A 56083-nucleotide genomic window follows, 5' to 3' on the forward strand; every position below is an offset into this window, starting at 1 on the left:
CGGCGGCCGGCGCTTCCGCCCCGGCCGCCCGCGCCGCCACGAACAGCGTGGCCAGCCATGCCGCCGTGACCCCGCCAGCCGTGGTGGCCCCCGCAGCGGCCAGCATGGCCCGCAGCGAAGCGCCGCCGCCACGCGCGGCTGCGCCGGCTCCGGCACCGGCACCTGTCGCGGCCCCCGCGCCCGCGCCCGCAGCACAGCCCGCCGCCCCGGCCGCATCGGGCGCGCCCATCAGTTCCGCCCGCGCCGCCATCAATGCGGCGCTGGAAGCGGCCCGTGCCGCCTCGAAAGGCCGTCCCGGCAGCGCGCCGTCGGCGCCAGCGTCGGCACCGAAGCCGGCGGCACCGGCGCCAGCCGCCGCGGTAGCGACGCCAGCCCCGGCCGCGCCCGTCCAGGCTGCACCGCCGCCACCGGCCGCCGCCAAAGCGCCGGCGCCGTGGGACGACGCGCCGCCCGTCGCCGTGATGGAGGCGCCCGCAGTCGCTCCAGCTCCCGTGCAGCAGGCGCGTCCCGTCCCGCCGCCGCAGCAGGCGCCCGCCGATGACGACCTGCCGCCCTGGGTCACCGAATTTTCCGACGACAGCGCCTCGGCCGCCGTGTCGGCTCCGGCCAATGCGCCCGGCGAACAGCCCGCCGTCGTCATGCCGCAGCGCGCCGCCAAGCAAGCCGCGCCCAGCGCACCGTACGTGATCACGCCCGTGCCGGGCCTGGACTGGGACGGCAACTGGCCGGCCGTGGCCGCCGTGCTGCCCTTGCGCGGCGTGGCCCAGCAGCTGGCCGTGCAGGCCGAGCTGATCGAATGCCTGCACGACGGCCACAGCACCACGTTCCGCCTGCGCGTGCCCATCGATACGTGGCGCAGCCCCGCCAACGTGGAAAAACTGGCGGCCGCCCTGAGCGAACGCTTCGGCCGCAAGGTCGGCGTCGATACGGAACTGGGCGCCGTCTGGTACACGGCCAGCGCGGAAGCGCAGGCGCACCGCGAGGCATGCCAGCGGCAAGCGGAAGAAACCATAGCAACCGATCCCTTCGTGCTCGATATGAAGCGGGCATTCGACGCTTTTGTCGTGCCGGGGACGATTAGCCCTGCACCGGCCGGCGCCGCCGCGCCGACCCTGCATTGATGATTAACACACTCACAACTGAATTGAACGGAGCATTCTCATGATGAAAAATCAACTGGCTGGCCTGATGAAGCAGGCGCAAGCAATGCAAGACAACATGAAAAAAGCCCAGGAGCAACTGGCGCTGGTGGAAGTGGAAGGCCAGTCCGGCGCCGGCCTCGTGAAGATCGTCATGACCTGCAAGAATGACGTCAAGCGCGTTTCCATCGACCCGTCCTTGCTGGCCGACGACAAGGACATGCTGGAAGACCTCGTGGCTGCCGCCTTCAACGACGCCGTGCGCAAGGCGGAAGCGACGTCCGCGGAAAAAATGGCAGGCTTGACTGGCGGCATGAACTTGCCAGCCGGCTTCAAAATGCCATTCTGATGTACTGCCGCATGCGCTCGATCCATGGCACGGGACAGGCTTGATCCATGTCCAAGTCGCTTGAATTCCTGACCGAGGCGCTGCGGCGCCTGCCCGGCGTCGGCCCCAAGTCGGCGCAGCGGATGGCATTTCATTTGTTGCAGCACGATAGGGAAGGCGCGGCCATGCTGTCGCGCGCCCTGTTCCAGGCCGTCGATGCCGTGCATCACTGCGGCCTGTGCAACACCTTTACCGAACACGAAGTGTGCGAGACCTGTCTCGACGACGAGCGCGACAAGCGCCTGCTGTGCGTGGTGGAAACGCCCGCCGACCAGCTGATGATCGAGCAGACGCTCACCTACAAGGGCCTGTATTTCGTCCTCATGGGACGGCTGTCGCCGCTGGACGGCATCGGCCCGAAAGATATCCACCTGGAAAAATTGCTGAACCGCGCCAACGATGGCGTGGTGAGTGAAGTGGTGCTGGCCACCAACTTCACGAATGAAGGCGAAGCGACGGCCCACTACATCAGCGAAATGCTGAAGGCGCGGGGCTTGCGCGTGAGCCGCCTGGCCCGCGGCGTGCCCGTGGGCGGCGAACTGGAATACGTCGACGCGGGCACCATCGCCCGCGCGATGCTCGACCGCAGGGCAACCTAAATCATGCAAGAGAAAACGTTGGCTGGTCCTTTGGCGGGCATCAAAGTGCTGGAACTGGGTACCCTGATCGCGGGGCCGTTCTGCGCCCGCATGCTGGCCGAATTCGGCGCCGACGTGATTAAGATCGAGTCGCCCGATGGCGGCGACCCCATCCGTACCTGGCGAGTGCTGAAGGATGGCACCTCGCTGTGGTGGTCGGTGCAGGCCCGCAACAAGAAAAGTGTCACGCTGAACCTGAAGGCGCCGGAAGGCCGGGCCATCGCCCGCCAGCTGGCCCTGGAAGCGGACATCATCATCGAGAACTACCGCCCCGGCGTGCTGGAAAAGTGGGGTCTCGGCTACGAACAGCTCAAGCAGATCAAGCCGTCCCTCGTCATGGTGCGCCTGTCCGGCTTTGGCCAGACGGGGCCGATGAAGGACTTGCCCGGCTTCGGCGCCATCGGCGAATCCATGGGCGGCTTGCGCTATGTCTCCGGCTTTGCCGACCGCCCGCCCGTGCGCGTGGGCGTGTCCATCGGCGACTCCGTGGCGGCCCTGCACGGCGTGATCGGCGCCATGATGGCCCTGCGCCACCGCGACGCGACGGGCGGGCGGGATGGCGGGGAAGGGCAGATGGTCGACGTGGCCCTGTACGAATCCGTCTTCAACCTGATGGAGTCCCTGGTGCCCGAATACGACCAGGCGGGCGTCGTGCGCGAGCGCACGGGCGGTTCCTTGCCCGGCATCGTGCCTTCGAATACCTACACGACGGGCGACGGCGAAAACATCGTCATCGCGGGCAATGGCGACGCCATCTTCAAGCGCTTGATGCTGGCCATGGGCCGCATCGACATGGCGGGCGACCCGCAGCTGGCGCGCAACGACGGCCGGGTGGCGCGCACGCAGGAAATCGACGATGCCATCGGCGCCTGGTGCGCCACGCACACGATAGACAGCGCGCTGGCCGTGCTGAAGGCAGCCGACGTGCCGGCCGGCAAAATCTACTCCGTGCGCGACATGATGAGCGATCCGCAATTTCTCGCCCGTAATATGTTCGAACAACACCATTTCGCCGACGGCACGCCCGTCAAACTGCCCGCCATCAGCCCGAAACTGTCGGCCACGCCGGGCAAGACCCAGTGGCTGGGACCTGCCCTGGGCCAGCACAACGACGAGGTGCTGACGTCGCTCGGCTATGATGCTGCCGCCATCGCGCGGCTGAAGGCCGGCGGGGTGGTGTAATTTTGGGGTCGGACCCCGGCTTTTGTTTTTGCGTTCAATTAATTTCGGAATCAGCATGCCTCAACCGTTCCACCGCGCGCGCGCCGCGCTTGCCCTGGCGTCTGCCGCCATCGTCCTCTCCGCCTGCGCCAGCATCCCCCGCGATGCGCCCGTCGCGGGCCTGCGCCTGATCGGCGAACAGCGCATCGCCCTGAAGCAGCCGTTCGACGGCACGACGGTGGGCGGCCTGTCCGGCATCGACTACGACCCGGCCAGCGGCAGCTGGGTGATGGAAAGCGATGACCGCTCGGAAATCAATCCGGCCCGCTTCTACCGCGCCACGCTCGATTACGACAGTGAGAAATTCTCCGCCGTGACCTTGAACAGCGTGCATTTCTTCACGCAGCCCGATGGCAGCCGCTATCCGAACCTGGCGCACGCGCGGCTGGACCAGGGCGACGAAGTGGCCGACATCGAGAGCATCCGCGTCGATCCCCGTGACGGCAGCGTCTGGTATAGCAGCGAAGGCAACCGCAAGGTGGGCCTGCACCCCTTCGTGCGCCACGCGGACCGCGATGGCAAGTTCCTCGCCACCTTGCCGACACCGGCCATGTTCAAGGTCTCGAAGGACGAGGTCGGTTCGCGCAACAACATGAGTTTTGAAGGCTTGTCGTTCTCGCCCGATGGCAGGAGCTTGTGGCTGGGCATGGAAGCGGCCCTGTACCAGGATGGCCCCCTGGCCACGCCCGACAACGGCTCCGTCGTGCGCATCACGCGCCTGGACCGTGCCGGTACCGTGCTGGGCCAGTACGCGTATCCGATCGAGCCGGTGGCGTCGCGGCCCGCGCCGGGGCGCGAGGCGGACAATGGCGTGTCGGAAATCCTCGCCGTCAACGACCATCAGGTGCTGGTAGTGGAGCGGGCGGGCGTGGAAAACGCGGATGGCATCTACACCAACCATGTGCGCGTGTACGCGATGGACACGGAGGGCGCCACCGACATCCAGGCCATCGCGGCCCTGGCGGGCGCGGCCTATGTGCCGGCGCGCAAGCGATTGCTGCTGGACCTGGAAAAGATCGGTTTGCCCAGGGTCGACAATATCGAAGGCATCAGCTGGGGCCCGCGCCTGGAAAACGGCCGCCGCAGCCTGGTGCTGATTTCCGACGATAATTTTAATCCGCAGCAAGTCACGCAAATCCTTGCCTTCGAAGTGCAATAGCTTCCAGGCTGGCCGCCTGGCCGGCCTGCCTGGCCAGCATGGCCGTGATCGTGTCGTGCGGCGACGGGTGGCCCAGGAAGTATCCCTGGGCCATGTCGCAGCCGTACTCTTCCAGCATCAGCAGCTGCTCGTCCGTCTCCACGCCTTCGGCCACCACCACCATCTTCAAGCCATGCGCCATGGCGATGATGGCGCGCGTGATGGCCGCGTTTTCCGTATCCTGCGGCAAGCCGGCGATAAAGCTCTTGTCGATTTTTAATGCCCGTACGTCGAAGCGCTTCAGGTAATTCATTGACGAATATCCCGTGCCGAAGTCGTCGATGGACAGGTACACGCCGATGCCGCGCAACTGCTCCAGGGTCACCATGGTGGCGCGCGCGTCGTCCATCAGCGTGCCTTCCGTCAATTCCAGCTCCAGCAGGCGCGCGTCCAGGCCCGTGTCGGCCAGGGCCGAGAGCACGATCTGCATCAGGTTTTCATCCTTGAACTGCTTGGCCGACAGGTTCACGGCCATGCGGATGGCCCGTCCGCCATCGTTTTGCCACGCCTTGGCCTGGTTGCACGCCGTGCGCAGCACCCATTCGCCGATGGGCACGATCAGCCCCGTCTCTTCGGCCAGCGGAATGAATTCCGTGGGCGAGATGATGCCCCGCTCCGGATGGCGCCAGCGCACCAGCGCTTCCACGCCGACGATCTGGGTGCTGGGCACGTCGATCTGCGGCTGGTACAGCAAATACAGCTCGTTGTTCTGCAAGGCCTTGCGCAGACCCACTTCCATCTTGACGTGGCTCATGATTTCCATCGTCAGCGAGGAACTGTACAGCTTGGCGTTGTTCTTGCCGCAGTTTTTCGCGTGGTACATGGCCGTGTCCGCATATTTCAACAGCGAGTTGCAGTCCTCGCCATCTTCCGGGTACAGCGAGATGCCGATGCTGGCCGTGACGAAAATCTCGTGCCCCTCGATCATGAAGGGCCGGCGCATGGCTTCCTTCACCCGGTGCGCCACGTTCAGCGCGTCTTCCACCCGCTCCAGGTCGGGGATCAGTATCGTGAATTCGTCGCCGCCCAGGCGCGCCAGGTTGCTGCCGCCGGAGGACGCCTCGAACTCATGCTCGGCGCGCAGCACCAGGTCGCTGGGGCGGATGGTTTCGCGCAGGCGCTCGGACACCACTTTGAGCAGATGGTCGCCCACGTCGTGGCCCAGGGTGTCGTTGATGCGCTTGAAGGCATCGAGGTCCATGAACAGCACGGCGAATTTCTTGTCGTGTTCTTTTGACCGCAGCAGTTCGCGTTCCAGGGTTTCCAGGAAGGCTTGCCGGTTGGGGATGCCCGTCAGGCTGTCGCAATAGGCGAGGCGGCGGATCTGCTCTTCCGTGCGCTTGCGTTCGCTGATGTCGCGGACCAGGCCCAGCACTTCGTCGGCCCCCGTCGCCACCAGGCGCGCTTCGAAGTGGCGCGTGCTGTCGCCGTGGGTGAGCGTGTAGTCGACCGAGCCGATGTGCTGCGTGGCCAGCACGGCGCGGGCCTTGTCCAGCAGGCGCGCGGCGATCTCGGGCGGCAGCACGTCGCGGATATGGCTGCCCACGCAGTTGGCGATGGAAAAGCCCGCGCTGGCGTCGTGACCCTGTTCGTAGTCCAGATAAAAGCCTTCGCGGTTGAGGCGGAAGAAGGTGTCGGGGATGGCGGCCAGCACGGCGCGGTTGTGCGCGTCGGCGATGCGCAGGCGGGCGATGGCGTCGCTGGCGCGCAGCACGTACAGCACGCGGTGGCCCAGGATGGGCCAGTTGATGGGCTTGGAGATGAAATCCGTCGCGCCCACCTCGTAGGCGCGCGTGACGGCTTCCAGTTCGTCGCCGCCCGTGACCATGATGATGGGCACCGTGCCGCCCACCTCCTGGTGGCGGATCTCGCGGCACACGGCAAAGCCGTCCATGGCCGGCATGTCGACGTCGAGCATGACCAGGTCCGGGCCCTTGAGCTTGTAGCAGGCCAGCGCCTGCACGCCGTCCTCGGCCTCGACCACGTCCAGGCCCACCTGCGTGAGCATTTGCCGCATCAGCAGGCGCATGACGGGGTCGTCGTCGGCCACCAGCACCAGGCCGCGTGGGGGAGGGAGGGGCGCAGTCATGTCAGTGTTCCTTCACGAGGATGGCGCTCAGCGATTCGCGCACCGCCAGGAATGCCTGCTGCATCTGCTGCAGCAGCGTGGCCGCGCCTTCGGTGCTGCCGGCGCGGCCCAGTTTTTCCATCTCCTTGCACAGCTGCGCCAGGCCGTCGGCGCCCACGTTGGCGCTGCCCGACTTGAGGCTGTGCGCCACCTTGCGCAGCGTTTCCGCATCCGCGCCGGCGATGGCTTCGCGCATGGCCGCCAGCTGGCGCGGCGTCTCGCCGGTAAACGCAAGGATGACGCGTTCCAGCAGCGCATCGCCATCCGCGCGCGACAGGGCGCGGATGTTTTCCAGCGCCTGGCGGTTCAGCGGCTGGCCGGAGGGCGGGCCGGCCGATGGCGGCGTTACCTGGGGCGGCGCTTCGTGGCGCTGCGCCTGCGGCGGCGCCTGTGGCGCTTCCTGCTGCTCGCTGTGGTGCACGGTGGCCGCGCGGGGCAGGGTGATCCAGCGGGAGAGGGTGTGGCCCAGGTCCTGCTGCGTGAAGGGCTTGCTCAGGTAGTCGTCCATGCCGGCCGCCAGGCACGCTTCGCGGTCGCCCTGCAGCGCGTTGGCCGTGATGGCGACGATGGGCAGCACGCGCGCGTGGCCGCGCTGCTGTTCGTGGCGGCGGATTTCCGCCGTGGCGGCAAAGCCGTCCATGACGGGCATCTGGCAATCCATCAGGACCAGGTCGAAATCCTCGGCCCGCGCCGCCTGCAGCGCTTCCTCGCCGTTGCGCGCGCAGGCCACGTCCAGGCCCAGGCTGTCGAGCATGGCCAGCGCCACTTCCACGTTGACGGGGTTGTCCTCGGCCAGCAGCACGCGGCGGCGCTGGCGCCGGCCGGGAGGGCGCGCGGCGGGGCGCATCGCGTGCGGCGTTGCCGCGCGCAGGCTTTCGCCGGCACGCGGCGGCGTGACGATGCAGTCGAACAGGTCGCATTCGCGGGCCGGCTTGATCAGCTGGAAGGCCACGCCCGCCTCGCGCCGCTGCACGGGATCGGCCGCGCCCTGTTCCGAACTCAGCAGCAACAGCTTCAGGTCGGCCAGCAGCGGATCGCTCTTGATGGTGGCGGCCAGGGCCAGGCCGCTGGTGCGCGGCAGCTCCATGTCGAGCAGGGCCACGGCATACGGCGTGCCCGCCTGGGCGGCCGCGCGCAGCTTGCCCAGGCATTCGCCTGCCGTGCCGGCGCTGTCGCTGACGATGTGCCAGCTGGCCAGCTGCCGTTCCAGCACGGCGCGCGTGGCGGGAGTGTGGTCGACGATCAAGGCGCGTAACCCTCGCGTGGTTTTCAGGTTGAAGGACGGGTCCTCGCTGTCGACCCGCCGCTTATCGAAATTTACTTCGAACCAGAAGATCGAGCCTTGCGTTAAAGCATTGTCGACGCCGATAGTTCCACCCATCAGTTCCACCAGCTGCTTCGAGATCGTCAGGCCCAGGCCCGTGCCGCCGTGCTTGCGCGTGGTCGAGCCGTCGGCCTGCGAAAACGATTCGAAGATGCGGCTCTGCGCCTCGCTGGACACGCCGATGCCCGTGTCGTGCACCTCGAAGCGCAGGCCCACGCTGGGCGCATCCTCGCAGCACACTTCCACCTTCACCGTGACCTTGCCCGTTTCCGTGAACTTGATGGCGTTACCCAGCAGGTTGACGATGATCTGGCGCAGGCGGTTCGGGTCGCCGCAGATGGCGATGGGAATGTCGTTGGCGATGTCGAATTCCAGGCAGATATTCTTCGCCTCCGCCTGCGGCGCGAACACGTGTTCGATGTCGTCGAGCAGTTCGCGGAAATTGAAGCGGATGTACTCGACACTGAGCTTGCCCGCTTCGATCTTGGAAAAATCGAGGATGTCGTTGATGATCACCAGCAGGTTCTGCCCCGAGCGCTGCACCATGCTCGTGTAGTGGCGCTGCTGCGGCGTCAAGGGGCTGGCCAGCAGCAGTTCCGTCATGCCCAGCACGCCGTTCATGGGCGTGCGGATTTCATGGCTCATGGTGGCGAGGAAGGCGCTCTTCGCCTGGCTGGCCGCCTCGGCCGCATCCTTGGCCTTTTCCAGCTGCGCCGTGCGCACGCCCACTTGGCGCTCGAGCTGGTCGCGGTAATTGGCCAGCGTGCTGTCGCGGCTGTCGATCTGCGCCAGCATGTCGTTGAAACTGTCGATCAGCACGCCCAGCTCGTCGCTGCGCTGGTGGGCGATGCGGTGACTATACGTCTGGCTGCTGGAGACTTTTTGCGCTGTATCAATGAGCTTGGTGATTGGCTCGGCAATCACGCTTTTAAAGCGCCGCGCGAGGAACACGGCGACGAGGAAGGACAGCAGGGTGGCGCCGCCGATGGCGCCCACGTGGCGGCCGATGTCGCGCCACATGTGGTTCAGGTCCGCCTCGATCAGCACGGCGCCGATGAACTCCTGCCCCTCCGCCGCCGGCCCGTAGACGGGGCGGTACAGGCGCATGGCGGGCGCCAGGGTGCTGCCCGCGCCCTGCGTGACGGCTTGCGCGCCCAGCTCGGCCAGCAGGGCCGGGTCCAGGTCTTCCGCCGCCGCCGTGGCCTGGTCGTGCTGCGGCGCACGGTACAGGGCGAACAGGCGCCCGCCCCGGTCGAACAGGGCGGCCTGGGCCACCTCGTCGCGCGCGGCCAGCGCGGCCAGCACCTCTTCCGCCTGGGCAGGCTTTCCGGCCAGCAAGGGCGCCGCGCTGGCCGCGCCGATCACGCCCGCCAGCGACAGCAGCTGCTTGCCCTCGTCATCCTTGTGGCTGAGCACGGACGTCAGCGCGAACGCCACGAATACCAGCAGCAGCGCGCAGCCCGACGACAGCACCGAGATCATGGTCAGCTTCTGGCTGATGCTGGAGCGTTGGAAATTGAACATGGTGGCGGCGCTTCTCCGGTCGACCCGTTGACTGTTTTTTAATTCCTACTGGAAAAATATAGACGCGAAGACACACCCTGATGTTGATGTGGGTCTAAGGGAGGAGAGGGGAGGGGAATTTATAAGAGAGGAAATGAAAAGGGCGGTCTCACAAGACCGCCCTCAAATTATTGCTGAGCAACAACACCTGACTCAGCCGTAGCGAGCGGAAGGGAGAGGCGGCCGAGAAGCGCAGCCGTACTTGAGTACGGTGAGCATCGCAAGCCGCCTATACCGACGCGCAGCAGGCTGGGTCAGGTGTCCGCTAACAACAACCACCACGCTTGCCGGCCCCGCCATAGCGGGCTTCCTGCCGTTCGCGGAAGAACTCTTCATACGTCATCATCGGCTCGCCGGGATGGGTCACTTCCCGGTGCGCCACGTAGGTATCGTACTCGGGCAAGCCGCACATGAGCCGCATGCTTTGCCCCAGATACCGTCCCGCCTTGATGATTTCATCGAACATCATTGCACCGTGGGCATGGCCTGGAACGGCGTTTCCTTGGTGCTAGGCTTGCTGTCGGCGCGCGCCTTCAAGATGGTGCGGATGCCGAAGAACAGCACGCTGACGACGACCACCACGAAGAAGGCGGCCAGGCCCGCATCCAGGTAGTCGTTGAAGATGATCTGCTGCATCTGCGCCACGGACTTGGCGGGCGCCAGCAGGGTGCCTTCATCGAGGGCCGCCGAGTATTTCTTCGCATGCGCGAGGAAGCCCACGCGCGGGTTGGCGTCGAAAATCTTTTGCCAGCCCGCCGTCAGGGTGCACAGCAGCAGCCAGATGGTCGGCAAAATCGTCACCCACGCATACTGGCCACGCTTCATCTTGAACAGCACGCAGGTGCCGAGGATCAGCGCGATGGCGGCCAGCATCTGGTTGGCGATGCCGAACAGCGGCCACAGGGTGTTGATGCCGCCCAGCGGATCGACCACGCCCTGGTACAGGAAGTAGCCCCAGGCCGCCACGCACAGGCCCGTGGCCAGCAGGTTGGCGACGACGTTTTCCGTCTGTTTCAAGCTTGGCACGAAGCTGCCCAGCAAGTCCTGCAGCATGAAGCGGCCGGCGCGCGTGCCCGCATCGACGGCCGTCAGGATGAACAGCGCCTCGAACAGGATGGCGAAGTGGTACCAGAAGGCCATCATGGCCTTGCCGCCGATGGCGCCCGAGAGGATCTGCGCCATGCCGACGGCCAGGGTCGGCGCGCCGCCCGCGCGCGAGATGATGCTGTGCTCGCCCACGTCCTTGGCCGTCTGCGTCAGCATTTCCGGCGTGATGTAGAAGCCCCACTGCGAGATGGCCTGGGCGGCCGAGTCTGCCGTCGTGCCGATCAGGGCGGCCGGACTGTTCATGGCGAAATAGATGCCAGGCTCGATGGTCGAGGCGGCCACCAGGGCCATGATGGCCACGAACGATTCCATCAGCATGGCGCCATAGCCGATGAAGCGGGCGTGGCTTTCGTTTTCAATCATCTTCGGCGTGGTGCCCGAGGAAATCAGGGCGTGGAAGCCGGAGACGGCGCCGCAGGCGATCGTGATGAACAGGAAGGGGAACAGGTTGCCCGACCAGACGGGGCCGGAGCCGTCGATGAACTTGGTCATGGCCGGCATTTTCAGGTAGGGCGCGACGACGATGATGCCGATGGCCAGGCCCAGGATGGTGCCGATTTTGAGAAAAGTAGACAGGTAGTCGCGCGGCGCCAGCAGCAGCCACACGGGCAGCACGGAGGCGATGAAGCCGTAGCCGATCAGCATCCATGTCAGTTCCGTGCCGGTAAACGTGAACATCGGGCCCAGCACGGCGTGTTCCTGCACGTACTGGCCGCCGATGATGGCCAGCATCAGCAGCACGAAGCCGATGATGGAGATTTCGCCGATGCGGCCCACGCGGATGAAGCGCGAATACACGCCCATGAACAGGGCGATGGGTATCGTCGCCATCACGGTGAAGCTGCCCCATGGCGAACCCGTCAGCGCCTTGACGACGATCAAGGCCAGCACGGCCAGGATGATGACCATGATCATGAAGCAGCCCAGGAGCGCAATCATGCCGGGAATCTCCCCCAGTTCAGCCTTGATCAGGTCGCCCAGCGAGCGGCCGTCGCGGCGCATGGAAATGAACAGCACGATGAAATCCTGCACGGCGCCTGCAAACACGACGCCCGCCAAAATCCACAGCATGCCGGGCAAATAGCCCATCTGTGCGGCCAGCACGGGGCCGACCAGGGGACCGGCGCCGGCAATCGCGGCGAAATGGTGGCCGAACAGCACATATTTATTCGTCGGTACGTGGTCCAGGCCATCGTTGTGCTTGAAGGCGGGCGTCATGCGGCGGGCGTCCAGGCCCAGCACCTTGTCGGCGATGAACAGGCTGTAGAAGCGGTAGGCGATCAGGTAGACGCAGACGGCGGCGATGACGATCCAGATCGCGCTGATCGGTTCGCCGCGTTGCAGGGCGACCACGCCCAGGGAGCCGGCGCCGGCCAGCGCAAGCGCTGCCCAGCCCAGTTGTTTGAAAATGCGGTTCATGCTTCCTCCAGAGATTGACGGGCGCTGTGCCGTGCGATGATGGTGTGCTGCTCCTGGTCGTCGCCAGTTTGATGTTACTTTTGGTGTATTTGCAGCTTATGGCGAGTATTCAGGAATCGTATAATTGCCGCAAGCGCACGACTACGCAGTAACGCTCAGTAGTACTACGCAGTCCGATCTGCGCGCGGCGACGTAAAATCCCCCCTTTCCACCCGCATCGATGCCACCGGAGTTCGCGCCAGGCCATGAAACTCAGACAGAAAGTCATCTTCCTGGCCATCACGCCGCTGATCCTGGCCCTGTGCGCCATCGCCTTTGCCGTGCGGCACCAGGCAAATACCCTGGCCGAGCAGCAGCGCGCCACCATCCAGCAAGCCTACCTGGCCAGCAAGGAAGCCGAACTCAAGCATTACGTGACCCTGGCCAGCCATTCCATCGCCTCCCTGTACCAGTCGGGGCGCAAGGATGCCGCCACGCAAGAGGAAGCCAAGCGCATCCTCGCCTCGCTCAGCTATGGCGACGACGGCTATTTCTTCATCTACGATTTGCACGGCAAGTCGCTGATGCATCCGCGCCAGCCCGAGCTGGTGGGGCAGAACCTGTGGGACTTGCGCGATGCCGAGGGCAATCTGACCATCCAGCGCCTGATGCAGCGGGCGCAAAGCGGCGGCGGCTTCGAGCGCTACAACTGGATCAAGCCGTCGAGCAACAAGTCCGCGCCCAAGCTCGGCTACGTGATCCTGATGCCGGAATGGGGCTGGATGATGGGCACGGGCATCTATATGGATGACGTGGACCAGGCGCTGGCCCAGGTCGATGCCCAGCAGTCGCGCAATATCCGCTCGACCATGGAGTTGATCGCCGCCATCGCCATCCTCGGCTCGCTGCTCGTGGCCGCCTGTGGCCTCGTGCTGAACCTGCGCGAACTGCGCGTGGCCGACGCCAAGCTGAAAGTGCTGGCGCAGCGCGTGGTGGAGTCGCAGGAAGAGGAGCGGGCGCGGCTGTCGCGCGACTTGCATGACGGCATCAGCCAGTGGCTCGTCTCCATCAAGCTGCAGATCGAGGCGGGCATCGCGCGCCTGGCCGGCAATGCCGAGCAGCAAGACAAGGCGCCGGCCACCTTCGAGCGGGCCGCCGAGCAGCTCAACAAGGTGCTGGGCGAAGTGCGGCGCATTTCGCACAACCTGCGCCCGGCCATCCTCGACGACCTGGGCCTGGCCGCCGCGCTGGACCACCTCGTGCATGAATTCAATGACAGCAGCAGTGCGCAAGCCAGTTTCACGGCCAGTCCGGCCACGGCGGGCGAGGGCTTGCCCGACATGGTCAATACCGTGTTGTTCCGCATCGCCCAGGAAGCGCTGACGAACAGCGAGCGCCATGCCCACGCCAGCGCCGTCGAGGTCAGCCTGCGCGAGGCGGGCAAGGCGGTGGAACTGCGCATCGAGGATAATGGCGGCGGCTTCGACTTCGACGGCATCGCCCTGCACCCGCAGCGCGGCATCGGCCTGCGCAACATGACGGAACGCATGGAAGCCATCGGCGGCACCCTGCACATCGCGTCCTCGCCGGCCGGCACCGTAGTGCTGGCGCGGCTCGGCCTTCCTTCCATACACTGAGATACACAGAAATACACAGAACCATGACCCAGATGATCAACATCCTGCTGGTGGACGACCATCCCCTCGTGCGTGACGGCTTGCGCGCGCGCCTGGAAGCGGTGGCGCATTTCGACGTGGTGGCCGAGGCGGGTGGCGCCGACGAGGCATTGAGCCAGGCGCGGCTGCACCAGGTGGACTTGGTGTTGATGGATATCAATATGCGCGGCATCAACGGCATCGAAGCGACGGCGCTGTTCAAGCAGGCGTTCCCGCACATCGCCGTGCTGATCCTGTCCATGCACGACAAGCTGGAATACGTGTCGCAAGCCTTGCAGGCGGGCGCGCGCGGCTATGTGCTCAAGGATGCGCCAGGGAAAGATATCGTCGTCGCCATCGAGACGGTGATGTCCGGCGGCATCTATTACAGCGCGGCCCTGGCGCGGCAGCTGTCGCGCCCCCAAGTGCACGATTCCTTCCTCACCACGCGCGAGCAGCAGGTGCTGCAGCACATCGCAGCGGGCCAGTCGAACAAGCAGATCGCCCGGGACCTGGACCTGAGCGTGCGCACGGTGGAAACGCACCGCCTGAACATCAAGCGCAAGCTGGGCATCGAAGGGCAGGCCGAACTGATCAAATATGCCGTCGAGCATGCGCACGGCAGCAGCTGAACGGTGCGCGCACAGAGCAGTGTATTTTTTTAAACCCGCATGACAGGCGGCTCTTGCAGGGAAATGTTCTTTTTGAACATTTATTGCCAAAATTAAACTGTTTCGTGGGTGAGATTCGGATAGAATGATTCTCGCTGTCGAAATGGCATCCCTGTCGGGCCAGGGTTGCCAATGCTGGTCAGTTTATTTACTATGGCGCCCTACCCACACTGAGATACCGATGTCAGCGTCTGAATCAAACCTGTTTCCTTTGGTGGGATTACAAGCAGTTGCCAATGCTCATAACGAGTGGGTCGCTGTCACCTTGCATGTACCGCAGCCCTCGACGGCCCCGCTCATGACGGCGCTGACCGTGGCGCTGGCCGCCGCCGATGCCTACGCTTTCCTGGCGCCGCTCGACTGCATCATTCCCCTGGCCGACCCGCATGGCGTGGACGAGGCCGTACTGGCGCAACTGGCGCCGCAGCGCACCATCTTCCGCCTGCCGGCCCAGTTTGCCGGCGACAAGCAGATTCAAAAGAAATGCCAGCAGTGGCGCGATGCCGGCTACCGCATCGTCCTGGACGGCCCTGGCGCCGGTCCCGTGGCGGCGGCGCAGGTCGAGGCGCGTGCGCTGGCCATCGACGCGGCCGGCGAGTTGCCGGGCCTGCACCAGCTGCTGCCCCTGCCGGGGCCGCACCTGGCCTACAACATCGGCGACGCAGGCCGTCTCGCGGCCTTGCAGGAACTGGGCGCCAGCTGGTTTGCCGGCGACTATGCCCTGCACCATGCGCGCCAGCAAAGCGAACCGGAAGACGCCACCTCGCGCCGCCGCGTGCTGGCGCTGCTGGGCCTGCTGGCCCGCGATGCCGACGCGCACGAGCTGGAAGTGCCGCTCAAGCAAGACCCGTCGCTCAGCTATCATCTGTTAAAACTGGTCAATTCGGCCGCCTTCGGTTTCACGGCGCCGATCACCAGCTTCAGCCAGGCCATCACCCTGCTGGGCCGGCGCCAGCTGCAGCGCTGGCTGCAACTGCTGCTATATGCGCGCCAGCAGGACGATGGCAAGATCCACGCGCTGCTGCCGCTGGCGGCCGTGCGCGCGGCGCAGATGGAAGCGCTGTGCCAGTTGCGCGGCGGCGACCGCGACGCGCAGGACCTGGCCTTCATGGCGGGCGTGTTTTCCCTGCTGGACATTTTGCTGGGCATGCCGATGGAAGAGATCATCGCCACCCTGAACCTGGCGCCCGAAGTCAGCGCCGCCTTGCTGGAACGCAGCGGCGAGCTGGGCACCCTGCTGGCGCTGGTCGAAAGCACGGCGCCGCCGCCCGAGGGCTTGCGCCGCGCCGGCATCGATGGAGAAACCTATTGGCGCAGCCTGCTGCAGGCCTACCAGTGGGCCATCCAGGTCAGCCGGAACCTGTAGCATGACTTTGCTGCCGGTGTCGGATTACCTCAGTGACAGCGCCGCCTTGTGCGACGCCGTCGTGCGCTTGCGTGGCCCGGCACTGATGGCCGAGCTGGGCCGCATCGCCGGCGCCGTGATGGCCAGCCCGCATGGCCAGTTCCTGCCCGCGGCCAGCGCCCAGGCTGCCACGCCCTCTGCGCCGCCCCCGTCCTTTGCGCGCGACACGCCCGCCTTGTTGCAGGAAGTCAGTTTCGACGGCCATTGCTTCGGCCACTACGCCGTGGCCGGCCGTAGCCTGTACAACGACGCCGACCGCCGCCACCTCGCCAGCCTGGCGTCCTTGACGGCCGGCGTGCTGCAGGTGCACTCGCTGGCGCAGCGCTCGACCCATGCGTTTGCGCAAGTGGAAGCCTTGCTGGCGCAGCAGACGCAGATCCTCGACCAGCTGCATGAGTCCGTGCTGACGATGGACTTGACGGGCTACATCACCAGCTGGAACAAGGGCGCCGAGCGCCTGTTCGGCTATTCCTCGGTGGAAGCCGTGGGGCGCAACATCCTGTTCCTGTACGACGATGAAGAAACCGGCTTCCACGACGCCTTCCTGGAGCAGGGCGGACGCCTGATGGAGGTGCGCCGCCGCAAGAAGTCCGGCGAGATCTTTTGGGCCAGCCTGTCGCTGTCGCCGCTGCAGGACATGGACGACAAGCCCATCGGCCTGATCGCCTACCTGACGGACATCACGGAGCGCAAGCTGGCGGAAGAGCGCCTGCACCACCTGGCGTATTATGACCCGCTGACCAGCCTGCCCAACCGCACCCTGCTGGCCAAGCTGGTGGACCAGGCCCTTTCCGTGGCGCAGCGCAGCAAGATGCTCGGCTGCGTGCTGTTCATCGACCTGAACCGTTTCAAGCTGATCAACGACACCCTGGGCCGGCGCATCGGCGACGAATTGCTGCGGCAAGTGTCGCTGCGCTTCCGCCAGGCATTGCGCGACCAGGACCTGGTGGCGCGCCTGGGCGGCGACGAGTTCGCCGTCGGCCTGTTCGACATCGGCCAGCACTTCGAGGCCAGCATGGTGGCGCAAAAGCTGCTCGCCTCGCTGGTCGAGCCGTTCCTGATCGAAGGCCACGACCTGCGCGTGGGCGCCAGCATCGGCATCAGCGTGTATCCGCAGGATGGGCAGGACGCGGAAACCCTGCTGCGCCTGGCCGACATCGCCATGTATCGCGCCAAGCAGGACAGCGGCGGCGAGGCGGAAAGCGTAGCCTTCTACAGCCAGGACATGAACCTGGGCATGCAGGCACGCATGCGCCTGGAAACAGGCTTGCGCCAGGCGTTATCAGAGCAGCAACTGCTGCTGCACTTCCAGCCAAAATACGCGCTGGCGAGCGGGCGCATCATCGGCGCCGAAGCCCTCGTGCGCTGGCACCACCCGCAGCACGGCATGATCCCGCCCGCCGAATTCATTCCCCTGGCCGAATCGACGGGCCTGGTGGTACAGGTCGGCGAATGGGTGCTGGAAGCGGCCTGTGCCCAGGCGCAGGCCTGGAAACTGGCGGGCCTGCCGCCCATCCGCCTGGCCGTCAACGTGTCCGCCCGCGAATTCACGGCCGCCTTGCCCGCCAGGGTGGCGGCGACCCTGGCCCGCTACGGCCTGGAAGCGGCCTGGCTGGAGCTGGAAATCACGGAAAGCACGCTGATGCACAACATCGAGCGCGTGATCGGCATCATGGACCGCATCACGGCCCTGGGCGTGGCCCTGTCCCTGGACGACTTCGGCACGGGTTACTCCAGCCTGTCGTATCTGAAACGTTTCCCCATCGATACGTTAAAGATCGACCGGTCTTTCACCACCGGTATCCCCACGGACGCCAGCGACTGCGCCATCGCCAGCACCATCATCAGCATCGCCCAGCAGCTGCACCATAAAGTGATCGCGGAAGGCGTGGAGACGACAGAACAGCTGGCCTTCCTGAAGAGTTCGGGCTGCGACGAAGTGCAGGGTTACCTGTTCTCGCGTCCCTTGCCGGCGCGCGAGTTCGAGCGGGCGCTGCGGGAAAACTGGGGCGTGTAAGCTTTCTGCTTGGTTATGCCCGCGCAGGTATTGAACCCGCCGGATCTGACCCGAGTGTTTGCGATGGGGGAAATATGTTGCTGACGGCACTAGCCATTGGTAAGCCACTGACCTTTATGTATAATGCTGCCATCTGGAAGCGTGGCCGAGTGGTTGAAGGCACCAGTCTTGAAAACTGGCGACGGGTTACACTGTTCGTGAGTTCGAATCTCACCGCTTCCGCCAGGAAATAAAGAAACCGCCTTCGGGCGGTTTTTTATTGCCTGGCGGAAGCGAGCAGGGCGCCTTCGCGCCCTGCGCGTGAGATTCGAAGGGCTGGGCCTGCCGGCCCAGCCCGCCCCGAATCCTCCAACCGCTGCCGCTGCGCGGCAGCCCCGCGCGCCTTGGGCGCGCGTTCGTGGTTCTAATTAGGCTCTCTGCTGAGCACGCTTTCAAAGCACCTCACGCAGCAATCCCTGTCTGAATGCCCGGATCGACCCTCGCCACTGCAGGCGCAGTTCATGGCGATCAACGAGTGGGCCGGCGTGGAAGCGGTGCGCTTCGCCCCGTATGGCGACCTTGTCACCGGCGGGGAGGGCGCGGCAGGAGTGACCATATCGCCAACACCGACAAGATCATCTTCGCTGAGGTAGCGCGCGGCCTGGCTGCCGTGCGCGGCCGGCCCGCCGTGGCGCGGCATGGCTACTGCCACGACTGCGACGAGGCGCTGGCGCCGGCACCGGCGCTGCTGTTTTGTGATGCGGACTGCCGCGAAGAAAAGTCCATATTATGTCCCTGCTTGAGTTTGTGGGCCGACCGCTCGCATGGCTTCGCCCGGATTGCCTCCGTAACTCAATTTTCACGGTAACGAAGACCGCTTGGCATTTCTTCATGACTATGACGTAGCAGTGTTGCTTTTAACTTTTTTGCATCTTACTTGTTACGATGCGTGAGTATTTGAGGCTATATTCGGTGCACACTCGTAACCACCTAAAACTGGGAGTTATTCCATGGCCGGTTCATCAAACAGTCTGCCGCCGCGGCTAATGGGGGCGAACTTCAAGCGTTTTTCCCTACTGCCGTTGGCAATCACATTTGTTGTAGTGGTTTGTCTGACACTTCTGGCAACCCAGTTATGGATGGTATGGCGCGCAAGAGAGGTACAGCTAGGCGAGGCAGCTCAGGCAAGCGCTAATCTGGCGCAGTCCGTGGCCCAACATGCCTATGACACGATCAAAGAGGCTGATACTGCATTGGTCGGGTTGGTGGAGCGTATGGAAATAGATGGTATCTCAGACCTTGAACTTTCACGTATTCATGATTTGTTGGTTATGCGTGCCGGGGAACTACCCCAATTACAAGGATTTTTCGTTTATGCGAAAGATGGTAGCTGGCTGGTCAACTCTCAAAAAGTGTTATTGAAAAATTTTAATAATTCTGATAGGGAGTATTTTAAATATCACCAAAATAACAGCGACCGCGGCCCTTACATCGGCCCTCCAATACGGAGTAAGTCGACAGGGGACTGGATTCTTTCTGTGTCGCGTCGCATTAACCTCCCCGATGGAAGTTTTGGCGGGGTTGTTCTTGCGACAATAAATATGAATTACTTCAGATTATTTTATGATCGATTTTCCATAGGGCAGAGCGGGGCAATTTTCATTGCAAATGGGAATGGGATACTTTTGTTAAGAAGGCCATTTGATGAAAAAAAGCTTGGCCAAGATATATCTCAGCTCCCATTGTTTAAGAATTATCTTTCAAAGGGGCCGGTAGGCACGGCATTAATAAAATCAGGATTGGATGGCATTACACGTATCAATAGCTATAGAAGAGTGGAAGAATATCCCTTGGTGGTTTCCGCTGCATTGTCTCAAGATGAAGTATTGGAAAGCTGGCGCAGTGATGTTTATATTCAGTTGGTGGTTGGCGGGATGATGTTGTTGATCATTTCGTACCTTGGTTATCGTATGGTGAAACAAATAAATCTGCGATCCAAAACTGAACAAAAACTAATGTTGGCTGGCATTGAACTGGAGCTGATTAATGAAACGTTGTCGCGGCTCGCCAGTCAGGACGGACTAACTGGACTGGCAAATAGGCGTCATTTTGACGAATCGTTAATAGGGGAGTTTAATCGTGCGCAGCGTGGAGAAGGCTCGTTAGGGTTAATCATGATCGATGTTGACTTTTTCAAACAGTACAACGATATTTATGGCCACGTGGCCGGCGATGAGTGCTTGAGAAAAATTGGCAAGGTGGTGGCTTATAGTATGCGCAGGCCAGGGGATCTTGCGGCCCGCTATGGAGGGGAGGAGATGGTCGTTTTACTCCCAGAGACCGATCTCGCCGGTACATTGGGAGTTGCCGAGAGCATCCGGGATGCTGTTCAATCGATGGGGATTGTTCATGCTGGAAATCCGCTGGGGGTTGTGACGGTAAGTATCGGTGTAGAGGCTTTTTCTCCGATTTATTTGGAAAACCAGCCTATTGAACTGGTCGAGGCCGCTGACAAGGCATTGTATAAAGCGAAAGAGTCAGGGAGAAATCAGGTTTGCTATGCGCGTTCTGGCCAGGGGCACGCGACGAGAGACAGTCTTTCGGCCTATCTTTGATAACGTTGATTTCCAAATTAGGCTCTCTGCTAAGCATGCTTTCACAACCCCCCAACGCCTCAGCCCGTGTCCGAATGGCGGACCTGGCCCTCGCGCATGCTGCGCCGCCTGGCAAGGGCCGAGGAATCGTTGGTGGCGGCGACGCGCGGGCAGCAGCAGGGGAAAATGTCGCTGTCCGACGTGGCGGCCCGCTCGGGCTATGCGGATCAGGCCCACCTGTCGCGTGATGCGCGCGCATTGGTCGGCGCAAGCCCGCGCGAGCTGGCTACGCTCGTGCAGACGGATGAAAGCTATTGGCTGTACCGCATCTGGATCTGAGCCGGCGGGACATACGCACCGGCGCCGCACGCCAATGCCGCCGCATCGAGAGCCCCCTGGCCGCAGCGCCGCGCTTCCCGGGCCGTCACACCACCGCCGCGCTGAAGGACTCGGGCCGCCGCGCGAGCAGGTGGGACAGCCGTTGCAAGCCCGCCTGCAGGCGCCCGCGGTCCTTGATGCTGCCCAGGGAGATGCGGATGGCATTCACGGCGCCGCTGCCCGTTGCGAATGCCTCCGCCGGCGTGACTGCGATGCCGGAGCTGGCGGCTGCCTGCGCCAGCTGCGACGAATTCCAGTACGCCGGCAGCTCGAGCCATACATGCAGGCCGTCACCCAGGCCGCTGTAGCGCCCCGCCAGGATATCGCGCGCCATCCGGTGGCGCAGGCGCGCCTCCTTGCGCACGCCGTCCATCAGGCGGTCCGCCGAACCGTCGAGTATCCACTGGGTGGCCAGGGCGGCCGTCAGGGGCGCGACCATCAGCGCGAAGGAGCGCAGCGCGACGAGGAAGCGTTCGCGTTCGAGCGGGTCGCGTATCAGCACGAAGGCGACGCGCAGGCCGGGCGTCAGGCATTTCGACAGGGTGGAGATGTAGGTCACCTGTTCCGGGGCAAACGTGGCAATCGGCGGCGGCGGGGCTTCGGCCAGGAGCCAGTAGGGATCGTCCTCGACGATGCGCACCTTGCAGCGCCGGGCGATGCCGGCGAGCTCCTTGCGCCGGCGTTCCGGCATGGTGATGGCGGTCGGATTCTGCAAGGTCGGATTGAGGTAGATCAGCGCAGGCTGGTGCTGGCGGCACGCCTGCTCGAGCATCTCGGGCACCATCCCGTGCCGGTCCGCTTCCACCGCCATGAGCTGCCGGCCGAACTGGCCAGCTGCCGCACGCAAGCCGGGATAACTTGCCGGCTCTGCCAGGATGACGTCGCCAGGCTCCGTCAGCGCCAGGATCAAGGCGGCGATCGCCGCCTGCGCACCGGGACAGACGACCAGCTGCTGCGTATCCAGATGGCCAAACATCGGTGCCAGCCACTTGGCGCCCGCCTTGCGGTCGGAGTCGCTTCCTCCGCCCAGGTGATAAGTCATCAGCAATTCATTATCTGCCCGCATCAACACTTGCGACAGTCCCTGTTTCAGCATGTCGTCGAAGTCCACGCCATCGGGCGGCGGCGGGGTATTCATGCTCAGGTCGAGGATGGCGGTCAACTCGACCTTCGGCGCCGCGACATACGTGCCGCGGGCGCCGCGGCCCTCCAGCAAGTGGCGGCGCCGGGCTTCGTCGTAGGCGCGCGTGATCGTCGTCAGGTCGACGCTCAGCTGTGCTGCCAGCTGGCGCTGCGGCGGCAGGCGGTCGCCCGGGGTCAGCGATCCGTCTGCTACCGCCGCTTGCAAGGCATCGGCAATCTGCAAAAAGCGCGGCCCCTTGTTTCCGGCCAGGCGCGGCAGCCAGGGTGGCAAGGTGTCATCTTGTATGGTTTTTAACTGGGACATTTTGTCTCAATGTATGGAGATTGTTTTTAAGTAGTATGCATCAGAACCTGCGGCAACGCCACCTTGCATGGCAGTCGCCGGGGTTTTCTCCTCTCTCGTCCGGATGCGGCAACTTACGGCGTTCGATGCCCTGCTTATTTCATAGGTGGCTATAATGAAAGACTCAGGCAGGGTGGCTGGGGATGGGTTGAAAAAATGTCGCTGCTGCAGCAGCGTTTTGAGGTAGCGCTCCTCACCATGGATAGTGTCAAGCAATAGCTGGAAATACTCAAAATGATCGATTGGATCCCGATAGTCTTCGTTACCTTCAAGGGCCTCGTGCTCGGCACGGGCATGTTCTTCGCCATCAAGTGGCATTACGATCAAGGGAGGAAGGGGAAGGTGGAGGAGCGGCGCGCCGTGCTGCGCGCCGGCGGCAAGGCGGTCGCCATCTTCGTGCTGCTGCTCCTGGGCCTGGGGTTCGTCACCTTCGACCTCGTCAAGATGCTCGGTTTGGAAATATCGTTCACCTGATGGCAAGGAGTCGCCGGCCCCTGTCCAGTGCCGGGGCGGCAATGCCACGCTGCGGCTGGGCGTACCGGCCTTGCAGGAAGATGCTGCTACGCCGTTGCGCCACGCAGGCGGGAAACCGCTTGCTTCAGGTGACCCTGCCGAAGCCATGAAAAAGAGCCGCCCCTCGGGCGGTTTTTGAATTTCTTGATGGAAGCGAGCGGGGCAGGCCGGGCGCCCTGCCAGCCGCCGTTCGTGCAAAATCCTGGCTTGTGATTAATACTTTCCAGTTGCGAAAGTGAACGATATGGCTATGGCACTGCCATTATTCGTCCCCGCCGAGGTAAATTCATACGATGAATTTTTTTCTAATGGCGTCAAGGGCATCACAATCGCCACAGAAGCATCCGTAATAAGCCGGGCTGCGTCGTTTTCTTTATTGAGCAATTGCAGTGGAATATCGATATTGCTTCCTGTCTTGCGCAATGTATAGCCGCTCAATGCCAGAATATTCCCATCTCGTACCTTGACGTAAATGGGATGGCCAATGGGATTGTCGATTAAATTCCGGCCGGCGATCGGTGAGGGGATTTCATTGGCATATGTTTTGGAAAGCATGCCAGTGGTGCCCGCACATGGGTAGGTCAATACCTTATCGGCATCAATCTGCTGGCGTGTACGGCTTGCCGTGGAACCGATATCGATTACCAGTCGCATCCAATATGTGTCCGTTACGCCAAATCCCACGCCGACATCTCGCTCGCCTTGCAGCATGCCATTTCCATGGTAGGGCGTCGTGAACAGGTCCATGATGGCGGATTGGGCGTAAGAGGAACCGTATGACTGGTACATGGCATATGAATATGGCGCAGTCAATACTTCCGCGCCCGATGTCGCCGCATAGCCGGCGGCGGTAAAGCGATCATTCAACATCGTACCCGTGAAACCGTTCGGGTAGGCTGTTTGATCCTGGTAATGACTCATGAAATGATTTGCTGACAAATAACTTGCATGTCCTTGCGCCGCGACGTCGAGCTTTGCATCTTGCTGCAACAGGCCGAAGCCGCAGGCCAGGCGTTGCGCATTCAGATAATCGTAGGCATTGCGCTGCTCAGTTCCCGCTGCGTACGTTGCGGGAAGCACGACCGTCTGAATCGTTGAATCCGCTATCGGGGGAGTCACTGGCGGAGTCACGGGGGGCGTGACCGGCGGGGTAACCGGTGGCGTAACCGGCGGTGTGACAGGGGGTGTAACAGGGGGTGTAACAGGGGGTGTAACAGGGGGCGTGACCGGCGGAATGATGCCGATTTCCGTATTTTTTCCCGCATCACTGCCACCACCGCCGCAAGCGACCAGCAAAGTAGCGATTGCCGCTGTAAAGACACCGGATGTAATTGTTTTCATTTATTCCTATTCAGTAATTGGGAGGCTAGATATCGGCGGAATGCATCGATGCATGCACTATCAGTACCGGGAATGATAGTTGCCATAAAAAATGGCAAAATTTTAACATATTTAGTTGCCATGTGGAAATTCTGTTTTGCCAATTAAATGGCATCCGCGTATTATGATCAGCGGCGGGCATATCCCGATTATTGTGAATGGTGAAATGGCGGTAATAAATTCGGGAATGCCATGCTGGAGCATGTGGCTTGCTATTGGCCGGACCCATGCGATTCCCGTGGCAGGATTTCATGCTCCCGCCGCCCCATTTTCCGCAGGCAGCGCAATTGCAGGCAGCGATGGTGTATATTTTTTAATCGCGCACGGCCCCGGTTTATCGGCCTGGCAGTATTGTCGCCTGAATAAAAATAATCTCCGTGGCGCAGCCGCGTTCTTCCAGGCTAGTATCATGGCTGTTTATACTGTGCATGCATCAAGGGCCATGTTCGCCGTGCACTTGCCCGGAAAAACTGCCATGCATCCACCACCTGCAGCCATAATTGCGCATGTCCGCCACAATTTTGAAGCCATGAAAAACCTGCCCGTAGAATATCGTCACAATTTTCCACTGGACCCCGTCGATGTCGTTCGCGTCTTCGACCAGTCGGGCATCAAGCGGCCGACGGCCGATCTGCCGAGGATCGCGCGCATGTTTGCCGCGCCCGGCCTGCTGCTGTCCGCATGGGTGGATGGCAAGCTCGTGGGGCTGGCCCGCTCGCTGACCGATCATGCCTACTGCTGCTATCTCTCGGACCTGGCGGTGGACAAGCAATACCAGGGCCTGGGCATCGGCAAGGAACTTGTCCGGCGCACCCAGGCCGTCATCGGCGACGACGTGTCCCTGATACTGCTGTCGGCCCCGGATGCCATGTCCTACTATCCGACGCTCGGTTTTGAAGCTGCGGGCAATGCCTACGTGATTCGGCGCAAGCATTGAGCGACCGCTTCCGGGAATGCCCGCGCCGCATGAAAACCGTCTACACCCTGGCCGGCGCCCTCGCACGGGACCCCGGCCGCGTCGCCAAGACCCGGGCGCTCACCCTCGACGAGGCCAGGCCCCACATGGGCCTGAAGGGCAGCCACGGCCTGTTTGCCTCCGCAGAGTGGTGGGACAGCATCGCGGCCGGGCGCCTCCTGACGCAAACGGTGACGGGCAGCATCGAACGTACGTCTTTCGCGGGCCAGGACAGCCGCCGCGGCGATCAAGTCAACAGCGTCACCTTGCGCCTGGCGGATGGCTCGACTGTCGACGTGAGCATCTACGCGCACCACCCGCAGGACAGCCGGCTGTTCGTGCCCGGTGCCACGGTGACGATGGTGTCTGCGCTGGACGAGCTGAAGGCGCAGCCTGCGGCGGACGGTGGTGTCAACTACGCGCGGACCGTGCTGGAAGTTGCCATCTCTGTCGGGGACACACGGGAATAGGACATGGCGCCGCGCCGAAGTTCCACCATCGGCACAACCTTGACCCAGGACAAATTCCCCGCCGAAATTCGTTTGACCGTCCCCCGCGCCGGGTCTAGAGTCGTCGACAAGACCTCAACGGACCCCATCGCCATGGCCAAGCCTTTTCCCCTCAACCCCAGGAATCCCGAGCGCATCTGCTGGGGCTGCGACCAGTATTGTCCTCCGGACGCCATGCGCTGCGGCAATGGCTCCGAGCGTACGCAGCATCCGGTCGAGCTGTTCGGCGAAGGCTGGCATGACTGGGGGCTGGCGGCGACCGACAAGGCCGACAAGGCCGACAAGGACGAGAACCAGCCTTGACGGCAAGCGCTCCATGCTGCGCGCCGCTACAATCTCCTCATCGCCCATTCGTCCAAGCGGAGGAGTCACCATGCAAGAAACCCTGTCCCGCTGGCTGGCAAGCAGCGCCGGCGATGTCCAGTTCGTCGAGCACCCGGCCGTGCATACGATCGCCGAAGCGCTGCTGCACGTGCCCGCCATGCCGGGCCTGATGGTGAAAAACCTGTTCCTGCGCGACGAGAAGGGCAGGCGGCATTTGCTTGTCATCGTGCCTTTCGACCGGCGCATCGACCTGGCGGCGCTGGGGCGGCTGTTGCCTGCAAGTAAGCTCAGCATGGCCTCGCCCGACCGGCTGCAGCAGCACCTGGGCATCACGCCCGGGTCCGTCAGCCTGTTTGCGCTGATCCATGACGGCGCGCAGGCGGTGGAACTGGTGCTGGACCAGGCCGTGTGGGACGCCGCTCATCTGCAAGCCCATCCGCTGCGCAACACGGCGACGGTCGTGCTGTCGCATGCCGCCCTGGTCCGTTTCCTCGCGCACACGGGGCACGTGCCCCGCATCGTATCGGTGCCGTCGGCGCCCGCATGATCAATGCCCGGCCACGGGCGCGCCGCCGCTGCGCCGCCCCGGGCGGAAGCCATGCGACCGGGCCGACCAGGCGACCGCGAATGCCAGCGTGAGCAAGGCCGCCATGGCCCACGGAAAGGCGCCCGCGCCCCACGTCTGCAGCAGGGCGCCGCCGACGATGCCCGCGGCCGCGATGGCGCCATTCCACGCCACCACATTCATCGACAGGGCCACGTCGGCGCCGCTGCCGGCCGTGTCGGCCAGCGCCGTCTGCAACAGCGTGGCCGCGCCGCCAAAGGACAATCCCCAGACGGCCATGGCCACGTAGACGACGGTGGGCAGATGCGAGGCGATGCCCAGCACGAGGGCCGTCGCGGCAAACACGGCCAGGCTGGCCAGCACGGTGCTGCGCAGGTGGCGCTCGACCAGCCTGCCCGTGACCCAGATGCCGGCCAGGGCGGCGGCGCCAAAGACGAGCAGGACCAGGTCAACCCGGCCCGCCAGTCCCGCCGGCGCGACGAAGGGGGCAATATACGTGTAGAGAATGTTGTGTGCCAGCATCCAGGCGATGACGACGGCCAGCACGGGGCGCACGCCAGGTGTCGTGAAGACGCGGCGCAGGGGCAGGCGTTCATGCGCGGACTGGCCAGGGTAGTCCGGCACCTTGGCCAGCACCCAGGCGACCAGGATTAATGTCAAGGCGGAAATGATCCAGAACGCGGCGCGCCAGCCGACGAGGGAACCGAGCAGGGTGCCCAGCGGCACGCCCAGGGACAGGGCGACGGGCGTGCCCACCATGGCCAGCGCCAGGGCGCGGCCTTGCTGCTGCGGCGCCACCATGCGCCGCGCGTAGCCGGCGAGCAAGCTCCACGCCAGTCCGGCCGCCATGCCCGCGAAGAAGCGGGCCGCCAGGGTCAGCCAGTAGTGCGTCGACAGGGCCGTAACGGTATTGAACACGAGAAAGCCGATGATGGTCAGCAGCAGCACGTTGCGGCGGCGCCAGCCGCGCGTGGCGATGGTCAGCGGAATGGCCGCCAGCAGCGAGCCGAGCGCATACGCCGTGACCATTTGCCCGGCCAGTGCGGCGCTGATGCCGAGTCCGGCGCTAATTTGCGGCAGCAAGCCGGCGGGCAAGGTTTCCGTGACGATGCAGATAAACCCTGTCATGGCCAGGGCCAGCAGGCCGGCGACGGGGAGGCGGTCGGCCAGCGCAGGGCTGGCTCCGGTGGTAAGCGTGGCGTGATTCACGGTAAATATCCTTGTAAGTGGGAGAGAGCGGGCAGGCGCAGGCGTGCCCCTGCCCGTCGTGGCGATATATATGTATCGATCGGTATAAATATAGGCGATGGCGCGCGCCGTTGTCAACGACTTCTGTATCGAGTAGTATGTAAGTCGGTGACGATGAGGAGGAATGGATGGCGCAAATGGGACGGCCGCGCACGTTTGACCGGCAGACGGCGGTCGAGCAGGCCATGTTTTTATTCTGGCAGCAGGGTTATGAGTCGACGTCCTTGAGCCAGCTCAAGGCGGGCCTGGGCGGCGGCATTTCCGCGCCCAGCTTTTATGCCGCGTTCGGTTCGAAGGAAGCGCTGTTCCGCGAGGCGGCGCAATGCTATCTGGACACGTATGCGCGCGTGACGGAGTGTTTGTGGGACGATGGCCTGGCGCCGCGGCAAGCCATCGAACTGGCCTTGCGCCAGTCGGCACGCATGCAGTCCGAGCCGGGCCACCCGCCCGGCTGCATGGTGGCGCTCGGCTGCATGAGCGCGCCCACGCCCGAACACGCGGCCGTCGCCGCGCCGCTGACGGCTTCGCGCGCCCGTACGCGCGCCGGCTTCGCGCGCTGCGTGGAGCGGGGCCTGGCCGGCGGCGAACTGGCGGCGGGCACGGATGCGGCCGCGCTGGCAGCCGCCTTCGACGGCTTTTTATCGGGGGTGTCCATCCAGGCCCGCGACGGTATCGGCTACGCCGTGTTTGACGGGGCGATCACGCAGCTGATGCGTCTGTGGGATGCCAGCCGCTTGACTGCCTAGGCCGTAAAGCGGAATTCCAGCACGTCGTCGCCATACCGGTCCGTCTCGCCCGTCGCCGTCCAGCCCAGGTAGCGGTAAAAGCCGTAGGAGCGGGAGGCGGGGTCATTCGAACAGCCGAGGAACAGCCGCTCGTGGCCCTGGGCGCGCAAGTCCGCCATGACCCGTTCCAGCAGCGTCTTGCCGATGCCGAGGCCTTCGGCTTCCGGCAGCAGGGCCAGCACGACGATTTCGCCCGTGCCGCGTTCGCCAAAGCAATAGCCGGCCAGCTGGCCGTTGCGAAGGCACACGTGGCCAGGCAGGTTGCCCGAGCGCATCATCTGCGCCCAGGTGTCGGCCGTGATGCCCACTTCCGCCAGGCGCTCCGCGGTGATGGCGTTTTGCCGGGTCTTGCCGCGCAGGTCGATGAAGGCGGGGGTGTCGTCCGCCTTGGCGGCATGGAAGGTGATGGAGGCTGGATGTGTCGTCATGTGTGCGTAAATTGTTGGATGGTAGTGAATGATTTACTCCCAGGATTTGCGCATGCTTTGCGCATGGCGTTGCCAGTCAAAGACCTTGTTATTCTCGATGGCCTGCTGGCCGGGATTGCCGCTATCGATGATTTCATTCTTGACGATGATCAATTCGTTCTTGTTATTCAAGCCGTATTCCCGGTAGCGCTCGCAATCCTGCTCGCGCCGGGCGATGGCAGTTAATGTCTTGTGACGCCATGCATAGCTGTCTTCATAAAAACATTGCGCCGCGCAGCCGCAATTGGCGATGCCGCCTTCGATTCTCTGGCCGGCGATGCTGATTTCCAGATTCGGGATCGCTGATAATGGCTTGCTGAAACGATAGTTTTTCGCCTGCGTATCCCACAGCCACACATCGGAACAGCGGATGCGCCCCTGGCTATCCGTATAGCCCGTGACCCACAGGTCGGCGTAACCGTCGAAATTCATGTCCAGCAGCAGCGCGTGCAAATTGCCCGTGCCGCTGCTGCTGCAGCTGCCGGCGACCCACCGCTTGCCGATGTTCAGCCGGTAAGTCTGCTTGTCATCGTGATTCATGTAGCGGATATCGGCGGCTTGTCGCACTTTGCCGCTCGCGGCCTTTTCCAGATGCAGCGAGCCGCCATAAGCGGCAGTGGAAACCAGTGATAAAAACAGGGCAATGAGCTTCATGGCGATATTCTCGGGCCGGCACGTGGATGAAATATCCCGATTACCGCATGGGGGGAATAATCATAACGCAGGATTCCGGCGGCGTGCCACACCATTCCTATCGTACATTCTGCGTATTGGCGTGCTGTGTACAATGCCTTCATTCTCCGAACAAGGAATCTCCATGACCGACTCCACCGCATCCTGGAATGAAGCGGGCATACTCGCTTATAACGACGGCAATTACGCGGAAGCGTTCCGCCAATTCGGCGCGGCCGCCGATGCGGGCGATCCCGCCGGCCAGCATTTGCTGGCCAGCCTGTATTACCAGGGCCATGGCGTGGCGCAAGATTTGCCGAAAGCGGTGGAACTGTTCACGGCCGCCGCGCAAGCGGGCTTTCCGCCGTCGCTGGCCAACCTGGCCCTGATGTATGCGAGCGGCGATGGCGTCGCGCAAGACATGGCGCAGTCGCTGTCCTACGGGCGCAAGGCGGCCGAGGCGGGCGATGGCCAGTCGCAGTTCAACCTGGCGCAGGCGTACCGCAAGGGGATTGATGTGCCGCAAGACTACGCCGAGGCCGCGTTCTGGTACAAGCAGGCGGCCGAGGCCGGTTCCCTGTCCGCGCAGAATGAATATGGCTTGCTGTATGCGCAAGGGCAGGGCGTGGACCTCGACTACGTGCAGGCGTACGCGTGGATCGCCATGCCGGCCCAGGCGGGCAGCGCGCAATCGATCAAGAACCGCGACCAGTTGCTGGAAATCCTCACGCCGTCACAGCAGCAGGCGGCGCGCGTTCTCGCTGCCGAGTACGCGGCGCAATACGGCGTCAATCCCCACTGAACGGGGATTTCCCCGGCTGCTTGCTGAGCACGCCCGCCGCATCGAGTTCGTAGCTGTCGAAGTCGCGCGCCAGGAACAGCTGGCCCGAGTAATGCAGCCGCGCTTCCGCTTCCAGCTCGGCCATGCCGTCCGCATGGTGGTAGCGGGCGCTGAAGTGGGTGAGGATCAGGTTGGGCAGGCGCACCGCTTGCGCGAACTGCGCCACGCGCTGCACGGAACTGTGCGTGGGGCCGGGGCCGACCTTTTGCAGCATGGCTTCCGTGTAGGTGGCTTCGTGCACGAGCAGCTGCGCGTCCGCGCAGGCGTCCATCAGCAGCGATGGCGTATCGTTGTCGCCGCCGACCACCACAGTGGCGCGCTGCGTCTCCACCTGGCGGAAAGCGGTGGCGGCCAGCACCGTGCCGTCCTCCAGATGGGCATCCTGGCCCGCCTGCAAGGTCCCCCAGGCGGGGCCTGGCGGCACGCCGGCGGCCAGCAGGGCGGGCTTGTCCAGCTTCCAGCGGCTCGTTTCCAGCGCGAAACGGTAGCCGACGCTCGGCGCGCGGTGCGACAGCGCGTGGCGCGAGATCGTCAGGCCCGCTTCCTGATACACCACGGGCGCGCTGTCCACGTCGATGTGGATCAGCGGATACGTGAGGAACAGTTCCGTGTGCAACAGGGTGGCGTCGATCCACGCCTTGATGGCGGCCGGGGCGATCAGCAGCAAAGGCTTCTTGCGCCCCGTCATCGAGGCGCTGGCCAGCAGGCCCGGCAGCCCATAGCTGTGGTCGCCATGCACGTGGGTGATGCAGATGCCCACCAGGTCGTGCACGGACAGGGGCAGGCGCTGCAGCCGGTGCTGCGTCGCTTCGCCGCAATCGATCATCCACCAGTCGCGGTTGTGCGTCGTTTGCAGGGCCAGCGACGTGACGTTGCGGTGGCGCGTGGGCACGCCGGAAGACGTGCCGAGAAAAGTCAGTTTGAACATGGGCGCATTATGCGGCAGCCGTGCCGGCTTGCCAATGCCGTTGGCTTCAGCCCGCCAGCGGCGCGCTCAAGCTGTCCTTGTAGATGCGCCCGTTCTTCATGATCAGCAGCAGGTTTTCTTCCGGCCGGGCGAGGAAATCGAGGTTTTTCGCCGGATCGCCATCGGCTACCAGCAGGTCGGCCAGCGCGCCCGGGGCCAGGCGGCCCAAGGCACCCGGGTAGGGCGCACGCTGGCCGCACAGGGCCAGCAGTTCGCCATTCTGTCCCGTCGCCTGCGCCAGCAAGGTGAGCGGGTCGTAGAAGCGCGTCAGCTTGGCCAGCTGGCGGCCCTGCGTGGGCGTGTTTTTCGCGTTGAACAGGATGTCCGTGCCCCAGCCCGTCCGGATGCCGTATTTTTGCGCCAGCGCATACGCCTTCACCGTGCCTTCCGATACGATCCTCTGGCTGGCCTTGCGCGCCGCATCCGGGTACACATTGGCGTCCTCATCTTGCAGGAAGGGTTGCAGGCTCCACCACGTGCCCGCGTCGCGCATCATGCGGGCGGATTCATCGTCCGCCAGCTGGCCGTGTTCGATGCTGCGCACGCCAGCGCGGATGGCCCGCTGTATGCCTTTCGGCGTGTACACATGGGCCATCACGTAGGTGCCCCAGTCGGCGGCCGCCTCCACGCCGGCGCGCAGTTCGCGCTCCGAATACTGCGTGCTGTCGAGCGGGTCGTACAGCGAGGCGACGCCGCCGCCGGCCAGCATCTTGATCTGCGTCGCGCCCAGCATCAGCTGCTCGCGCACGCGGCGCAGCACTTCCGCCTCGCCATCGGCGATCATGGCCACGCCCGTCGATTCCACCAGGCTCAGCGGGGCATTTGCCGCGCGCGGGATGTCCGAGCGCAAACGGAAGTCGCCGTGGCCCGAGGTTTGCGAAATCATGGCGCCCGAGGGAAAGATGCGCGGGCCGTCGACGATGCCTTCATCGATGGCGCGCTTCAATGCAAAGGCGGGGCCGCCCGGATCGCGCACGGAGGTAAAGCCCCGCAGCAGGGTGCGCCGCGCTTCCTGCGCCGCCACCAGATATAAATAGCCGACGTCGGACGTCATGGCCGTCACCTGGCTGATGGCCGCCAGCATGGTGTGCCAGTGGGCGTCGATCAGGCCCGGCATGACCAGCTTGCCCCGGCAATCGATGACCTGTGCGCCGTCCACCTTCTCGCCGGCCGGCAGCAGGGCGGTGATGGTCGCCCCCGTCACGAGCACGTGCATGCCGGCGCGGGGCACCTTGCCCGTGCCGTCGAACAGGCGCAGATTGGTCAGCAGCAGCGGCCGCTCGGATGCCTGTGGCTGCTGGGCGATGGCGTTGCCGCTGGACAGGCCGAGGCCGAGGAAGGGCGCCAGCATGGCGGCCGTGCCGCCGAGAAATTGCCGGCGCTGCATGTCCGCCATCACCCGTTGGTGCAGGATGGTGAAGACCGTGCCGCCGCAGTCGCAGGCGCGCGGCTTCAAGCCGCCCGTCTGCCAGGTGTCCGCCAGATGCTGTTCCTGTGCCAGGGCCATCGCGCCATCCTTTCATCGCTGCCGCGCCGTGCGCGGGCACGGGGGCAAAGTTAATAAGTGGAAACAATGTTCATTGAAAGCCTGCCGCGCCGCCAAGTCAAGCGTGCACTTGCTTTACGGCAAAGAATGTAGCATCGGCTGTTCAAGGTGCATGCTGGCCGCTATTTTCCCCATCGCCCGCCGTGTAATCGACGAAGCCGTCGCGGCGGCAAAAGCTGGCCAGCTGCATGCCCGCCTGGCGCGCGATGCGGATGGCCAGCGCCGTGGGCGCCGAGATGGTGGCGACGAGGCCGATATGCATGCGCGCCGACTTGCGCACCAGTTCATAGCTGGCGCGGCTGGACAGGAAGACGAAGCCGTCGTGCATGGCGATGCGGTGCAGCGCCAGGTAGCCGATCAGCTTGTCCAGGCCGTTATGCCGGCCCACGTCCTCGAACACTTTGACCACGGCGCCCTCAGCCGTGCACCAGGCGGCCGCATGCACGCCGCCCGTCTTGTGCATCAGTTCCTGGAAGGGCAGCAGCTCGCGCGCGGCGCGGCCGATGATGGCGCTGCTGGCGAGCAGCGGCGGCAGGGGCCGCGTGATCCTGTCCGGCACCAGGTCCAGCAGGGCCAGGCTTTCGATGCCGCACACGCCGCAGCCCGTGCGCCCGGCCAGCGCCCGGCGGCGGCCCTTGAGCCTGATCAAGTCGGGCTGGGCGATGGTGAGCCGCACTTCCGCAGCATCCTCGCCGTAGCACACGTCGAGGTCGTAGATGTCGCGCACGCTGCCGACGATGCCTTCGGTCAAGGTAAAACCGACGGCGAATTCCTCCAGGTCGCGCGGCGTGGCCATCATCACCGCGTGGGCGATGCCGTTGTAGACGAGGGCCACGGGATATTCCTCGGCCACCACGTCGCGGCCCGCCCTGGCCGCGACGCCCTGGTGGCGCACCATGGGCACGTCCAGGTAGCCGTCGCGCTCGATGGTGGTGATGTCGCATTCCATGATGTTCTCCTTGTAACGCCTGAGCAAACCTGCTGCGCGTCGCGATTTGCGGCCTGCGATATTCACTGACTCGGCGCCCCGTACCTTCGCACGGCTGCGCTTCCCAGCCACAACTCCCATCCGCTCGCTACGGTTTTGTCCGAGGTTATTAATTAATGAAATTAATCGATCTGATAGCGCGGGCAGGGCCGGATCGGCGGCGGCAGCGGCTCGCCGTTCAATTCCAGCAGCGAGCGTTCCGTTTCCCGCGTCATGGCGTTCAGGGCCAGGCAGTTGGGTGCCAGGCCGAACGGTTCGGCGATCTGCTGCGCGATGGCTTCCAGCGCAAACAGGGTGTAGGCGACGAACACGGAAATGAGGGGCGTGGCCACGCCGATGGCGTCCACCAGGCCCAGCGGCAGTAAAAAGCAGTACATGTAGACGGTGCGGTGCACCAGCACGCCGTACGGATACGGAATCGGCGTGTTCTTGATGCGCTCGCAGCCGGCCACGGTGGCGGCCAGGTCGTTGAGCTGGTGGTCGAGCATCCACAGCAGCTGCGCCTGGCCGCCCTGGCGCTGCGCGGCGTCACGCAGCATGGCGCGCACCGTGTGCAGCACGGCGACGGGCTTGAAGGTCATGCCCTGTAGCTGCTGCGCTTCGGCGGCCGGCAGGTAGCGCGCCAGGTCTTCCTGCGGGTCCGTCTGGCGCAGCTGGTGCTTGAGCGCGTAGACGAAGGCGACCAGGCGGCGCAGCAGCAACTGTTGGTCCAGGCCGCTCGTTTCCTGCGGCAGGTAGGTGATCGCCTGCGAGGCCAGGGCCCGCGCGGCGATCAGCAATTGTCCCCAGATATGCCGCGCCTCGGCAAAGCGGGCATAGCTGGCATTGTTGCGAAAGCCGAGGAAGATGGCCAGGCTGATGCCGACCATGGGGAACGGCGCCGTGTCGAGGGGAATCTTGACGCCGAAGACGCGCCCGTCCGTCAGCAGGGCCAGCGAACTGATCACCAGCATCAGCAGCAGTTGCGGGATGATGGCTTGCAGTACGGAACCGTCCCAGACGAACAGCATGCGCAGCCAGTTCGAGGTGGAGCGAACGATCATGCGCCAGCCCCGGCGGAAGGGACCAGCAGCACGGGGATGGACTTGAAGGTCGGCGTGCCGGACCCTTCGCCCACGCTGTCCAGCGGCACCAGCGGATTGGTTTCCGGGTAGTAGGCGCCGATGCAGCCACGGGGGATGTCGTACTCGACCAGCAGGAAGCGGTCGGCGCGGCGTGCTATGCCGTCATGCCACACGCCGATCAGGTCGACCCAGTCGCCGGCCGCAAAGCCCAGCATGGCCAGGTCGTCCCTGTTGATGAAGACGACGCGGCGCTGGCCGAACACGCCCCGGTAGCGGTCGTCCATGGCGTAGATGGTCGTGTTGTACTGGTCGTGCGAGCGCGTCGTCATGAGCACCATCAAACGCTCGCCATATTGCTGGCGCGCGCGCTGGATGGGCGTGTCGCGTTCCACCGCGTTGACGAGGAATTGCGCCTTGCCGCTGGCCGTCTTCCACACGCGTTCGCGCGAGGCGATTTTCAGGTGGAAACCGCCCGGCTTGGCCACGCGCAGGTTGTAGTCGAAGAAATCGTCAAACACTTGCTCGATGGAATCGCGCAGCAGCGCATAGTTGCCGGAAAAGCGCAGCCAGTCGATCTTTTCGCTGCCCAGGGTCGCCTGCGCCATGCCGGCCACGATGGCGATTTCCGAGCGCAGGCTGGGCGAGGCGGGCTGGTTCATGCCGAACGAGATGTGCACCATGCTCATGGAGTCTTCCACCGTCACGCCCTGCGCCACGCCCCCCTGCAGGTCGATTTCCGTGCGTCCCAGGGTGGGCAGGATCAGCGCATCCCTGCCGTGCACGAGGTGGCTGCGGTTGAGCTTGGTGGCGATGTGGACCGTCAGGTCGCACGAGCGCAGCGCTTCCCAGGTGCGCGGCGTGTCCGGCGTGGCCATCGCGAAGTTGCCGCCCAGCGCGACGAACACCTTGACCTTTTTCTCCAGCATGGCGGCGATGGTGCCGACGGCGTCGTAGCCGTGGTGGCGCGGCGGCGCGAAGTTGAAGACCAGGCCCAGGCGGTCGAGGAAGGCCTGGGTCGGCTGTTCCTCGATGCCCATGGTGCGGTCGCCCTGCACGTTCGAGTGGCCGCGCACGGGGCACAGGCCCGCGCCCCGCTTGCCGATATTGCCGCGCATCATCATCAAGTTCGACAGGATCTGCACGGTGGCCACCGAATGCTTGTGCTGCGTCACGCCCATGCCCCAGGTGGCGATGACGGCCTTGCCTTTCACGTAGATCTGCGTGAGCTCTTCGATCTTGTCGCGCGCCACGCCCGATTCGGCCAGCAGCACGTCCCAGCTTTCCGCGCGCAGGTCGGCCGCGAAGGCGTCGAATCCGCTCGTGTGTTCGGCGATGAAATCGCAGTCGAGCACGCGTTCCTGGCCGTGGGCGACGGCCTCGTCATCGAGTTCGACGACGCGCTTGGCCATGGCCTTGATCAGGGCGAAGTCGCCGCCCAGGGTGGGGCAGATGAACAGCGAGCAGATGTTGGTGCTGCCGCCCGTCAGCATTTCCAGGGGGTGCTGGGGGCTGGTGAAGCGCTCCAGGCCCCGTTCGTGCAGCGGGTTGATGGAGACGATGACGGCGCCGCGGCGCGAGGCTTCGCGCAATTCGCCCAGCATGCGCGGGTGGTTGGTGGCGGGATTCTGGCCGAACAGCAGCAGGGTGTCCGCATGCTCGAAGTCGTCCAGCAGCACCGTGCCCTTGCCCACGCCCACGGTTTCCGGCAAGCCGCGGCTCGTTGCCTCGTGGCACAGGTTGGAACAGTCGGGGAAGTTGTTGGTGCCGTAGGCGCGCACGAACAGTTGATACAGGAAGGCCGCCTCGTTGCTGGCGCGGCCCGACGTGTAGAAGGCGGCCTGGTCGGGGTCGTCCAGCGCGTGCAGGTGCCGCGCCACGAGGGCGTAGGCGTCATCCCAGGAAATGGCCTGGTATTTGTCGCTGGCGGCGTCGTACACCATGGGGTCCGTCAGGCGGCCGTGTTGTTCCAGATCATAGTCCGACTGTTCCATCAGTTCGGTGACCGTGTGCTCCTGGAAAAACTCCGGACGCACGCGCTTGCTCGTCGATTCGGCGGCCACGGCCTTGACGCCGTTTTCGCAGAATTCGAACGTCGACGCGTGTTCGCGGTCGGGCCAGGCGCAGCCGGGACAGTCGAAGCCATCGGGCTGGTTTTGCTCGAACAGCGCGCGATAATTGCCCGCGCCGACTTTTTCCTTGAGCAGGTTGATGGCCACGTACTTGAGGGCACCCCAGCCTGCCGCAGGATGGGTGTAGGGCGCGATGCGCGCGTCGGACTTGGGCTTGCTCATGATGACTCTCCTGGTGATATGCGATGGGACAGTCACATGGTAGTGGCGGCGTACTGCCCCGTAGGCGCACAGTTCCGGGCAAAAAAACAGAGTACAGATGGGAATAGGGCGAGCTGCGTCATGCCGGCCATGCCGCTGATTTATGATACAGGCGAGGGAAGTGCGGCGCGCATTTCCGGTTTTCAGCGAGGAAATATATGCAACAGGAAGACGGGATAGAAGGCATCGACACGGCGCTGGTCGCCTTGCTGGCGCTGCTATGGCAGGCGCGCCAGGAGGCGCCCGGGAAACCGTGGTCGCTGGCCAAGCTGGCCAAGCGGGCGGGAGTACAGATGAGCACTTTGTTGCGCCAGCTCAATGCGCTGTCCAGCGCGGGGCTGGCGGACGTCGCCATGGCGGAAAGCGGCGGCGGCAGCGCGCTACTCAGCGCGGCGGGGGCGGAGCTGTGCGCCACGGTCTTTGCCGCGCCGCCCGCGCCATAGCTGGCGTCTGTACTCTATCGCCTGGCGCCGGACTGTACCTCTTTGCCTGCCTCCATTCGCCTTATGCTGGACACAGATGAATGCCTAACGAGGGAAAGCCAATGAACACCATCCTGTCTCCGCAGCCAGCGCCCGCGCCGCCATGCCATAGTGAACCGTGCGTGGACATGCTGGGCCGCCCGTTGACGGACTTGCGCATGTCCGTCATCGACCAGTGCAATTTCCGCTGCACCTATTGCATGCCGGCTGGGCTGTACCCGAGCGACTACCCTTTCCTGCCGTCCAGCGAGCGCCTGTCCTTCGCGCAGATCGAGACGATGGCGCGCGCCTTCGTGCGCCTCGGCGTCGATAAGATCCGCATCACGGGCGGCGAGCCGCTGCTGCGCAAGAACCTGGAGCGGCTGATCGAACGCCTGGCGAGACTGACCACGCCGGACGGGCGCGCCGTGCGCATCGCGCTGACGACGAATGGCAGCCTGCTGGCGGCCAAGGCGCGCTCGCTCAAGGATGCGGGCCTGGAGCGGGTCACCGTCAGCCTCGACAGCCTCGATAACGGCATCTTCCAGCGCATGAATGGCGTCGATTTTCCCGTCGAGAAAGTGCTGCACGGCATAGAGGTGGCGCAAGCCGTCGGCTTGCATCCCGTGAAGGTCAACATGGTGGTGCAGAAAGGCGTCAACGACAGCCAGATCGTGCCGCTGGCGCGCCATTTCCGCCACACGGGCGTGGTGCTGCGCCTGATTGAATTCATGGACGTGGGCGGCATCGGCGCCTGGTCGCGCACGCATGTCGTCACGTCGGAGGCGGCGCGCGCCCTGATCGACGCCGAGTTCCCCCTCGTATCGCTGGGCGAAGGCAAGCCCATCCTGCACGAAACGGCCAGCCGCTACCGCTACCGCGACGGGAGCGGCGAAGTGGGCTTCATTTCCAGTGTGTCGCAGCCGTTCTGCGGCGACTGCAGCAGGGTGCGCGTGTCGTCGGACGGCCAGATGTTCCTGTGCCTGTTCGCCCGCGACGGCATCGACCTGCGCCCGTACCTTGACACAGCGCAAGAGCTGGAAAGCGTGCTGCGCCGGCACTGGCAACGCCGTGGCGACCGCTACTCGGAAGTGCGCGGCGCCCTGGCCCAGGCCGGCGGCCGGCCGGGCAGGCAGTATGCCACCGTGCGCATGTCGCTGGTGGGCGGCTGAGGGTGCCTAGAGGAATTCGGTGATGAGTTTGCCCAGCAGGACGATGGCCTGCTCCATGCCCGCGCTCCACGGGTAGCTGTAGTTGAGGCGGATGCAATGCTTGTAGGCATGACTGACGGAAAACATGCGGCCCGGTCCCACCGTGATGCGGCACTCCAGCGCGCGGCGGTACAGCTGCATGGAGTCTACGTTGCCCGGCAATTCCACCCACAGCACGTAACCGCCCTGCGGCTGCGAGATTTTCGTGCCGGCCGGAAAGAAGCGCTGCACGGCGGCGGCCATGATGCGCGCCTGCTGCGCGTAGGCCTTGCGGATGCGGCGCAGATGCTGTTCGTAGCCGTCGTTCTGCAGGTAGGCGGCAATCGCCAGTTGCGGGAACGAGGAGGTGGTCAGCGTGTTGAGGAATTTGAGTTCCTCCACCTTGCCGCGGTAGCGTCCGGCCAGGGCCCAGCCCACGCGCTGGGCGGCGCTCAGGCTCTTGGAAAACGAGGAACAGTGCAGCACCAGGCCCTTGCGGTCGTAGGACTTGAGCGAGGACGGGTGGGCGTCGCCGTAATACAGTTCGTTGTAGACGCCGTTTTCGATGGCGGGCACGTCGTGCTGTTCCAGCAGCTGGACCAGGGCGCGCTTGCGCTGGTCCGACATCTGGAAGCCCAGCGGATTCTGGAAGTTCGGCATGACCATCACGGCGGCGATGGACTGGCGCGCCATGATGTCGGCCAGCGCCTCGATGCGGATGCCGTCGTAGGGATCGGTGGACACTTCCACCACCTTCATGCCCAGCCGCTCGACGGCCAGCAGCATGGCATAGAAGGCGGGTGACTCGACGGCGATGGTGTCGCCCGGTTTTGCCACGGCTTGCAGGCACAGGTTGATGGCTTCCGTGGCGCCCACGGTGACGATGATTTCGCCGGGATCGACGGCCAGGCCGTTTTCCAGGTAGCGGCGGGCGATTTCGCGTATCAGCTGTGGATTGCCCGGCGGCAGGTCGTCCGTCACGCGCCAGTCGCGGTTGCGGCGCGCCACGGCGCTCGCGTACTGGTTGATGCGTTCCCAGGGAAACAGGGACGGGTCGGGGTAGGGCGAGCCGAGCGGGATGGCCTCGTTCTGGCCGATCGAGCGCAGGGTCGACAGCACCAGGCGGCTCACGTGCACTTCCGCCGGCACGGGACTGGGCTGGGACGCCTGCATGCTCAGGCCGGCGGGCTGCGCATCGCCCGCGCGGGCGCGCACGAAGTAGCCGGACTGGGGCCGGCTTTCGATCACGCCCATGCTTTCCAGCTTGACGTAGGCGCGCAGCACCGTGGTGATGCTCAGCTTGTGCTGCTGGCTGGTCTGGCGCACGGACGGGATGCGCTCCCCGGGCAGCAGCACGCCTTGCGCAACCAGTTGCTCGATTTCTCCGGCGAGCTTTTCATACAGTTTCATGCCATGGCGTCCATTCTTTGAATCTTGCTCTACGTCATTGCATTATCGTCCAATTCATGGGGCCGCATCATGACAGTGATCGCATGTTGCCTAAATGAAACTGGCATCCGGCACTTCCTGGTTTAAGATCCGCATAGCACATCAAAAGAGGAATCTCTGGTATGGCCATTCCACAAAGCATGCTGTCCGTCGTCGCGCGCGATGAAGTGCATTTGCAGTGCAATCTCAAGGCGGGCGTCGAGCCGGCGCAGCTGTTCGGGGTGCTGGGCAAGCTGTGGGAATCCCAGGTCACGGGCATCCTGGACCCCACCCTGAACCGCCACCATCAGTTGACGGGTGGCACGGCCAACGTGGTGCTGGGCTTCCGGCCCGAGCTGTGGCGCGCGGCGTGCCCCGGCGGCGTGCCGGACAACATGGCATCGTTTTCGCATGACCTGGTGGGCGCCAACGGCAAGACGGCGCCGGCCACGCAGCACGATTTCTGGGTCTGGATCACGCAGTCGAACGCGGCCACCCTGTACGACAGCATGCGCACGGCGCTCACCTTGCTGGCTCCCTTCGCCGAGCTGGCCAGCGAGCAGCTGTGTTTCCCCTACCATAACAACGTGACCTTCGACGGCTTTGCCGACGGCGTCGCCAATCCGAATCCCTTCCGCGCCCATGGCGTGGCCATCATTCCCGACGGCGAGGCGGGCGCGGGCGGCTCCACCGTGCTGCTGCAGAAATGGCGCATGGACGTGGAGCGCCTGCGCGCCTTGCCCGTGCACGCGGCGGAACAGGTGTGGGGCCGCACCAAGGCGGGCAGCCACGAATTGTCGCCGCTGCCCGTCGATTCCCACGTGGGCCGCAACCAATTTCTGCGCCACGGCGAGGAAGCCGATATCGTGCGCCGCAATGCCAATTATGCCAATGCCGGCGAGGCGGGCGTCATGTTCGTCGGTTTTTGCCAGGACATCACGGTGACGATGGGCATGCTGCGCCAAATGTACGGCGTAGGCTATGATGGCATCACCCAAACGGACCGGCTGCTGGATTTTTCCACGGCGCTGTCGTCGGCGATCTATTTCGTGCCCAGCATCGACGCCTTGCTGGCCATGGGGATTTCGCCGGCGGATCCCGGCTGAGTGTCATCCCGGCAGTTCCGCTCACTGGTCCCTATTTTTACTTTACAAGGAGTTTTCCATGCGTAGTCGTCCCGCCACATTGCTGTCCGCCCTGATCCTCGGCAGCGTCGTCTTCAGCGCTTCCGCTTCCGCCGTGGGCCTGGGTTTCCTGGCCGATACGCCGATGGCTTACCTGAACAAGAACGACAAGCCCGTCTTCGTGAAAGCCGTGGGCGACGTGCTCAATGACAAGAAAGATGGCGAAACCGTGCAATGGAGCAATGAAGGCTTGCGCAACTCCGTGCGCATCCATGCCGACATCACGGCCAGCGATACGCAAAAGACGGATGCGCAAACTTGCCGCAAGGTGCAGGTGGCCCTGAGCGCCAAGGGCCAGGAACAGACCCTGAAGCTGACGGTCTGCAAGGCGGGCGCGGGCGAGTGGAAAGTGAAAAAGCAGTAAGACCGGCCGCCCTTCCTTGCCGGGAGGGCGGCGCCGTGATGCCTGTCCACAGCCGCTGCGCGGCGGCCTAGTCGTGGTTGATGGCGGCCACTTGCCGCAAGCTTGCTTCGTCGGTGAGCAGGGTGACTACCGTATTGGTTTTTGCATGGATGCGCACGCCCTTGAGCCAGTCCGGCAGGGCAAGGACGGCGCCCGCGGCGATGGGCAGGATGACCTGGATCACGGGTTCGCTGCCTTTGGGCGGCGTCGCTTCGAAGTCCAGGTCCTGGATGCCGTCCTGCGGCGGCTTGATGTACACGTGCGGCGTGAGGGTGGCCGCCTTCCAGCCGCCGGAACTGACTTCGCCCGTCGCGCTCACATGCAGATGCGGCGGATGGCTCTTGTCGATGGCTAGGTGCACGGCATTGACTTTGTAGATGAGAACGCTCATGGTATCTCCAGGAAGGATGTAGCGCGCCGCCAGGCCCGCAGCGTGAGGGGCCAGTCGCTATGCCTCGGCATCGCTAAGCTGGCTCAGCCAGTGTAGGCCGGATTTTCACCATCACCATCTCCAATTGTCACCATGGCCACGCCGCTGCCGCCAGGCGCGCAAGCCCTGCTTTTCCACTTTCTCGCGGGAAAGCCACGCGCAACGGTTAGAATCACGTTTTACCTTTATTTTTCCCATCTGCATGCAGCAAAGTCGCCTCCTCTTTTTCCGCCTGGCCAGTCAGTTCCGCCGCTACGGCGCCATCGTCGCCGCCACCCTGCTGGCGGTGGGCGTGGCGTCGGCCACCGATGTGTTGCTGATCCGTCAATTGCAGAACGTCGTCGACGCCATGCGCGACACGGCGACGGCGCAGGTCGCGCCCACGTCCGGCGTGATGGGCATGCTGCAGGGCTGGGTGGACCGCTTCCTGCCGGCCCAGGCGGGGCAGGTGGACCTGTGGGTGATTCCCGCCACCATCCTGGGGCTGGCGGCGCTGCGCATGGTGTCCAGTTTTTCCGGCGATTATGGTTCCGTGTGGCTGTCGAGCCGCGTGCAGGCGGACTTGCGCGAACAGATGTTCGCCACCATCATGCGCCTGCCCAGCCGTTTCTTCGACACGACCACCACCAGCCTGACGCAGTCGCGCGTGGCCTTCGACGCCAGCCAGGTGTCGCAGGCGGGCTTGAACGTGCTCAACGTCATGGTGCGCGATTCCGTCGCCACCCTCGGCTATCTGATCCTGCTGTTCAGCATCGACGTGAAGCTGGCCCTGTTCTGCATGGCTTCCATGCCCATCGTGGCCATCGTCGTGACCCTGGCGGGGCGCCGCATGCGCCACCTGAGCAAGAGTTCGCAGCAAGCCGTGGGCGAGCTGACGTCCGTGCTCGACGAAAGCATCGCCGGCCAGCGCGTGGTGAAGATCTTCGGCGGCCAGGAGTATGAACAGGCGCGCTTCGTCGACGTGGTCAAGCGCAACCGCCAGCTGGCCGTCAAGCACGCGGCCACGTCGGCCATGAATTCCGGCTTCATCATGATGCTCGTCGGCATTACCCTGTCGTCCGTGATCTACTTCGCCATGCTGCGCGCGCAAAGCGGCGCCATTACGCCGGGCGCCTTCGTTGCCTTCATGGGCGCCCTGATGGCGATGCAGTCGCCGATCAAGAACCTGACCAAGATCAATGAACCGCTGCAGCGGGGCCTGGCGGCGGCCGAATCCGTCTTCGGCCTGATCGACACGCCGCTGGAGCCGGACCCGGGCACGCTGGCGCCCGCCACGGTGCAGGGCAATTTGTCCTTGCAGAACGTCAACTTCCGCTACAACAGCGACGACCCCGATGCGCCCACGGCCTTGAGCAATATCACGCTCGATATTCGCGCCGGCGAAACGGTGGCCCTGGTGGGCGGTTCGGGCGGCGGCAAGACGACCTTGCTGGGCCTGCTTCCGCGCTTCTATGACGTCAGCGGCGGCCAGATCCTGCTCGACGGCGTCGACCTGCGCGACTACGCCCTCTTGGCCCTGCGGCGCCAGTTCGCCCTCGTCAGCCAGGACGTGATCCTGTTCAACGATACGATGGCGGCCAATATCGCCTATGGCGACCCGACGCCGGACCAGGCCCGCATCGAAGCGTCGGCGCGCGCCGCCTACGCCCACGACTTCATCATGCAGTTGCCGCAAGGCTACGCCACGCAGGCGGGACAGAACGGCTCGCGCCTGTCGGGCGGGCAACGCCAGCGCCTGGCCATCGCCCGCGCCCTGTACAAGGATGCGCCGATACTGCTGCTCGACGAAGCCACCAGCGCGCTGGACACGGAGTCGGAGCGTTCCGTACAGGCGGCGCTGGAAGTGCTGATGCGCAACCGTACCACCATCGTCATCGCCCACAGATTATCCACCATCGAAAGCGCCGACCGCATCGTCGTCATGCAGGGCGGGCGCCTGGTGGAATCGGGCAGCCACGCCGCCTTGCTGCAGCAGGGCGGCGCGTATGCGCGCCTGCACGCGAGCCAGCTGTCGCCGCACAGGGAAAGCGCGGGATGAGGACTGGCGCGCTTGCCGCGGCAGCCCCGGGCCGGGGCCGGACCAGCAGGTCCGGTCCCGGTTTTTCATGGCCGGCGTGGCAATCGTGCCCGTGGCGCCTGGCGCCTGCCCTTATCATGTAAGCCGCAAGGCAACATTTCCAATGGATTAAGATGAAGAATCAACACACGAGGCGCTGGCTGCTGGCCGCCGCGCTGGGCATGGGCACGGCCTTGCCGCCGGCGGCGCAGGCCCGGGCGGCGTTGCCGGCAACGGCATCCGGCCAGGCGCAACAGGAACAGCAGACCATGTATCTCGATGAAAATTTCGTACCCAGCGAGCCGGACCGCGCCGCGTATGCGCTGCGCACGCCGCCCGTGCGCGACGCGGCGCTGGGCGCCTGGCACGTGCGGCTGGAATTTCCCGACACGCCGGGCGCGCTGGCCTTTGAAACCTATGCGACGGACCTGGACTTGAGCCAGATCAAGTTCGTGCGCTTTCGCAGGTATTACGACGAGCATGGCCAGCTGCTGCGCGACACCCCGCTCGATGCGCGGGGCCAGGAGGTGGCCGGCGGCGCTTCCTACTATGCCAACGGGCAGCTCAAGCAAAAGGTGACGCCGCTGCCGAACGGGCGCGACAGCATCTCGGAAACGTATCATGAGAACGGCCAGCTGATGAACCGCATCCGCTACCACGGCAAGCGGATGGCCGATGGCGCTTATGTGTCGTATGGACCGAATGGCAAGGTCAGCAGCCGCGCCTTCCTGAAACGGGGCCGGATGCATGGCGTGCAGGAAGTGTATTACGCCGATGGCACGCTGTTCCAGCGCACGCATTTTGTGAATGACAAGCGCGATGGCGAGTGCGCCACCTATGCGCAGGATGGCAGCCTGCGCGCCAGGACGGTGTACGTGCAGGGCGAGCCGGACGGCTGGTCCTTCGAAAGCCACGACAATGGCCAGCTGGCGCAAAAGGCCCTGTACCGCCACGGCAAGCTGCTGAGCATGCAGAAATGGGGCAGCAACGGCCAGCCCTCGGTCGCCTGGCAGCAGGATGCGCAAGGGCGCGAACAGGGCGACGTGACGCAGTGGCATGACAATGGCGCGCGCGCCAGCGTCATGCCCATGCGCGACGGCCAGCGCCACGGCTTGCTGCGGACCTGGGCCAGCGACGGCAGCCTGCGGCAGCTCGTGCCGTATGAACATGGCAGGAAGCAGGGCATCGAGCGCCAGTGGGATGCGGCCGGCAAGCTGGTGCTGGAGCAGGCGTGGCAGGCCGGAGAGCCAGTGCCCATGGGTCATGAGGCGGCCGAAACCGGCCGCAACGGGCAGTAGGAGCCGCCCGCCTTTGCAGGTATCATGTACGGATTCCGGTCCGCCAGCAGGCGCGATGCCGGATCTGATAATTGGAGGCAATGGTGGTGGAAGCGGAAGCATCAGCGGTGGCCAGGGCGCAAAGCCTGGCCTTGCAAAACATGCGCGTCGTCATGCGCGCGGCGCAGCGGCACTCGGCGCAGATCGAGAAACAGTGCGGCGTGTCGGGCGCGCAATTGTGGGTGATGCAGGAATTGCTGGAACGGCCAGGACTGCGCATGGGTGAACTGGCCGTCAAGATGTCCATCCACCAGACGACGGCCAGCAACCTGGTCGAGGCGCTGGTGAAAAAAACCTATGTGCGCAAGGCGCGCGACCAGCCCGACCAGCGCGTGGTCACCCTGACCCTGACGGCGGAAGGCCAGGCCGTGATCGCCGGCGCGCCGCAGCCGGCGCGCGGCTTGCTGCCCAGTGCGCTGGCCCAGCTGGACGCGGCCAGCCTGGCGCAGCTGAACCAGGGCTTGAGCGCCTTGCTGGCCGTCGTCGCTCCCGACGACCGCCAGGGCGGCATGCAGCCGTTTCCATTCACGATGTAGCATCCTTCTGCGGCAGGCGCTGCAGCTGCAGCTGCGCCAGCGCGCCATACAGCGGCTCGCTGAGCACGCGCGAGACGGTGCTGGCCACGACGGCGCAGGCCATCAGGCTCAGCACCATGCCGTGGCCGTCGACCATTTCCATGACAATGATAAAAGCCGTCAGCGGCGCCTGCGTGGCGGCGGCCAGGAAGCCCACCATGCCCAGCGCGATCAGGGCGGGCGCGTGCGGATAGTGCAGCAGCACGGCGATATCGTGGCCGATGCCCGCGCCGATGGCCAGGGACGGCGCGAAGATGCCGGCCGGCACGCCCGACCACACCGTCAGCCACGTCGCCACGTATTTGAAGGCGACGAAGGCGGGCGCCACGTCGGACGAGCCTTCCAGCATGGCGCGCGTGGCCACGGTGCCGCTGCCGAAGGTGGCGCCATGGCTGGCGATGCCGATGGCCGCCACCAGCAAACCGCAGACGGCGGCGAACAGCACGGGCCGGCCTTTTCTCCACGCCGATAATTTTCCCAGCGGATTGCCTCGGGCGGACGCCAGCAGCAGGCGCGCGAACAGGCCGCCCGCCACGCCCGCCACCAGGGTCACGAGCAGGCCGGGCAGGGCCAGCGCCAGGCCGATGGGGCCAGGGTGGATGATGCCGAAATGCGTGGCGTTGCCGTGGATGGAGACGGCCATCATGCCGGCCAGCACGATGCCGGCGACGATCAGGCCGCTGTTGCGCTGCTCCGGCGAACGCGACAGTTCCTCGATGGCAAACATGACGCCCGCCAGCGGCGTATTGAAGGCGGCTGCGATGCCGGCCGCGCCGCCGGCCACCAGCAGGGAATGGGCGCTTACCTGCGAGTGGCGCGGCAGCCAGCGGCGCGCGGCCAGCATCACGCCGGCGGCGATCTGCACGGACGGCCCCTCGCGTCCCAGCGAGAGTCCCCCCAGCAAGCCGCCCGCCGTCAGCACGATCTTCGCGGCGCTGAGTTTCAGGGAAACAAATAGCGAGCGCTGCTCGGGCGCCACGGCCGGGTCCAGCGTGGCCATCACTTGCGGGATGCCGGAGCCGGCCGCACCCATGGCGTAGCGGCGCGTCAGCCACACCAGCACGGCGGCGCAGGCGGGCGTCCACAGCACGGCGAACCACCAGGCCTTGCCGTTAAAAAACAGGAATAAGTCCAGCGCTTCCTCCGCCAGCCACGTGAAGCCGACGACGACGAGGCCGGCGATGGCGGCCATGCCGACGACGACGGCGCGCGACCACCACAGGCGCGGGTTGGCAAATTCATGCTTGAAGGCAGAGGGGATGTCGTGCAAGTGCTTCATTGCGGCAAGTCCAGGATGGGGCGCGCAGGGCGTCGGGGAGGAGTGCCATTATATAGGTGTATTTGCTCAAATGTATTTTGCGATGCCTTATTTGTGGGCAATTGGCGACAACAGTTCCGCCTTGGCCAGGAAATCGACGAGCGCCCGCACCTTCGGCGCCAGGTGCGGCCCCGAGGGCCACAGCAGCCAGCAGCCGTGGGCCGGATGGTGACTGATGGCGTAGTCCGTCAGCACCTCGACCAGACTGCCATCGGCCAGTGCCGCCTGCACCGTGAACGCCGGCAGCCAGGCAATGCCCAGGCCCTGCCGGGCGAAGTGCAGGCGCGCTTCCACGTTGTTGCAGACCATGCTCAAAGGTAACTCCGGCAGCGCAGCGCCCTCGTCCTGGCGCAGCTGCCACGCTTCGATCTTGCCGCTGTGGCGGAAGCGGTAGTGCAGGCAGGCATGTTGTTGCAGATCAAGGGGGTGGCGGGGCGTGCCGTGCTGTGCCAGGTAGGCGGGGGAAGCCACCAGGCAGGAGCGGAACTGGCCCAGCTTGCGGGCGGCCAGGCGCGAGTCGCGCGGCGCGCCGATACGGATGACGGCATCGAAACCGTCGCCGACGACATCGGCCAGCGCGTCGGAAAAGTCCAGGTCGAGGTGGATGGCGGGATGCTGCCGGGAAAATTCACCCAGCGCGGGCAAGAGCCAGCCGCCCAGTTCCGGCAAGCCCAGGCGCAGGCGTCCCCGTGGCGCCAGATGGCCCGCCAGTTCTTCCTGCGCCGCGTGCATTTCCGCCAGGATGCGTTCGCTGCGCGCCAAGAACAGCTGGCCTTCCGCCGTCAGGCTCAGCTGGCGCGTGCTGCGCTGGAACAGGCGCGCGCCCAGCCGGTGCTCGAGCCGGGCCAGGCTCTTGCTGACGGCCGACGGCGAAATGCCGGCCGCGCGCGCGGCGGCGACAAAGCTGCCCGCGTGCGCCAGCTGGACGAACAGGGCCACGCCGGAGAGATTATCGATATCCTGGTTTTGCATGATTCATGACAGTTTGGTCAATAGTGAAACGCATTGAAGCATATTTTTCTTTGTCGCGTGGCTGCTTACCATGCAGATTTACTGGGAGTAGGCAATGAAGATGATCGGTTTTAACAAGGGCAGCAGCGTGGACGACGAACATGGCTTGTTCGACATGACGGGGGCGATGCCCGCGCCCGGCCCGCGCGACGTGCTGGTGCAGGTGCGCGCCGTGGGTATCAATCCGCTCGACACCAAGGTGCGCGCGGGGCGGGTTGCCGTGCCGGACACCGTCACCACCCTGGGCTGGGATGCGGCCGGCATCGTGCACGCGGTGGGCAGCGAAGTGACCCTGTTCGCGCCGGGGCAAGCCGTGTATTACTCGGGCTCCTTCGACCGCGCGGGCGCCAACGCTGAATATCACCTGGTCGATGAGCGCATCGCGGCGCGCATGCCGGCGAGCCTGGATTTCGCGCAGGCGGCCGGCGTGCCGCTGGCGGCGCTGACGGCGTGGCAGTTGCTGTTCGAACGCTTTGCGATTGCGCCTGGCGACCGGCGGGAACGGGGCAGCCTGCTGGTGCTGGGCGGCGCGGGCGGCGTGGGTTCGATGCTGATCCAGCTGGCGCGCCAGCTGACGGGTTTCACGGTGATCGCCACGGCCTCGCGTGAACACAGCGCCCACTGGTGCCGCGCCATGGGCGCGCATCACGTGATCGACCATGCGCTGCCGCTGGCGCCGCAGGTGGCGGCCTTGAACGCGGCGCCCGTCGCGCACATCGCCGCCCTGTCGCACACGGCGCGGCACGTCGCGGCATTGACGCAGATCATCGCGCCGCACGGCAAGCTGGCCGTCATCGATGACCACGATGTTTTTGATGCGGCGCCGCTGAAAGGCAAGAGTATTTCGCTGCACTGGGAAATGGTGTTTACACGGCCCCTGTATGCCACGCCCGATATGGCGGAGCAGCAGCGCATCCTGAGCCGCGTGGCGGCGCTGCTGGACGAGGGCGTGCTGCGCCACACCATGCGGCAGCGCCTGTCGCCCATGGACGCGGCCACCGTGTTGCGCGCGCATGCGCTGCTGGAGCGGGGCGGGCAGCCGGGCAAGGTGGTCGTCAGCGCGGAGTAAGCCTTATACGAACAGCTCGCGCCGCGCATTCTGGCTGATGGCGACGGTGGCGGGGTGGCGCAGGCGCCGCTCCGTCGTGATGGCATACACTTGCTCGACGAGGCTGTCGACGCGCCCCAGTTCCACCACGGCGTACTGCTGGCACACCTGGCGCGCGATGACGGTGGGGGCGAAGAACAGGCCGGCGCCGGACTGGCCGAAGGCCTGCATCATGGCGCTGTCGTCGAACTCGCCCACGATGCGCGGGTGCAGGCTGTTTTCGCCCAGCCACTGCAGCAAACGGCCGTAGATGGCGTAGTCCTCGCCCGGCAGCAGCAGCGGGGCGCCGTCCAGGCAGCGGGGAAAGCCGCCCTGCAGGGTGGCGGCCAGGGCGGCCGTGCCCAGCAGGGTCATGCCGCTTTCGCCCAGCAAGTGGTTGTAGCCGCGCACGCTCAAGTGGGCCGGCATGGGGCGGTCCGCGATGATCAGGTCCAGGCGGTGCACGGCCAGGTCCGCCAGCAGGCTGGCCAGGCGGCCTTCTCGGCAAATGATGCGCAGCGGCTCGTCCAGGTCCAGCGCCGGCTCGACGAGGCGGCAGGCGATCAGTTTCGAGACGGAATCGGCGCAGCCCACGCGAAACGTGGTCGTCGTCGTGCGCGACTGGTCGCGCACGATTTCCAGCAATTCATCGCCCGCGCTGAAAATCTCTTCCGCATGGCCGAGGATGCGCCGGCCCGTGTCCGTCAGCTCCAGCTGGCGCCCGCTGCGGCGGAACAGTTCCACGCCCAGGGTGTCGGCAAAGTCGCCCAGCTGGCCGGAAATCGACTGCGGCGTCAGGTGCAGCTGCTCGGCGGCGCGGGCGATGCTGCCCGTCTTGGCCACCATCCAGAAATAGCGCAAGTGCTTGAAATTGAGGTTGGACATGGCCGCTCCGCTGCGTTAATTCATCGATTTTTTCGATCTATGACTTAATTATATTCGATTTGTTCGATGTGTTAATCCGGCATATGATGGTTGCCTGACATTCAAACGAGGAGAGCGCCATGGGCTGCAAGGTAAACGGAAACACTGACGGAGGCCAGCGATGAACGGCCTGGAAAGCATCGCCACGGCGCCCATGTGGGCCGGCTTCATCGTCTTCGTCCTGCTCATGCTGGCGCTGGACCTGTTCGTCTTCGGCGGCAACAAGGCGCACAAGGTGGGCGTCAAGGAAGCGGCGACGTGGTCGCTCGTGTGGGTCAGCCTGGCCCTGCTGTTCAACGGCGGACTGTGGTGGTATCTGAACGGCACGGCCGGCCCCGAGATCGCCAACCAGAAGGCGCTGGAGTTTTTCTCCGGCTACCTGATCGAGAAAGCCCTGTCGGTCGATAACGTGTTCGTCTTCCTGCTGATCTTCAGCGCCTTCCAGGTGCCGGTCCAGTACCAGCGCCGCGTGCTGATCTACGGCGTGCTGGGCGCGATCGTCATGCGCGCCGTGATGATCATGGCCGGCGCATGGGTGGTAAGCGAGTTCAGCTGGGTGCTCTACCTGTTCGGCGCTTTCCTGTTGATTACCGGCATGCGCATGCTGGTGGCGGCCGATGCGGAGCCGGACGTGGCGAACAACCCCGTGCTGCGCTTTGCCCGCCGTCACCTGCGGGTGGCGGACGGCGACCACGGCGAGCGCTTCTTTGTGGCCAAGGGCGGTTTGCGCTATGTCACGCCGCTGTTCCTCGTGCTGATCCTGATCGAGGTGACGGACCTGGTGTTCGCGGTGGACTCGATCCCGGCGATCTTCGCCATCACGACGGACCCGTTCATCGTCTTCACGTCGAACCTGTTCGCCATCATGGGCTTGCGCGCCCTGTACTTCCTGCTGGTGGACGTGGCGGACCGCTTCCACATGCTCAAGTACGGCCTGGCGATGGTGCTGGTGTTCATCGGCGCGAAGATGCTGGTCATGCCGTGGTACCACGTGCCGGTGGAAGCATCCCTGCTCGTGGTGGCGGTATTGATCGTGTCCAGCTGCGTGGCCAGCGTGTTCATCACCCGCAGCGACAAGAAGTAAAACGGCAGTACGGCGCGCCCCGCGTGGCGGTGGCGCGCTTTTTAAACCAACAATGGAAGAAACACTATGCGTACGTATGAAATGAACAGTCCCCAGGCAGCGGGACGTATCCTGGCCCTGATGATGGTGGTCGACGGCAACCTGGCCAGCGCCGAGCTGCAGGCCATGCACCGCAGCAAGATCCTCGAGCATATCGAGCTGGAACCGGCCGCTTTTCAGCAGTTGCTGCAAGACCTGTGCGACGACATGCTGACCTCGACCGTGCATGGCGCCGTGCAGCTGGCCCATGGCGTGATCGACAGCCTGCTCGATGAAATCACGGACCCGGACCTGCGCCGCAAGCTGCTGCAAGCCATGTGGAAGATTGCCGACGCGGACGACTGGCTGGCCGATGGCGAAGCCGTGCTGCTGGCCCGCGCCAGCGCCAGGTGGTCGGCGGAAACCAACTTCCGCGCACACGCCGCCTGACGCCCATCAAGCCGCCTTGTGCCCCATGGCGATGACGGCGGCGCCCGCGAGGGCCAGGCCCACGCCCGCAACATCGGTCCAGGCGGGCGTGATGCCGTCCACCAGCCACAGCCATCCCAGCGCCGTGGCGATGTAGATGGCGCCATACGTGGCGTAGACCCGGCCGCTGGCGGCCGGATGCAAGGTCAGCAGCCACACGAAGACCAGCAGGCTGAGGGCGGCCGGCAGCAGCAGCCAGGCGCTGCCCTTGTTGCTCAGCCACAGCATGGGCAGGTAGCAGCCCAGCAGTTCAGCCACGGCCGTGACGGTAAACAGCCCGAAGGTGCGGGCCAGTGGGGTCCATGCGATGGCGTCGTTCATTGCATTCCTGTGAATAATCTTGCCGCCATTGTAGCCGCCCGAGGCCGCCGGGCACTGCTATCATCGGGGACAGATTCCCGAGGAGAGACAATGACGACGACTGCGGCGCCACGCGCCTTGCTACAAGCCATGTTCCACGCCGCCATCGAAGCGGCGCAACCGTCGCACTGCGTGCCGCCCCATCTGCCGCCCGTGCCCAAGGGCCGCTTGATCGTCATCGGCGCGGGCAAGGCGTCCGCCGCCATGGCGCAAGCCGTGGAACGGCACTGGCCGGGGCCGCTGTCGGGGCTGGTGGTGACGCGCTACGGCTATGCCGTACCCTGCGCGCGCATCGAGATTGCCGAAGCGTCGCACCCCGTGCCGGATGCGGCCGGCATGCTGGCCGCGCAGCGCATGCTCGAGCTGGTCGGCAACTTGCAGCCAGACGATACCGTGCTGTGCCTGATTTCCGGCGGCGGCTCGTCCCTGCTGGCCTTGCCCCTCGATGGCATCAGCCTGGAAGACAAGCAGGCCTTGAACCGGGCGCTGCTGGCGTCCGGCGCCACCATCGGCGAAATGAATTGCGTGCGCCGCCATTTGTCCGCCATCAAGGGCGGCAGGCTGGCGGCCGCCTGCCATCCGGCGCAAGTCATCACCCTGGCCATTTCCGACGTGCCCGGCGACAAGCTGGGCGACATCGCTTCCGGCCCCACGGTGGCGGACGCCACCACGTGCGCCGACGCGCTGGCCATCGTGCGCCGCTACGGCATCGCCTTGCCGGACAGCATACGCACGACCTTGGAGAGCGGGCGCGGCGAATCCGTGAAGCCCGGTGATCCCCGCCTGGAGCACACGCGCACCACCCTGGTGGCCACGCCGCAGCTGGCCCTGGAAGCGGCGGCGGCCGTGGCGCGGGCGGCCGGCGTCACGCCGTATATCTTGGGCGACAGCCTGGAAGGCGAGGCGCGCGAGGTGGGCACCGTGCTGGCCGGCATCGCGCTGCAAACGGCGCAGCGGGGCCAGCCGTTTCCCGCCCCGTGCGTGCTGCTGTCGGGCGGCGAAACGACGGTCACCGTGCGCGGCAAGGGCCGCGGCGGGCGCAACGTGGAATTCCTGCTGGCGCTGGGCATCGCCCTGCAAGGGCAGGCGGGCATCCACGCGCTGGCCGGCGACACGGATGGCGTCGACGGCCAGGAAGAGATCGCGGGCGCGGTCCTGGCGCCCGACACCCTGCAGCGGGCCTGGGCACAGGGCATCCATCCCCGCGACAGCCTGGACAACAACGATGGCCACGGCTTCTTCCAGGCGCTGGGCGACAGCGTGGTGACAGGCCCGACCTTGACGAATGTCAATGATTTCCGGGCCATCCTGATTAGCTGAACTTAGAATCCCTCGAGGACAATTTTCCCTTTCGCGGTATTGCTTTCCAGCAGGGCATGCGCGCGTTTCACATTCGCCGCGTTGATCGTGCCGAAGCGCTCGGCCACGGTGCTCTTGATGACACCGGCGTCCACCAGCTGCGCCAGTTCATCGAGCAGTTCGTGCTGCTGGACCATGTCCGGCGTCTGGAACAGCGAGCGGGTAAACATCAGTTCCCAGTGCAGGGACACGCTCTTGCCCTTGAACTTGCGCACGTCGATCTGCTCGGGGTCGTCGATCAGGGCAAACTTGCCCTGCGGCGCGATGAGTTCGACGATCTGCTCGAAATGCCTGTCGGTCTGGTTCAGGCTGATCACATAGTCGACGGGCGGCAAGCCCAGGCGCGTGATTTCGGCGGCCAGGGGCAGGCTGTGGTCGATCACGTGGTGGGCGCCCAGTTCCTGCACCCAGGCGGCCGTTTCCGGACGCGAGGCCGTGCCGATGATGGTCACGCCCGTCAACTGCCGCGCCAGCTGCACCAGCACGGAACCGACGCCGCCGGCCGCGCCGATCACCAGCAGGGACTTGCCCGTCGGGCTCTTGTCGCGGCTGAGCTGCAAGCGGTCGAACAGCAATTCCCAGGCCGTGATGCTTGTGAGGGGCAGGGCGGCGGCCGGCGCAAAGTCCAGGCTGGCGGGCATGTGGCCGACGATGCGCTCGTCGACCAGCTGGAATTCGCTGTTGCTGCCGGGGCGGTTGATGGCGCCCGCGTACCAGACCCTGTCGCCCACCTGGAACAGGGTGGCGTCGGGGCCGACGGCCGTGACGATGCCGGCCGCATCCCAGCCCAGCACTTCCGGCTGGCCCTCTTTCGGCGCGCGGTTCCTGCGCACCTTGGTATCGACGGGATTGACGGAAATGGCCTGGACGGCGACGAGCAGGTCGCGGCCCGTGGCGACGGGCACGGGCAGCTCGATGTCGAGCAGGGCGTCGGCATCCGTGATGGGCAGGCTGTGGCGGTAGGCGATGGCTTTCATGCTGGTCCTTGGCAAAGAGTGAAGAGGGGATGACGTATGATGGTGGCATTTCCGCCCGAGAAACAGTGGGCGCGTACCGAAACACTTTCAAAGGAATGCTGAAAATTGCTGCGACTCGACGACTTGCAGGTGTTTGTGCGCACGGCTGACCGGGGCAGCCTGTCGGCGGCCGCGCGCGAGATCGGCATCTCGCCCGCGCTGGCCAGCGCCGCCGTCAAGCGCCTGGAAGGGGAGCTGGGCCTGCGCCTGCTGACCCGCACGACCCGTTCGCTGAGCCTGACGGTGGAAGGCACGCAATACCTGGAGCATGCGCGCGAAGCCTTGCGCCTGCTGCGCGCGGGCCATGACGCCCTGCTGGCGGGCAAGGACAGTTTCGGCGGAACCTTGAAAATTGCCATGCCCTCCGACCTGGGGCGCAATCTGATGCTAGGATGGCTGGACGAGTTCCAGGCGCGCCATCCCACGCTGCACTACCAGCTCAGCGTCAGCGACAGGGTGGCCGACATGGTGCGCCAGCAAGTCGACGTGGCCATCCGCTATGGCCAGCAGGACGATTCGTCCATGATCGCCCTGCCCATCGCGCCCGCCAACGACAGGGTGCTGGTGGCCTCGCCCGCCTACCTGCGCGCGCACGGCCCCCTGCTGGCGCTGGAAGACTTGCCGCAACATAATTGCCTGCGCTTCGCGCTGGAAGACGGCATGCACGACCGCTGGACCTTCTACCGCCTGCCCCAGCGCGAGCAGGTGACGGTGCAGGTGAGCGGCAACCGCAGCGCGGACGACGCCGACCTCGTGCGGCGCTGGGCCGTGGCCGGGCTGGGCATCGCCTACAAATCGCGGCTGGACGTGGCTGGCGACGTGGCCGCGGGCCGCCTGCAAGTGCTGTTGCCCGAGGCGGCGGGCGAGGCCACCCCCCTGCACCTCGTGTGCATGCACCGGGCACAGGTGA

The 56083-nt window shown here is 64.8% G+C and carries 50 protein-coding genes, 1 tRNA gene and 1 pseudogene (1 of these 52 cut by a window edge); 31 read left to right on the plus strand and 21 right to left on the minus strand.

Annotated features, from left to right (window positions below; genetic code table 11):
- The 5 genes and pseudogenes from AC07VL_RS19255 to AC07VL_RS19275 all read left to right on the plus strand — a co-directional run.
- Window positions 1-1121, plus strand: a pseudogene (locus tag AC07VL_RS19255) (DNA polymerase III subunit gamma/tau); the annotation flags it as partial.
- Window positions 1122-1161: 40 nt separating this feature from the next.
- Window positions 1162-1488 carry a YbaB/EbfC family nucleoid-associated protein gene (locus AC07VL_RS19260; protein ID WP_034759121.1) on the plus strand — a complete coding sequence of 109 codons (327 nt, stop codon included), beginning with the start codon at window positions 1162-1164 and terminating at the stop codon, window positions 1486-1488.
- A gap of 47 nt (window positions 1489-1535) precedes the next feature.
- Complete coding sequence (recR, locus tag AC07VL_RS19265) at window positions 1536-2126, plus strand: recombination mediator RecR (protein WP_121668835.1); 591 nt, start codon at window positions 1536-1538, stop codon at window positions 2124-2126.
- 3 nt (window positions 2127-2129) lie between these two features.
- Entirely contained in the window at window positions 2130-3347 is a 1218-nt protein-coding gene (locus AC07VL_RS19270) for a CaiB/BaiF CoA transferase family protein (RefSeq protein WP_494807258.1), read from the plus strand.
- Between the two features lie 55 nt (window positions 3348-3402).
- Window positions 3403-4545, plus strand: a complete 1143-nt coding sequence (locus AC07VL_RS19275) for an esterase-like activity of phytase family protein (protein WP_494807259.1) — start codon at window positions 3403-3405, stop codon at window positions 4543-4545.
- Here the strand turns inward: AC07VL_RS19275 and AC07VL_RS19280 are convergent.
- The 4 genes from AC07VL_RS19280 to AC07VL_RS19295 form a co-directional block, all read right to left on the minus strand.
- Window positions 4514-6673, minus strand: a complete 2160-nt coding sequence (locus AC07VL_RS19280; protein WP_494807260.1) for a putative bifunctional diguanylate cyclase/phosphodiesterase — start codon at window positions 6671-6673, stop codon at window positions 4514-4516. The genes AC07VL_RS19275 and AC07VL_RS19280 overlap by 32 nt on opposite strands.
- A gap of 1 nt (window position 6674) precedes the next feature.
- Window positions 6675-9560, minus strand: a complete 2886-nt coding sequence (locus AC07VL_RS19285; protein WP_494807261.1) for a hybrid sensor histidine kinase/response regulator — start codon at window positions 9558-9560, stop codon at window positions 6675-6677.
- Window positions 9561-9864: 304 nt separating this feature from the next.
- A complete protein-coding gene (locus tag AC07VL_RS19290; RefSeq protein ID WP_290600387.1) occupies window positions 9865-10065 on the minus strand; it encodes a YbdD/YjiX family protein in 201 nt (66 codons plus the stop codon).
- Entirely contained in the window at window positions 10065-12125 is a 2061-nt protein-coding gene (locus AC07VL_RS19295) for a carbon starvation CstA family protein (RefSeq protein ID WP_494807262.1), read from the minus strand. Before AC07VL_RS19295 ends, AC07VL_RS19290 begins: the two co-directional genes overlap by 1 nt.
- A 245-nt stretch (window positions 12126-12370) precedes the next feature.
- Here AC07VL_RS19295 and AC07VL_RS19300 point away from each other — a divergent pair, with 245 nt between their 5' ends.
- From AC07VL_RS19300 to AC07VL_RS19330, 7 genes are all read left to right on the plus strand, one after another.
- A complete protein-coding gene (locus AC07VL_RS19300) occupies window positions 12371-13741 on the plus strand; it encodes a cache domain-containing protein (RefSeq protein ID WP_494807263.1) in 1371 nt (456 codons plus the stop codon).
- A 23-nt stretch (window positions 13742-13764) separates the two neighbouring features.
- Window positions 13765-14391: a response regulator gene (locus AC07VL_RS19305; protein WP_494807264.1), complete on the plus strand. Its 627-nt coding sequence runs from the start codon at window positions 13765-13767 to the stop codon at window positions 14389-14391.
- A 337-nt stretch (window positions 14392-14728) separates the two neighbouring features.
- Window positions 14729-15796 carry an EAL and HDOD domain-containing protein gene (locus AC07VL_RS19310; protein ID WP_494807265.1) on the plus strand — a complete coding sequence of 356 codons (1068 nt, stop codon included), beginning with the start codon at window positions 14729-14731 and terminating at the stop codon, window positions 15794-15796.
- A gap of 1 nt (window position 15797) precedes the next feature.
- Window positions 15798-17852, plus strand: coding sequence for a putative bifunctional diguanylate cyclase/phosphodiesterase (locus AC07VL_RS19315; protein ID WP_494807266.1), 2055 nt, complete (start codon window positions 15798-15800; stop codon window positions 17850-17852).
- Window positions 17853-17987: 135 nt separating this feature from the next.
- Window positions 17988-18077: transfer RNA gene (locus AC07VL_RS19320), tRNA-Ser, on the plus strand.
- Between the two features lie 764 nt (window positions 18078-18841).
- Window positions 18842-20446: a sensor domain-containing diguanylate cyclase gene (locus AC07VL_RS19325; RefSeq protein WP_494807267.1), complete on the plus strand. Its 1605-nt coding sequence runs from the start codon at window positions 18842-18844 to the stop codon at window positions 20444-20446.
- Between the two features lie 66 nt (window positions 20447-20512).
- Window positions 20513-20764, plus strand: coding sequence for a helix-turn-helix domain-containing protein (locus tag AC07VL_RS19330; RefSeq protein ID WP_494807268.1), 252 nt, complete (start codon window positions 20513-20515; stop codon window positions 20762-20764).
- An 85-nt stretch (window positions 20765-20849) separates the two neighbouring features.
- On the opposite strand, the gene AC07VL_RS19335 is transcribed toward AC07VL_RS19330, so the two are convergent.
- Entirely contained in the window at window positions 20850-22250 is a 1401-nt protein-coding gene (locus AC07VL_RS19335) for an aminotransferase-like domain-containing protein (protein ID WP_494807269.1), read from the minus strand.
- A gap of 273 nt (window positions 22251-22523) precedes the next feature.
- Here AC07VL_RS19335 and AC07VL_RS19340 point away from each other — a divergent pair, with 273 nt between their 5' ends.
- The gene (locus AC07VL_RS19340) at window positions 22524-22763 is read left to right on the plus strand and encodes a hypothetical protein (protein ID WP_494807270.1); all 240 of its coding nucleotides are present in this window, start codon (window positions 22524-22526) and stop codon (window positions 22761-22763) included.
- A 252-nt stretch (window positions 22764-23015) separates the two neighbouring features.
- On the opposite strand, the gene AC07VL_RS19345 is transcribed toward AC07VL_RS19340, so the two are convergent.
- On the minus strand, window positions 23016-24143 hold the full coding sequence (locus tag AC07VL_RS19345) for a CAP domain-containing protein (RefSeq protein WP_494807271.1): 1128 nt from the start codon (window positions 24141-24143) through the stop codon (window positions 23016-23018).
- 136 nt (window positions 24144-24279) lie between these two features.
- Here AC07VL_RS19345 and AC07VL_RS19350 point away from each other — a divergent pair, with 136 nt between their 5' ends.
- The 4 genes from AC07VL_RS19350 (at window position 24280) to AC07VL_RS19365 (ending at window position 26517) form a co-directional block, all read left to right on the plus strand.
- On the plus strand, window positions 24280-25119 hold the full coding sequence (locus AC07VL_RS19350) for a GNAT family N-acetyltransferase (RefSeq protein ID WP_494807272.1): 840 nt from the start codon (window positions 24280-24282) through the stop codon (window positions 25117-25119).
- A 29-nt stretch (window positions 25120-25148) separates the two neighbouring features.
- Window positions 25149-25607 carry an immunity protein RhsI2 family protein gene (locus AC07VL_RS19355; RefSeq protein WP_494807273.1) on the plus strand — a complete coding sequence of 153 codons (459 nt, stop codon included), beginning with the start codon at window positions 25149-25151 and terminating at the stop codon, window positions 25605-25607.
- A 132-nt stretch (window positions 25608-25739) separates the two neighbouring features.
- On the plus strand, window positions 25740-25949 hold the full coding sequence (locus tag AC07VL_RS19360) for a DUF3079 domain-containing protein (protein ID WP_494807406.1): 210 nt from the start codon (window positions 25740-25742) through the stop codon (window positions 25947-25949).
- A gap of 70 nt (window positions 25950-26019) precedes the next feature.
- Window positions 26020-26517, plus strand: a complete 498-nt coding sequence (locus tag AC07VL_RS19365; RefSeq protein WP_494807274.1) for a prolyl-tRNA synthetase associated domain-containing protein — start codon at window positions 26020-26022, stop codon at window positions 26515-26517.
- Here the strand turns inward: AC07VL_RS19365 and AC07VL_RS19370 are convergent, their stop codons facing one another.
- A complete protein-coding gene (locus AC07VL_RS19370; RefSeq protein ID WP_494807407.1) occupies window positions 26518-27663 on the minus strand; it encodes an MFS transporter in 1146 nt (381 codons plus the stop codon).
- Between the two features lie 248 nt (window positions 27664-27911).
- On the opposite strand from AC07VL_RS19370, the gene AC07VL_RS19375 reads away from it, so the two are divergent.
- Window positions 27912-28529, plus strand: a complete 618-nt coding sequence (locus AC07VL_RS19375; RefSeq protein WP_494807275.1) for a TetR/AcrR family transcriptional regulator — start codon at window positions 27912-27914, stop codon at window positions 28527-28529.
- Here the strand turns inward: AC07VL_RS19375 and AC07VL_RS19380 are convergent.
- On the minus strand, window positions 28526-28996 hold the full coding sequence (locus tag AC07VL_RS19380) for a GNAT family N-acetyltransferase (RefSeq protein ID WP_494807276.1): 471 nt from the start codon (window positions 28994-28996) through the stop codon (window positions 28526-28528). The two genes, AC07VL_RS19375 and AC07VL_RS19380, sit on opposite strands and share 4 nt — an antisense overlap.
- Window positions 28997-29029: 33 nt before the next feature.
- Window positions 29030-29689 (minus strand): XAC2610-related protein, encoded by a 660-nt coding sequence (locus AC07VL_RS19385; RefSeq protein WP_494807277.1) that lies wholly within the window; start codon window positions 29687-29689, stop codon window positions 29030-29032.
- A 163-nt stretch (window positions 29690-29852) separates the two neighbouring features.
- Between AC07VL_RS19385 and AC07VL_RS19390 the strand changes: the two genes are divergently transcribed.
- Complete coding sequence (locus AC07VL_RS19390) at window positions 29853-30509, plus strand: tetratricopeptide repeat protein (RefSeq protein ID WP_494807278.1); 657 nt, start codon at window positions 29853-29855, stop codon at window positions 30507-30509.
- On the opposite strand, the gene AC07VL_RS19395 is transcribed toward AC07VL_RS19390, so the two are convergent.
- The 5 genes from AC07VL_RS19395 to AC07VL_RS19415 form a co-directional block, all read right to left on the minus strand.
- On the minus strand, window positions 30496-31476 hold the full coding sequence (locus AC07VL_RS19395) for a ribonuclease Z (protein WP_494807279.1): 981 nt from the start codon (window positions 31474-31476) through the stop codon (window positions 30496-30498). The genes AC07VL_RS19390 and AC07VL_RS19395 overlap by 14 nt on opposite strands.
- Window positions 31477-31522: 46 nt before the next feature.
- Window positions 31523-33022 (minus strand): metal-dependent hydrolase family protein, encoded by a 1500-nt coding sequence (locus tag AC07VL_RS19400; protein WP_494807280.1) that lies wholly within the window; start codon window positions 33020-33022, stop codon window positions 31523-31525.
- A 142-nt stretch (window positions 33023-33164) separates the two neighbouring features.
- Entirely contained in the window at window positions 33165-34010 is an 846-nt protein-coding gene (fdhD, locus tag AC07VL_RS19405; RefSeq protein ID WP_494807281.1) for a formate dehydrogenase accessory sulfurtransferase FdhD, read from the minus strand.
- A gap of 161 nt (window positions 34011-34171) precedes the next feature.
- A complete protein-coding gene (locus AC07VL_RS19410; RefSeq protein WP_494807282.1) occupies window positions 34172-35092 on the minus strand; it encodes a bestrophin family protein in 921 nt (306 codons plus the stop codon).
- The gene (locus tag AC07VL_RS19415; protein ID WP_494807283.1) at window positions 35089-37404 is read right to left on the minus strand and encodes an FdhF/YdeP family oxidoreductase; all 2316 of its coding nucleotides are present in this window, start codon (window positions 37402-37404) and stop codon (window positions 35089-35091) included. Before AC07VL_RS19415 ends, AC07VL_RS19410 begins: the two co-directional genes overlap by 4 nt.
- A gap of 197 nt (window positions 37405-37601) precedes the next feature.
- Between AC07VL_RS19415 and AC07VL_RS19420 the strand changes: the two genes are divergently transcribed.
- Both AC07VL_RS19420 and moaA read left to right on the plus strand, forming a co-directional pair.
- A complete protein-coding gene (locus AC07VL_RS19420) occupies window positions 37602-37886 on the plus strand; it encodes a helix-turn-helix domain-containing protein (protein WP_494807284.1) in 285 nt (94 codons plus the stop codon).
- A gap of 101 nt (window positions 37887-37987) precedes the next feature.
- A complete protein-coding gene (gene moaA, locus AC07VL_RS19425; RefSeq protein WP_494807285.1) occupies window positions 37988-39076 on the plus strand; it encodes a GTP 3',8-cyclase MoaA in 1089 nt (362 codons plus the stop codon).
- A gap of 6 nt (window positions 39077-39082) precedes the next feature.
- Here moaA and AC07VL_RS19430 read toward each other — a convergent pair whose 3' ends face one another.
- Window positions 39083-40504: an aminotransferase-like domain-containing protein gene (locus AC07VL_RS19430; protein ID WP_494807286.1), complete on the minus strand. Its 1422-nt coding sequence runs from the start codon at window positions 40502-40504 to the stop codon at window positions 39083-39085.
- Window positions 40505-40665: 161 nt separating this feature from the next.
- Between AC07VL_RS19430 and AC07VL_RS19435 the strand changes: the two genes are divergently transcribed.
- Together AC07VL_RS19435 and AC07VL_RS19440 are read left to right on the plus strand one after the other, a co-directional pair.
- A complete protein-coding gene (locus AC07VL_RS19435) occupies window positions 40666-41628 on the plus strand; it encodes a Dyp-type peroxidase (protein WP_494807287.1) in 963 nt (320 codons plus the stop codon).
- A 58-nt stretch (window positions 41629-41686) separates the two neighbouring features.
- Entirely contained in the window at window positions 41687-42070 is a 384-nt protein-coding gene (locus tag AC07VL_RS19440) for an RT0821/Lpp0805 family surface protein (protein ID WP_494807288.1), read from the plus strand.
- A gap of 67 nt (window positions 42071-42137) precedes the next feature.
- Here AC07VL_RS19440 and AC07VL_RS19445 read toward each other — a convergent pair whose 3' ends face one another.
- Window positions 42138-42500 carry a hypothetical protein gene (locus AC07VL_RS19445; protein WP_494807289.1) on the minus strand — a complete coding sequence of 121 codons (363 nt, stop codon included), beginning with the start codon at window positions 42498-42500 and terminating at the stop codon, window positions 42138-42140.
- 241 nt (window positions 42501-42741) lie between these two features.
- Here AC07VL_RS19445 and msbA point away from each other — a divergent pair, with 241 nt between their 5' ends.
- From msbA to AC07VL_RS19460, 3 genes are all read left to right on the plus strand, one after another.
- Window positions 42742-44577, plus strand: a complete 1836-nt coding sequence (gene msbA / locus AC07VL_RS19450; protein ID WP_494807290.1) for a lipid A export permease/ATP-binding protein MsbA — start codon at window positions 42742-42744, stop codon at window positions 44575-44577.
- Between the two features lie 152 nt (window positions 44578-44729).
- On the plus strand, window positions 44730-45893 hold the full coding sequence (locus tag AC07VL_RS19455) for a toxin-antitoxin system YwqK family antitoxin (RefSeq protein ID WP_494807291.1): 1164 nt from the start codon (window positions 44730-44732) through the stop codon (window positions 45891-45893).
- 80 nt (window positions 45894-45973) lie between these two features.
- Window positions 45974-46468 carry a MarR family winged helix-turn-helix transcriptional regulator gene (locus AC07VL_RS19460; protein WP_494807408.1) on the plus strand — a complete coding sequence of 165 codons (495 nt, stop codon included), beginning with the start codon at window positions 45974-45976 and terminating at the stop codon, window positions 46466-46468.
- Here the strand turns inward: AC07VL_RS19460 and AC07VL_RS19465 are convergent.
- Together AC07VL_RS19465 and AC07VL_RS19470 are read right to left on the minus strand one after the other, a co-directional pair.
- Window positions 46458-47786, minus strand: coding sequence for a chloride channel protein (locus tag AC07VL_RS19465; protein WP_494807292.1), 1329 nt, complete (start codon window positions 47784-47786; stop codon window positions 46458-46460). The two genes, AC07VL_RS19460 and AC07VL_RS19465, sit on opposite strands and share 11 nt — an antisense overlap.
- A gap of 87 nt (window positions 47787-47873) precedes the next feature.
- Complete coding sequence (locus tag AC07VL_RS19470) at window positions 47874-48782, minus strand: LysR family transcriptional regulator (protein ID WP_494807409.1); 909 nt, start codon at window positions 48780-48782, stop codon at window positions 47874-47876.
- A 109-nt stretch (window positions 48783-48891) separates the two neighbouring features.
- Here AC07VL_RS19470 and AC07VL_RS19475 point away from each other — a divergent pair, with 109 nt between their 5' ends.
- On the plus strand, window positions 48892-49905 hold the full coding sequence (locus AC07VL_RS19475; protein ID WP_494807293.1) for a zinc-binding alcohol dehydrogenase family protein: 1014 nt from the start codon (window positions 48892-48894) through the stop codon (window positions 49903-49905).
- A gap of 3 nt (window positions 49906-49908) precedes the next feature.
- Here AC07VL_RS19475 and nhaR read toward each other — a convergent pair whose 3' ends face one another.
- Window positions 49909-50808, minus strand: a complete 900-nt coding sequence (gene nhaR / locus AC07VL_RS19480) for a transcriptional activator NhaR (protein ID WP_494807294.1) — start codon at window positions 50806-50808, stop codon at window positions 49909-49911.
- Window positions 50809-50968: 160 nt separating this feature from the next.
- Here nhaR and AC07VL_RS19485 point away from each other — a divergent pair, with 160 nt between their 5' ends.
- Window positions 50969-51931: a TerC family protein gene (locus tag AC07VL_RS19485; RefSeq protein ID WP_494807295.1), complete on the plus strand. Its 963-nt coding sequence runs from the start codon at window positions 50969-50971 to the stop codon at window positions 51929-51931.
- 66 nt (window positions 51932-51997) lie between these two features.
- Window positions 51998-52399 carry a TerB family tellurite resistance protein gene (locus AC07VL_RS19490; protein WP_494807296.1) on the plus strand — a complete coding sequence of 134 codons (402 nt, stop codon included), beginning with the start codon at window positions 51998-52000 and terminating at the stop codon, window positions 52397-52399.
- A gap of 6 nt (window positions 52400-52405) precedes the next feature.
- Here the strand turns inward: AC07VL_RS19490 and AC07VL_RS19495 are convergent, their stop codons facing one another.
- Window positions 52406-52759 carry a YnfA family protein gene (locus AC07VL_RS19495; protein WP_290600345.1) on the minus strand — a complete coding sequence of 118 codons (354 nt, stop codon included), beginning with the start codon at window positions 52757-52759 and terminating at the stop codon, window positions 52406-52408.
- Window positions 52760-52849: 90 nt separating this feature from the next.
- Between AC07VL_RS19495 and AC07VL_RS19500 the strand changes: the two genes are divergently transcribed.
- Window positions 52850-54118: a glycerate kinase type-2 family protein gene (locus tag AC07VL_RS19500; protein WP_494807297.1), complete on the plus strand. Its 1269-nt coding sequence runs from the start codon at window positions 52850-52852 to the stop codon at window positions 54116-54118.
- A 2-nt stretch (window positions 54119-54120) separates the two neighbouring features.
- On the opposite strand, the gene AC07VL_RS19505 is transcribed toward AC07VL_RS19500, so the two are convergent.
- A complete protein-coding gene (locus tag AC07VL_RS19505) occupies window positions 54121-55134 on the minus strand; it encodes a zinc-binding alcohol dehydrogenase family protein (protein ID WP_494807298.1) in 1014 nt (337 codons plus the stop codon).
- Between the two features lie 105 nt (window positions 55135-55239).
- On the opposite strand from AC07VL_RS19505, the gene AC07VL_RS19510 reads away from it, so the two are divergent.
- Window positions 55240-56083, plus strand: the 5' portion of a protein-coding gene (locus tag AC07VL_RS19510) for a LysR family transcriptional regulator (protein WP_494807299.1). 59 nt of this gene lie beyond the right edge of the window; the window shows 844 of its 903 coding nt (coding positions 1-844); it begins with the start codon at window positions 55240-55242; its stop codon lies off the right edge, out of view.

The sequence above is a fragment of the Janthinobacterium sp. GW821-FHT03C08 genome (genome assembly GCF_059420905.1).

Bases quoted from the DNA above. Each gene is read 5' to 3' on its own strand.
- AC07VL_RS19400 (WP_494807280.1), bottom strand. From the start codon at position 33,022: ATGGCCCTGGCACAGGAACAGCATCTGGCGGACACCTGGCAGACGGGC.
- AC07VL_RS19370 (WP_494807407.1), bottom strand. From the start codon at position 27,663: ATGACAGGGTTTATCTGCATCGTCACGGAAACCTTGCCCGCCGGCTTG.
- AC07VL_RS19430 (WP_494807286.1), bottom strand. From the start codon at position 40,504: ATGAAACTGTATGAAAAGCTCGCCGGAGAAATCGAGCAACTGGTTGCG.
- AC07VL_RS19345 (WP_494807271.1), bottom strand. From the start codon at position 24,143: ATGAAAACAATTACATCCGGTGTCTTTACAGCGGCAATCGCTACTTTG.
- AC07VL_RS19275 (WP_494807259.1), top strand. From the start codon at position 3,403: ATGCCTCAACCGTTCCACCGCGCGCGCGCCGCGCTTGCCCTGGCGTCT.
- AC07VL_RS19380 (WP_494807276.1), bottom strand. From the start codon at position 28,996: ATGACGACACATCCAGCCTCCATCACCTTCCATGCCGCCAAGGCGGAC.
- AC07VL_RS19465 (WP_494807292.1), bottom strand. From the start codon at position 47,786: ATGAAGCACTTGCACGACATCCCCTCTGCCTTCAAGCATGAATTTGCC.
- AC07VL_RS19440 (WP_494807288.1), top strand. From the start codon at position 41,687: ATGCGTAGTCGTCCCGCCACATTGCTGTCCGCCCTGATCCTCGGCAGC.
- AC07VL_RS19500 (WP_494807297.1), top strand. From the start codon at position 52,850: ATGACGACGACTGCGGCGCCACGCGCCTTGCTACAAGCCATGTTCCAC.
- AC07VL_RS19455 (WP_494807291.1), top strand. From the start codon at position 44,730: ATGAAGAATCAACACACGAGGCGCTGGCTGCTGGCCGCCGCGCTGGGC.
- AC07VL_RS19415 (WP_494807283.1), bottom strand. From the start codon at position 37,404: ATGAGCAAGCCCAAGTCCGACGCGCGCATCGCGCCCTACACCCATCCT.
- AC07VL_RS19395 (WP_494807279.1), bottom strand. From the start codon at position 31,476: ATGTTCAAACTGACTTTTCTCGGCACGTCTTCCGGCGTGCCCACGCGC.
- AC07VL_RS19445 (WP_494807289.1), bottom strand. From the start codon at position 42,500: ATGAGCGTTCTCATCTACAAAGTCAATGCCGTGCACCTAGCCATCGAC.
- AC07VL_RS19325 (WP_494807267.1), top strand. From the start codon at position 18,842: ATGGCCGGTTCATCAAACAGTCTGCCGCCGCGGCTAATGGGGGCGAAC.
- AC07VL_RS19335 (WP_494807269.1), bottom strand. From the start codon at position 22,250: ATGTCCCAGTTAAAAACCATACAAGATGACACCTTGCCACCCTGGCTG.
- fdhD (WP_494807281.1), bottom strand. From the start codon at position 34,010: ATGGAATGCGACATCACCACCATCGAGCGCGACGGCTACCTGGACGTG.
- AC07VL_RS19490 (WP_494807296.1), top strand. From the start codon at position 51,998: ATGCGTACGTATGAAATGAACAGTCCCCAGGCAGCGGGACGTATCCTG.
- AC07VL_RS19290 (WP_290600387.1), bottom strand. From the start codon at position 10,065: ATGTTCGATGAAATCATCAAGGCGGGACGGTATCTGGGGCAAAGCATG.
- AC07VL_RS19435 (WP_494807287.1), top strand. From the start codon at position 40,666: ATGGCCATTCCACAAAGCATGCTGTCCGTCGTCGCGCGCGATGAAGTG.
- AC07VL_RS19505 (WP_494807298.1), bottom strand. From the start codon at position 55,134: ATGAAAGCCATCGCCTACCGCCACAGCCTGCCCATCACGGATGCCGAC.
- AC07VL_RS19340 (WP_494807270.1), top strand. From the start codon at position 22,524: ATGATCGATTGGATCCCGATAGTCTTCGTTACCTTCAAGGGCCTCGTG.
- AC07VL_RS19385 (WP_494807277.1), bottom strand. From the start codon at position 29,689: ATGAAGCTCATTGCCCTGTTTTTATCACTGGTTTCCACTGCCGCTTAT.
- nhaR (WP_494807294.1), bottom strand. From the start codon at position 50,808: ATGTCCAACCTCAATTTCAAGCACTTGCGCTATTTCTGGATGGTGGCC.
- AC07VL_RS19285 (WP_494807261.1), bottom strand. From the start codon at position 9,560: ATGTTCAATTTCCAACGCTCCAGCATCAGCCAGAAGCTGACCATGATC.
- AC07VL_RS19495 (WP_290600345.1), bottom strand. From the start codon at position 52,759: ATGAACGACGCCATCGCATGGACCCCACTGGCCCGCACCTTCGGGCTG.
- AC07VL_RS19315 (WP_494807266.1), top strand. From the start codon at position 15,798: ATGACTTTGCTGCCGGTGTCGGATTACCTCAGTGACAGCGCCGCCTTG.
- AC07VL_RS19305 (WP_494807264.1), top strand. From the start codon at position 13,765: ATGACCCAGATGATCAACATCCTGCTGGTGGACGACCATCCCCTCGTG.
- AC07VL_RS19280 (WP_494807260.1), bottom strand. From the start codon at position 6,673: ATGACTGCGCCCCTCCCTCCCCCACGCGGCCTGGTGCTGGTGGCCGAC.
- msbA (WP_494807290.1), top strand. From the start codon at position 42,742: ATGCAGCAAAGTCGCCTCCTCTTTTTCCGCCTGGCCAGTCAGTTCCGC.
- AC07VL_RS19310 (WP_494807265.1), top strand. From the start codon at position 14,729: ATGACGGCGCTGACCGTGGCGCTGGCCGCCGCCGATGCCTACGCTTTC.
- AC07VL_RS19375 (WP_494807275.1), top strand. From the start codon at position 27,912: ATGGCGCAAATGGGACGGCCGCGCACGTTTGACCGGCAGACGGCGGTC.
- AC07VL_RS19355 (WP_494807273.1), top strand. From the start codon at position 25,149: ATGAAAACCGTCTACACCCTGGCCGGCGCCCTCGCACGGGACCCCGGC.
- AC07VL_RS19295 (WP_494807262.1), bottom strand. From the start codon at position 12,125: ATGAACCGCATTTTCAAACAACTGGGCTGGGCAGCGCTTGCGCTGGCC.
- AC07VL_RS19365 (WP_494807274.1), top strand. From the start codon at position 26,020: ATGCAAGAAACCCTGTCCCGCTGGCTGGCAAGCAGCGCCGGCGATGTC.
- AC07VL_RS19270 (WP_494807258.1), top strand. From the start codon at position 2,130: ATGCAAGAGAAAACGTTGGCTGGTCCTTTGGCGGGCATCAAAGTGCTG.
- AC07VL_RS19475 (WP_494807293.1), top strand. From the start codon at position 48,892: ATGAAGATGATCGGTTTTAACAAGGGCAGCAGCGTGGACGACGAACAT.
- AC07VL_RS19300 (WP_494807263.1), top strand. From the start codon at position 12,371: ATGAAACTCAGACAGAAAGTCATCTTCCTGGCCATCACGCCGCTGATC.
- AC07VL_RS19485 (WP_494807295.1), top strand. From the start codon at position 50,969: ATGAACGGCCTGGAAAGCATCGCCACGGCGCCCATGTGGGCCGGCTTC.
- AC07VL_RS19390 (WP_494807278.1), top strand. From the start codon at position 29,853: ATGACCGACTCCACCGCATCCTGGAATGAAGCGGGCATACTCGCTTAT.
- moaA (WP_494807285.1), top strand. From the start codon at position 37,988: ATGAACACCATCCTGTCTCCGCAGCCAGCGCCCGCGCCGCCATGCCAT.
- recR (WP_121668835.1), top strand. From the start codon at position 1,536: ATGTCCAAGTCGCTTGAATTCCTGACCGAGGCGCTGCGGCGCCTGCCC.
- AC07VL_RS19360 (WP_494807406.1), top strand. From the start codon at position 25,740: ATGGCCAAGCCTTTTCCCCTCAACCCCAGGAATCCCGAGCGCATCTGC.
- AC07VL_RS19410 (WP_494807282.1), bottom strand. From the start codon at position 35,092: ATGATCGTTCGCTCCACCTCGAACTGGCTGCGCATGCTGTTCGTCTGG.
- AC07VL_RS19260 (WP_034759121.1), top strand. From the start codon at position 1,162: ATGATGAAAAATCAACTGGCTGGCCTGATGAAGCAGGCGCAAGCAATG.
- AC07VL_RS19420 (WP_494807284.1), top strand. From the start codon at position 37,602: ATGCAACAGGAAGACGGGATAGAAGGCATCGACACGGCGCTGGTCGCC.
- AC07VL_RS19460 (WP_494807408.1), top strand. From the start codon at position 45,974: ATGGTGGTGGAAGCGGAAGCATCAGCGGTGGCCAGGGCGCAAAGCCTG.